Raw genomic sequence first — 56895 nt, forward strand, 5'->3', positions numbered from 1 at the left:
CGCCATGCCCTCTCCCCTTCCCTCTTATTTCTTCTCGGCGTCGAGGTCGGCAAAGGCCTCGTTGGCGGTGCGGAAGCTGTCCACCGCAGCCGGGATGCCGCCATAGATGCCGACCTGGAGCAGCACCTCGGCAATCTCGTCTTTGGAGAGGCCGTTGTTGATCGCGCCGCGAATATGCGCCTTGAGCTCATGCTGGCGATTGAGGATGCCGATCATCGCGAGATTGATCATCGAGCGGTCGCGCTTCGAGAGACCCTCGCGTCCCCAGACCTCGCCCCAGCAATATTGAGTGACCAGCTCCTGCAGCGGCTTGTTGAAATCGTTCATATTCGCCACGGCGCGATCGACATAGGCATCGCCCAGCACTTCGCGGCGGATCTTCATGCCCTTGTCAAACATCGTCTTGTCCATCGTAAATTCCTTCAAATGACTGAGTAGAGGGCGTCGATGAGGCGGCGGGCGCGCGGCCCGTTGTCACCGACCGAGTGAAGCTTGTTGCAGGCGTAGGAAAAACCGATCCGCGCATCCGGATCGCCGAATCCGATCGAACCGCCAATGCCGTGGTGGCCGAAGCTGCGCGCATTCGGGCCCATATAGACTGCGCTCGCCGTGTTCAGCAGCACGCCCAGCGCCTGATGATAGTGCCGCTCCTGCATCAGCTCGATCTGATTGTGCTGCTCGGTGATCATCCGCTCCAGCCCGTCCCGGGTCATCAGCGTGACCGAATTGATCGAAACCGGGCTCACCAGCGCGCCATAGATGCGCGCGACGCCGCGGGCGTTGCCATGGCCATTGCCGCTGGCGATCTCCACTTCGCGCCAGGCCGGCTTGTTGAGCGTGGTGTGCCAGGGCTCGTCGGGATTCTGCCGGAAGGCAAGCGGGCGCAGCGTCTCGCCAGTCCAGGCCGCGCCTTCGGCGGGCAGCTCGACATCCTTGGCCGCGAACAGGCGTGCATTCATGTTCGGCATGATCTCGGCGACGCTCGCCTGCTCATGCGCGCTCATCCCGCCGATATAATATTCGGCGCCGAGCGGCCCGGCGACTTCCTGCCTGAGGAAGGGCCCCACCGTGAGGCCGCACACCCGGCGCATCACCTCGCCCAGCAGATAGCCCTGGTTATGGACATGATAGGCGGCCTGCGTGCCTGGTTCCCATAGGGGCTCCTGGACCTCGAGCGCGCGGACATAGGCCTCCCGGTCGAACATGCCGCCCGGATACATGGGATCGTTGGTGAGCACCGGGATGGCCGCGCGATGATCGAGCAGCCAGCGCACCAGAATGTGCTCCTTGCCGTTCTGCGCGAATTCGGGCCAATAGGCCGCGACCGGCTGATCCAGATCGATCATGCCGCGATCGACCAGCATGTTGAAGCAGATGCCGGTCACGCCCTTGGCGACGCTCATCATGCAGACGGTGCTGTGCGCATCCCAGGGCGTGGTCATCGCGCCGTCGCGATAGCCACCATAGATGTCGACCACCGTGTCACCGTCGATCACGACGGAGCAGGCCGCGCCGACCTCGTCTTCCTCCCGGAAATTCTCGATGAAGGCATCGAGCACCGGCTTGAAGCGATCGGCGACCTGACCCTCGATGCCGTAGCTATTGCCGCGCGCGGTGATTGTCTCGCTGACTTGCACGCTACTCTCCTTATTGGTTTTATTCGTCACCCCAGCGGAAGCTGGGGTCTCCTGCGGGTGAGATCCCAGCTTTCGCTGGGATGACGGCTTGAGGGCACAATAAGTCTCCCCTTCCCGATCGGGCTTGGTCCCGAGCGAACGCCGATTGTCGAAGCGCGAAAGTGCTCATGCCGGCCGATCGAGCGCCAGCCCGGCATCGGCCTCCGTCACCAGCGCCATCGCCGTGAAATCCGCGTCCGCCCCCACCTCGTCCAGCACGCGCTTCAGCAGATCGCGGACATGCACGCCGATGGGCAGGTCGACGCCCAGCGCCTGCGCCTCGTCGACGCACAGGCGCATATCCTTGTGGCTCAGCGCCGCGGCGAAGCCGAAATCGAAGGTGCGCGGCAGCACCGCGCGCGGCCATTTGTCGCGCGTCGCCGAATTGATGCCGGTCGACTGGTTCAGCACCTCGATCATCTTGGCCGGGTCCAGCCCCGCCTTGATGCCCATGGTCATCCCCTCGGCCGTCACCGCGATGGCCGTGGCGCCGAGCAGATTGTTGACCAGCTTCATGGTCTGGCCGGCGCCCGGCGTCTCGCCCATGTAGAAGACCTTGCCGAAATGCTGGAGCACGGCCTCGACCTGCGGCCAGTCCTTCTCCGGCCCGCTCGCCATCAGCGAGAGCTTGCCGTCGCGCGCGCCGGCGACGCCGCCGGAGACCGGCGCGTCGAAGCTGGAGATGCCGTTCGCTGCCAGCCCTTCGGAGAGGCGCTGCGCCATCGCCGGGCCGGAGGTCGACAGATCGACGACGATCTTCACCGCGCCGCCGTCCGCCACGCCGTTTGGCCCGAGCAACACCTCATGGACGATATCCGGCATCGGCAGGCTGACCAGCACGATCTCCGCCTGATTGGCGACATCGAGCGCGCTGGTGCCCGCCTCCGCCCCCGCCGCAACCATCGCCGCCATGGCGTCGCTCGACACATCATGCACAACCACCGGCAGCCCCGCCGCACACAGCCGCGCGCACATGCCGGCGCCCATGCGGCCGAGGCCGATAAAACCAATCTTGCTCAAACCAGATCTCCAATGGGTTGCAACGGGGGCAGATCGACCCGCGATACGTCCGGTGCCGATCCGGCCGGAAAGGCGGTCAGCACGAGCGGGTCATGCCCGGGAATGATATGATCGAGGCCTGGCACCAGTTCGAGCAGGCGCCGGTGCGCATCGAGATAGGCGGGCACATCGACGACGATGGGGAACGGCGTCTCGCGCACGAGATTGGCATAGAGATGCGCCACGTCCGAGGCGAGCAGCACGGGCCCGCGCGCCGTGCTGACCTCGACGCCCTGCAAGCCCGCCGTATGGCCGGGCAGGGAGCGCAGGACGATGCCGGGCGCCAGTTCCTCGTCCCCGTCGTGGAAGACAACGCGGTCGCCGAACACATGACCCACCATCTCCTGCACAGGCGCGACGTCGAAGGGCGCGCGGATAGCCTTGTGGAGCATGGACCGGCCGGTCGCGAATGCCATCTCGTCATCCTGGACATGGAAGCGGGCATTGGGAAAGTCGGCGAGGCCGCCGGCATGATCATAATGAAGATGGGTAATGACCACATCCTCGATCGTCGCCGGATCGATGCCGATCGCCTGCAGGCCCTCAGTCACCGGGCGGATCAGCGTCCGCCCGCGCCGCGCCGCCGCCTCGGCACCGAAGCCGGTATCGACCAGCACCGGCGCCATGCCGTCACGCTCGATCGCCCAGACATAATAATCGAGCGGCATCGGCGAGGCATGATCGTCGGGGCTTGTGGCTCCGGCGATGAAGTTCTCCGCCGCAACCCGATCATGTCGAGCATATCGGATGGCATGGATGCGATGATGCGGCGCGGCCATCAGCTCACTTCTTGAAGTGGAGCCGCACCGGCACCTTGGCCGGGCCATGACCGACGGTGGTCATCCACGGTTCGACCGCGCCGGCCAGCTCGACGCTGTCCAGCTCCCGCACCAGCGCGCCGAACAGGGCATCCGCCTCCATATAGGCCAGGGTCCGGCCGACGCAGGCGTGCACGCCATAGCCGAAGCCCAGGCTATGCTTGAGATCGCGCCCGATCCTGTAAGTCAGCGGATCCTCCCAGAAGCGCGGATCGCGATTGGCCGCGGCGAACATCAGGCCGACGCGGGTGCCGGCCGGGACGACCATGTCGTCGATCGGCACGTCCACCGTCGTGATGCGCCCGGCCATGCGCGAGGGGCTGTCCCAGCGCAGGCTCTCGTCGAAGGCATTGCGCACCAGCTTGGGATTCTCCTTCACCTTGGCGAACTCTTCGGGATATTCTGCCCAGGCGCGCAGCAGGTTGGCCATGGTGATGTAGGTGGTGTCGGTGCCGGCCGAAAGGATGGTGAGAAGCAAAAGCTTTGCTTCATCGACCGTGATCTTGCCCTCGTCCGCGGCCTTGAACAGCAGCATGCCGAACCCGTCCGGCTCCAGCCCCTCGCGCTGGCTGACATCGTCCAGCCATTGCAGGACGGGACCGAAATCCTCGGCCATCGCCTCCTGAAACAGCGCATTCTCCGGCCCCATCGTCGCCCAGACCATGTTGGAGAAGCCGGTCATGGCATTCCGATCGCCATGCGGCATTCCCAGAGAATCCGGGAAGACGTCATAGACGAAGCGGCGCGTGACTTCCGTGACGCCATCGAGCAACTCGCCATCGCGTTGGCGGAGTTCCGCCACGAGCTTTTCGGCACCTTCGACAAAGATCTCCCGCATGGAATCGAGCGTGCGTGGTGACAAGGCATCACCGATCACCCGGCGAACCCGTGTATGGGCCGGCGGATCGTCTGTCAGCAGGATTTCCGGCCGCAGCGACTTGGGATCATGCCAGGGACGCGACGTGGAGGAAAAGCTCTTCCAGTCCATCAGGCCGGCCGAGACATGTTCGTGCCGGCCAATCATCACCGTTCCGTCGGCGAGGCGCACGGCGGGCGAAAATTCCCGCAGCGCGTCGTCGATCGCATTGGCGTTGCGCACGGCATCGTGCGTGAAGATATCCAGCGGATAGTCGGGAATTTCTCGCGCCATCGCTCAGTCCTCCAGTCCGACGCCGAAGAAGCGCTGACCATCGCCGTCGCTCCGGATCCAGCCGGCGGTGGGGTCTGCAAAGTGTGCCCCTATCACCAGCGCCCCGCTGTCCTTGTATTTTTCCACGAAGCTTTCCCTTGTCGCTTTGCCCGCGACCGGGTCCATGTCGAACCGAGCGGGGCGAGAAGGCAAAGCTGTCTGGATCGGGTGATGCATCAGGTCGCCAGTGATGACACCCCGCTCACCATTAGACTCAATGCAGAGATGGATGTGCCCCGGTGTATGGCCATGGCTCGGCTCCACCCAGAGCTCCTCGCTGATGCGATGATCCGTGTCGATCAGGTCGGCCAGCCCGCGCTCCATGATCGGGTCGATACAGTCGATGAAATGTCGCACGTCATGCGGGCCATGATCGTCATGGCTGCGCATCTCCTGCCAGGCGGCATATTCGGTCTTGCCGAAGAGATAGCGCGCATTGGGGAAAGTCGGCGCCCACTGGCTGCCGTCCCAATAGGTGTTCCATCCGACATGATCGAAATGAAGATGGGTGCAGAGCACCACATCGATGTCTTCACGCTTGAGGCCGAGCGTACCGAGATCCTCGATATAGCTGGTATTGAGATCGCGGAACACATCGTAGAAACGATCGCGGCCATTGCCGATGCAGGTATCCAGCATTACATTCAATTCTGGAGTCTGGACAACAAACCCCTGAAAATTCATGATTTGCTGGCCATCCGGCGTGGCATAATGGGGATGCAGCCAGTCCATCGCGATCACCTCTTCCGGCTCGGCATCGGCGATGGTCATGTTGATATGATCTGTGAACTTCCAGAGCTCTACGATGCGCGTCACAGCGACGTCGCCAATCTTCCAACTCCTCATATGTTCGACAGACATCTTGCTCTCCTAAAAGGCTTTTTTATGATTTTCTGGCAACGGACTCCGGCGGTAGCACAGCTGGCGGCAAATCGGGCTTACCCAATATCTTATCCGCCGCGCGCTCGCCGATCATAACACAGGCTGCGTTGCTGTTGCCGCCGACCATCTTGGGCATCACGGCCGCATCGGCCACGCGTAGGCCCTCGACGCCATGCACCTTGAGATCGGGATCAACCACGGCATCCTTATCGACCCCGATCCGGCAGGTGCCGCCGGGGTGATGGACGGTATAGCCGGCCGAGCGGATGAAGGCCTTGATCTCCTCGTCGCTCTGCACGTCCGGCCCGGGCGCCACCTCGACGCCGCGATATTTCTCGAAGCTCGGCGCCGCGAAAGCCCGGCGCGCGATCTTCAGCGCCCGCACCAGCGGTTCGATATCCTCCTCCACCGAGAGCAGTTGCGGATCGATCAGCGGTGCCTCGCGCACGTCGGCCGAGGCCAGGCGGAGCGTGCCGCGGCTCTTGGGATAGAGCCCGACCGGGCTGATCGCATAGCCATGGCCGATCGGCAGCGGGATCTTGGTGGTCAGCCGCTTGGCTGGCTGGAAGACGAACTGGACGTCCGGCTTGCTGAGCGACGGATCGGTCTTGAGGAAGGCGACGGACTCGAACACGTTGCCGGCAAACGGTCCGGTGCGGTTCCAAAGATACTGGAGCACATTCCAGGCACCGCGCGGCAGCGCCTTCCAGCTCACGCCATAGGAGGTGAAGTCGTCCGTCTCCATATGGACTGGGCAAGCGACATGGTCGTGATAATTGCCGCCGACGCCCGGCAGGTCATGCACGAGCTCGACGCCGACCTCCTTGAGATGCGCCGCGGGGCCGACGCCGGAGGCCAGCAGGATCTGCGGCGACTGCACCGCGCCGGCGCAGAGGATCACCTCCCGCCGCGCGCCGACTTCGCGCCCATCCGTGAGCAGCACGCCCATCGTGCGCTTGCCCTCGAACAGGATGCGCGCCACCTGCGCCTGGGTCAGCACGGTCAGGTTGCGCCGGCTTTCGGCCGGATGAAGCATCGAGCGCGCCGTCGATTCCCGGAAACCGTCGCGGATCAGCCCCTGACGGAAGCCATAGCCTTCGCTGTCCACCCCGTTGAAATCATCCCGGCGCGGAAACTGGAGCGAGGCTAGCGCGTCCATATAATCATAGTTTAATTGATTGGGATTGCGGACATATTTGACGTTGATCGGCCCGCCCTTGCCGTGAAACACGGATTCCGGCAGATCCTCGTTATTCTCCGTGCGCGTGAAATAGGGGAGCACCTCGCGATAGCTCCAGCCCGTGGCGCCCATGTCGGCCCATTCGTCGAAATCGGTCGGGTGTCCGCGGAAATAGACCATGCCGTTGATCTGGCCCGAGCCGCCGACCACCTTGCCGCGCGGCACCGGGATGCGCCGGCCCGCCATGCCCGGCTGCGGCACCGTCTCGAAGCGCCAGTTGATCGCCTTGGTGCCGATCGCGGCGGCCACGCCGGAAGGGACATGGATGAAGGGATGCGTGTCATTGCCACCCGCCTCGAGCAATGCGACGGTAACATCCTCGCGCTCGGAGAGACGCGCGGCGAGCGCTGCGCCTGCCGATCCGGCGCCGACGACCACATAGTCAAACTCCAGAACCGGCATCGCCCCTCCTTCTCCTTATCGCCACAAGTCTAGGGAGCGCCGCACACCAAAGCTTGGCCCGGAGCGAACCCCGCTTGCGCCCGCGCGAACGGTCCCGGCTCAGGCCATGCCGGTTGCGAGACGCACGACGAGGAAAACAATCCCGAAGATCGCCACCCACAGCAGGATCAGCTTGACCAGATTGGTCGTCGGCAGGCGGCGCAGCGAAAGGCTGCTGCCTACCAGCACGAGGGCCAGGAGGATCCAGATCACATTGGCGGTCGTATCGGCCAGGTTTGCGCTCCTCTCGTGCTGTCGACGCGGTTATAGCGTTACGACCAGCCCGTCATAGCCCGGCTCGACGCCTTCGGGAAGGCTGGCCGCGAGCGTGGTGTAATCCAGGCTCTGGTCCATATGGGTCAGGATGGCGCGACCCGGCTTGATCCGGGCGATCGCCTCCAGCGTCATCGCGAGATGGGGATGGGTGGGATGGGGCCTCTCGCGCAGGGCATCGATGACGAGCACATCGACGCCGGCATACAGGTCTGCCATATCGTTCGTTACCTCATGGAAATCAGTTGCATAGGCAACAGACTTCCCATCCAGATCGAACCGGAATCCGCTCGAATAGATCGACCCGTGCGGCTGATCGACGGCGCGCAGGGCGACATCGCCGATCGTCAGCCCTTCGTCCGGCAGATCCTCGCCCTTCACGGTCGGCCGATAGCCATTGCCGCCATCGAACACATAGTCGAAGCGCGCGCGCAGCTTGGCCATCGTCGCGCGGTGACCATAGCCCGGCACGGGTGTTCCGCGATAATGCATGATCTGGCGCAGGTCGTCGATGCCATGGCTGTGATCGGCATGGTCATGGGTCCACAGCACGGCATCGAGATGGACCACCCCCGCAGCCAGCAATTGCTCGCGCATGTCCGGCGAGGTGTCGACCAGGATGCGCGTGGTCAGGCTCTCGACGAGGACCGAGACGCGCGTGCGCCGGTTGCGCGGATCGGCCGGATCGCATCTGCCCCAGTCCCCGCCGATGCGCGGCACCCCCGAGGAGGTCCCGCTGCCCAGCATGACGAGTTTCAAGGTCATGACGTCAGGACGGCGTCGCCGGATCTGGCGCGCATTTGCTGAACAGAGCGAAGAAATTGCGCGTCGTCGCCGCGCTCAGATCGTCCAGCGCCTCGCCGCGCAGATCGGCGAGGAAGCGCGCCGTATCGGCGACATAGGCCGGCTCGCAAGTTCGCCCGCGATGCGGCACCGGCGCCAGGAACGGCGAATCCGTCTCGACCAGCAGGCGATCGGCCGGGATGCGCGCCGCCGTCTCCTGCAGCGCCTTGGCATTCTTGAAGGTCACGATGCCGGAAATGCTGATGTAGAAGCCCAGTTCCAGCGCGATGTCGGCAAAGTCCCCGCTCGCGGTGAAGCAATGGATGACGCCGGTGTAGGGCCCCTTCCCCATCTCCTCGCGCAGGATGGTCGCCGTATCCTCCTCCGCATCGCGGGTGTGGACGATCAGCGGCAGCCCCGTCTCGCGGCACGCGGCGATGTGCGCGCGGAAACTGGTCTGCTGCTGGCCCCGGTCGCTATGGTCGTAATAATAGTCCAACCCCGTCTCGCCGATCGCCACGACGCGCGGATGCGCCGCGGCCCCGACCAGCTTGGCCGTGTCAACATGGGCGTGGCTGTCGGCCTCGTGCGGGTGGATGCCGACGCTGGCCCAGACGTCGTGCTCGCGCTCCGCCGTCCCGATGATCGCGTCCCATTCCCGCTCGCGGGTCGAGATGTTGAGCATCGTGCCCACGCCCGCCGCCCGCGCCCGGGCCAGCACGCCCGGCTGATCCTCGACCAGCCCCTCATAATTGAGATGGGAATGGCTATCGACCAGCATCACTCGGCCTCGGTCTCGGCCGGAACCTCGAGGCGCGGGAACAGGGGCTTGGGCGCCTCGATCCGGTAGCCCTTGGTGAGCAGCCCGTCATACCAGTCGCTGGCGAGCCCGGCATAGCTGCGGGCTTCCGGCGGCACGCCCATATGATCGAGCAGCGCCGTCGCGCTGGTCGGAATGACCGGCAGGATGGCGATGGCGAGTTCCGCGATCGCCACATAGAGCGTCGCCAGCACGGCTTCCATGCGTGCGGGATCGGTCTTGCGCAGCGCCCAGGGCGCCTGCGCGTCAATATAGGCATTGCAGGCATAAGCGGCGCGCAGCCACGCCTGGATCGCCTCGTGCGGCGCCAGCGCCTCGAAGGCCCTGGGCATCTCGACCTGCGCCGCCTCGCGCACTGCGGCCAGCAGCGCCGTGTCATCCTCGGTCGGTGCCGGCGTCGGCAGCCGTCCGTCGAGATTCTTGGCGATGAAGCTCAAGGTGCGCTGGGCGAGATTGCCGAATGCATTGCCAAGCTCGGTATTCGTCCTGTGAACAATAGCTTCCGCGCTATAGCTTCCATCATTTCCGAATCCGACCTCGGCGAGCAGGAAGTAACGCAGCGGATCGACTCCGAACGCCTCCGCCAGCTCGTTCGGGTCGGCGACATTGCCCAGCGACTTCGACATCTTCTCGCCGCGGTTGAGCAGGAAGCCGTGACCGAAGATCGTCCTGGGCAGAGGCAGCTTGGCGCTCATCAGGAAGGCCGGCCAGTAAACTGCATGAAAACGCACGATATCCTTGCCGATGATATGAACGATATCGCCATCCGGCGCCCAGTAGCGGTCCATCCGCTCCTGATCATAGGGATAGCCGCAGCCGGTCAGATAATTGGTCAGCGCGTCGACCCAGACATACATGACGTGCCCCGGCGCGCCGGGCACCTTGACGCCCCAATTGAAGGTCGAGCGCGAGACGCTGAGATCGCGTAGCCCCGCCTCGACGAAGCGCAGCACCTCGTTGCGCCGGCTCTCGGGCTGGATGAAATCCGGATGCGCGGCATAATGATCGAGCAGCTTCTGCTGATAGTTGGACAGGCGGAAGAACCAGCTCTCCTCCACCGTCCACTCGACCGGCGTGCCCTGCGGCGACAGCTTCTCGCCGCCGGGACCGTCACTCAATTCGCTCTCGTCGTAGAAAGCTTCGTCGCGGACGGAGTACCAGCCCTCGTAACGGCCAGTATACATGTCGCCATTGGCCGCCATCGCTTCCCAGATCGCCTGCGAGGCGCCGTGATGGCCGGGCTCGCTGGTGCGGATGAAGCGGTCATAACTGATCCCAAGAAGATCATCCATCTGCTTGAAATAGGATGACATCTCGTCGACAAAGGCCTGCGGATCAATGTTGCGCGCCCGCGCCGTCTGAGCGACCTTGAGGCCATGCTCGTCGGTGCCGGTCTGAAAGAAGACGTCGCGTCCCATCATCCGCGCCGCCCGCGCGAACACGTCCGTTGCGATGGCTTCATAAGCGTGGCCGATATGCGGACGGCCATTGGGATAGCTGATGGCGGTCGTGATGGTGAGCGGCTTGGGCATGATATCCTGCATGGGCGGGTTGGCGACCGTCGTGCGGCTGCGAGAGCGCCTCTCTAGCCTTGCTGGTCCGGCATGCCTAGCCTTAGAGCGACACGGTGCTCCTGGTTTCGCGGGAGCGCTGATGCCTAGGAGCCAAGCCCCGCCACGGTCCCGCACAGCGTATAGACAAGCGCGCTCGGCTCGAGCTGGAGCGGCGTCACCGCGCCCGCGCCGAGCCGCTGCGCTTCCTCGAAAGCCTCGATCCCCCGCCCCAACGCCGGGCCGCTCGCCTCGCGCATCCGCCGGGCAATGAAACGCGGCACCAGATTGACGAACGCGTCGAGCCGTGGCCGTGCGCTGACGCTGGACAGCGCCGCCATCAGCCGCGCCCGCTCCGTGTCGGCGGAATGCCCACCCCGCGCGATGACCTCGAGCGATTGTTCCAGCGCGGGCATGTCAAGCTCTCGCGACGCGATGGCCTGCCCCGGCGATCCTTCCCCGATGGCGACCAGCCTGGCCCGCTCGGCCGCCGGCACATCCGGGAGCGCCTGCGCCAAGGCGGACAACATGACGTCACCGTCCAGCGCCTGAAAACGCAGGATCCGGCAGCGCGAGCGGATCGTCGGCAACAGCCGTCCCGGTCGATGCGCGACCAGCAGGAAGACGGCGCCTGTGGGCGGTTCCTCGAGATTCTTGAGCAGTGCATTGGCCGCGCCTGTCTCCAGATCGTCGGCGCTGTCGATCAGGATCACGCGCCGCGATCCCATCGACGGCGCGCTGTGGAGCAGTCGGGCGAGGCCGCGCACCTGATCGACGGTGATATTGCGCGCAAGCTGGCCCTCGGCGCTCTTGGTATCGCGCTCGAGCCGTTCAAGCCGCACGAAGTCCGGATGCGATCCCGCCTCCAGCAGCTTGACCGCCATGTCGTCGCCGTCTGGCGCCAACCTGGCTTCGGGCAACCGCCGCCCCGCTCCCGCCACAAGCAGCCGCTTTGCAAAATCGAAGGCGATGCCCGCCTTGCCCACGCCTTTGGGGCCGGCGAAAATCCAGCCATGATGCATGCGCTCGGCGGCGCTCGCCGTGATCAGCTCGGCGATCTGCGCGTCGTGGCCAAGCCAGTCGGTCATGGCAGCCAGTCGGCCAGCGAGGCCAGCAGGCGTGCACTCACCTCGTCGATCGATCCGCGCGCGTCGATCCGCCGGAAGCGGGCCGGCTCCGCATCGGCGAAGCGCTCGAACGCCGCCGCGACCGCGCAATGGAATTCCGCATCGCGCCCGCCGATCCGGTCGGCCGCGCCACCGTCCCGCGCCCCGGCCCGCTCGCTGCTCTCGTCGAGCGGCAAATGCAACAGCAGGGTCCGGTCCGGCAGCAGCCCATCCGAGCCAATGCCGTGCAGCGCCAGGATGTCGGTATCGCTCAGCTCATCGCCAACGCCCTGATAGGCGCGGCTGCTGTCGAGGAACCGGTCGCAGATCACCCATTTGCCGGCTTCCACCGCAGGCAGGATCGTCCGCGCGACATGATCGGCGCGCGCTGCCGCGAAGAGCAGCGCTTCGGCGCGGATCGTCCAGCGATCGGCGGCGCCGGAAAGCAGCAGCCCCCGGATCGCTTCGGCGCCCTCGCTCCCGCCAGGCTCGCGCGTCAGCACGGTCCGGATGCCGCGCTCGCCCAGTGCCGCGGCAAGCCGCCTTGCCTGTGTCGATTTGCCGACGCCCTCGCCACCCTCCAGCGAAATGAAGCGGCCGCGCGGCATGGTTGCGTTCAACCGAACAGCGAGAGGAAACCGGTCCACAGCCGGCCGAAGAAGCCCGCCTCGGAGACCGCCGCGCCGGCCACCAGCGGCAACGACTGGGTGGTGCCATCACCCGCATCGACGACCAGCTTCGCCACTTCCTGCCCCTGCGCGATCGGCGCCTTGATCGGCCCGTCATAGACGATGCGCCCGCGCACTTGCCCGCCGGCCGAAGCGGGGATCGTCGCGACCAGATCACGCGGCGCGACCAGATCGACGCTGCGCGACCAGCCGCCCTGCACCTGGCCGGTGCCGAGCACCGCGCCCTTCTTGGCCATCGGCCGCAGCTTCCAGGCCTTGAAGCCCCAGTCCATGAACCTGACGGATTCGTCGATCCGCCCATTGTAGGTGGAGAGGCCGGCAACGACCATAATCAGCCGCCGGCCGTTCTGGATCGCCGAACCGGTGAAGCCGAAGCCGGCTTCCTCGGTATGGCCGGTCTTGAGGCCGTCCGCGCCGGCGACCTTGCCCAGAATCGGGTTGCGGTTCGCCTGCTCGATGTCGGCACCGCCCATGGTGCGGCCCCATTTGAACGAGGTGGTCGCATAGAATTGCTTGTATAGGTCCGGTGTCTGCTCGATCGTCGCGCGCGCCAGAACGGCCAGATCGCGCGCGGTCACATAGGTCCGCCCCTCGTCCGGCCAGCCGTTGCTGGTGCCGAAATGGCTGTTGGTCAGACCGAGCCTCTTCGCCTCGGCGTTCATGAGGTCGGTGAATGCCTCTTCCGATCCCGAGATCCCTTCGGCCAGCACCACGCAGGCGTCATTGCCCGACAGCGCGACAATGCCATGCAGCAGGTTCTCGACGGTCACCGATTCGTTGTTGCCGATGAACATGGTCGAACCCTGGCCATGCCACTTCTTCCAGGTCTCGGTCCGCATCGGGAAGCTCTGGTCGAGCCTGAGCTTGCCCTCCTTGATGAGTTTGAAGGCAACATGCACCGTCATCATCTTCGCCAGAGATGCGGGCGGCATGCGCCGGCCCGAGTCGCGATCGTAGAGCACCCGTCCCGAGGACAGGTCGATCATGTAGGCGACGGGGGCGGAACTATCATAGCTGGGCGTGCTCGCGGCGGCGGCCGTCACGAGAAACGGCAACGCCAGCGCAAACGGCAAAAATGGTCGCATCGAGAAATCCGGTCATGACGAACGCTAGAACGTGACCGGCGCCGCCGCTCACTTAGCGAGCGTCATTAGCCACCACGCGCGCCTCTGCATAGCCCTTGGCATGGATCGGGCCAAGCGCGCCCCGCGCCGAGGCCTCACTGGCATAAGGCCCCGTGCGGACACGGAAGAGCGACCCGACCGGCATGACGAAACCGCCGACGCTGCGCGCCATGGCATCCGCTTTCACCCGGGAGGAGAGCGCCGCGAGCTGCACGACATAGCCGCCGCTCCGTGCTGCGGGAGCAGCCGGTGCCGCGCGCGCGGGAGCCAGCGCTGCCGGACGAGGCTGGCTCGGTGGAACCGGCGCTGCCGCCACGGCGGAGGGCGGACGCGCCGGAGCGCGCGAGTGGAGCACCGGCACGATTTTGAGCGCCGGGTCGGCCGGGGCGGCATCCGTGCTCGCGCCGAGCGTCGGCGCCGGTGCGCCAAGCGGTGCCGGTTTCGCGGGCAGCCGCTTCATCAGTGCCGCGCGCAATCCGGCCGGCGTCTCCATCCGCTCGCCGACGGGGCTGCCGGCGCGCAATTTCGTGCGCTCCTGCTCGGGCGGGTTGACCTTGCGCACGCGCACGGCCGCAGTGCCATTGGCAGCAATGCCGAGCTGGCGGGCGGCGCCCGGCGAGAGCGCGATCACGCGATCGTTCAGCATCGGCCCGCGATCATTGATGCGCACCAGGATCGTGCGCCCGGTGTCCAGCGCCGTCACCTCGACATAGCTCGGCATCGGCAGGGTGCGGTGCGCCGCGCTGATCGCGCCGGGCACATAGACCTCGCCATTCGCTGTCTGACGGCCATCCGCGGCATCGCCGAGCAGGGCCGCATAGCCAACCTCGTCGAGGCTCGGCACGTCGGCAGGCTGCCAGGCTACGCCGTCGATCGTATAGGGCGCGCCGATGACGGGCTTGTCGTCGTTGCGCATCGCCGCCGCCATCAGCGGTCCGGCGGGCCAGCTTTCGTAGGATTGGGGAGCCGCGACGGGAGCGTCAACAGGCGTGAGCGCGGCAACGGGCGCCAGTGCCGGGCCACCGGCAGGCATCGCAGCGCCCAGCTTCGGCCGGACATCGTCGTTCCGCCCGTCGATCATGCCGCATGCGGTGACCGGCAGAAGCGCCAGCACCGCGACGATGAATTTACTGCCTGACCTCATCCGCCAGAAGCCCCACTGACAACGCGTAGAAATTGGAACAATTGTAGTCCAATATCGCGCGATAGTTACCAGTCAGTAAGTATGCGGTCTTTCCCGGGCCATCGGGTTCCAGAAGCGTCGCCTGGATCTTGCCATCCGGCCAGATGCCTTTGCTGGGCGTGATGCCCATCGCCTGCCATTCGGCCATCGAGCGCCAGCGACTATGCCGACCGAACACCCGCTTGCAGCGCGGCGCGACGATGGGGCTGGCGATCCGGCTGCGATCGAACCCGTCGGGCAGGCGCACGGCGATGCCCCACGGCTCGCCCTTGCGCCAGCCGGCGCGCTGGAAATAATTGGCGATGGAAGCAAGCGCATCGGCCTGGCTCGACCAGATATTGGGCTGCCCGTCGCCATCGGCATCGCGCGCATCGCGCAGATAGACGCTCGGCAGGAACTGCGGGTAACCGAACGCACCGGCATAGCTCCCGATCAACCGCTCGCGCGGTACGCCGCGCTGCATCATCACCATGACCGAGAGCAGCTCCGGCTCGAACAGCGCACGCCGCCGCCCTTCATAGGCCAGTGTCGCCAGGGAACGGAGCAGGTCGAAATCGCCGGTGATCGTGCCGTAATTCGTCTCATGCCCGAAAATCGCGACCATGATCTCCTCGGGCACGCCGGTATCGCGCTCGATCCCGCGCAGCAGCGCGCGATTGGCCTCATAGACCGCGCGGCCGCGCGCGATCTTGGAGGCATCGATATGCTGACGGCGATATGGCTCGAAATCGGGGATCGGCGCGTCATCGGCCGTCGGCATGTTGCCGCGGTCCAGTGCCGCCACGCGCGGATTGAAGGTCAGTCCGGCGATCGCCCGCTCGAAGGTCGCATCGCTCACGCCGAGCGCCTGCGCCCTTGGCCGCAGCCCCTGCAGATAGGTCGCAAAGCCCGTCTCGGTCGCAGATCCCACCGTCGAGGTCGATGACTGGCAATATCCCGGCCCGATCGCAAGCGCACCAAGCGCGATGACACTGACGAGGCGAAGAAGAATGCGAAGGCGCACGGCGCGAATGGAAGCAGGCATGCCCTATAGTGCCATGTCGTGCCCCCGAGGCAAGGCCAGCGAGAGACGGTCCGGCGCATTTGCCCGATCGGCCCCGCGCACCTGCCCAGCCCGGCTGCGGAAATCGCGTCGCATCATCGGGAGGAGCCTTGCATCGCGAGGACGTCTTGCGGCAGGCGCCGGGTCGTCGCGGCGCCCTGGTCGATGCCATCCCCTTCCCTTCGCCGCGACTTTCATCTAGGCCCCCGCCGACAAGGACAGGTGGCCGAGTGGTTTAAGGCAGCGGTCTTGAAAACCGCCGTGGGTGGAAGCTCACCGTGGGTTCGAATCCCACCCTGTCCGCCATATCTGCGCCAACCGCAGATCTCGACCCAAAGCTGGGCGGACCCCAGCAGCCCTTTCTTGGAAGGGTCTCAGTGGCTGGCCCGGCGATGAATATAGCCAATCCGCGCGGCACCGCGTCAGACGTCTCGACGGCGGCACCCCGCGCGGCTATCGAAAACGGAGCTCGCTCCCCACAGCCCGATGAAAGGGACCATTGTGACCTCGACTGCCCTGAAGCCCGACGCCCCGACCGGCGCCACGATCATCGACGGCAAGGCCGTCGCGCTCAAGATGCGCGACGAGCAGCGCGCGCGGATCGAGGCGCTGCAGGCCAGGGGGGTGACGCCGGGCCTGGCGGTGGTGCTGGTCGGCGAGGATCCGGCGTCGAGCATCTATGTGCGGCGCAAGGTGAAGGCGTGCGAGGCGGTCGGCATCAAGTCGATCAGCCATCGCTACCCCGCCACCATCTCCAACGAGGAGCTGCTGGTGCTGATCGGCAAGCTCAATGCCGATCCCAACGTCCACGGCATTCTCGTCCAGCTTCCCCTCCCCGCCCATATCGACATGGCCAAGGTGCTGGAGACCATCGCGCCGGAGAAGGATGTCGACGGCTTCCATCTCTACAATGTCGGCGCGCTGGTCGTCGGGCGACAGATCTTCCCGCCCTGCACGCCCTATGGCGTCATGCACCTGCTCGAACATAGCGGGATTGAGATCGAGGGACGCAACGTCGTCGTGGTCGGCGCGTCCAACATCGTCGGCAAGCCGATGGCGCTGATGCTGATGGCCCGCGACGCCACCGTCGCGATCTGCCACGCCAAGACGCGCGATCTCGGCCAGTGGACGATCCTCGCGGATATTCTCGTGGTCGCGGCGGGCGTCCCCAATCTCATCGTGCCGCAGATGGTCAAGACCGGCGCGGTTGTCATCGATGTTGGCATCAACCGCCTGGCGGATGGCCGCATCGTCGGCGACGTCGATTTCGAGGGCGTGCGCAAGAAGGCCTCGCACATCTCGCCCGTCCCCGGCGGCGTCGGCCCGATGACCATCGCCATGCTGCTCGAGAACACGATCATCTCGGCGGAGCGGACCGCGGGAATCCGAGGGCCTGCGGACGAGTTCTGACGCCTATCCCACCCGCGCCTCGATCGCGGAATAAGCCGCGTCGATCTCCACGATCTTCGTGATCGTCAGGCCCGCCTCGCTCAGCAGGGCGTGATATTCCGCCTCGGTGCGCTCTTTGCCGCCGACGGTCAGCATGGTGAGGTCGCCGCGGATCACGTCCTGGTCCACCTCGCTCACCGTCTCCGGCACGATTCGCTCGATGACGAGGATGCGGCCATCGCCGATGACCTTGGCGCAATTGCGCAGGATGGTCAGCGAATTGGCGTCGTTCCAGTCGTGCAGGATGAACTTGAGCATGATGCAGTCGGCGCCCGCCGGCACGCTCTCGAAGAAACTGCCGCCCAGATAATCGACCCGGCCGCCGACGCCCTGCTCGTCCAGATAGCGCAGCGCCACCCCGGACAGGGTCGGGAGATCATAGACCTGCCCCTTGAGCTGCGGATTGGCCTCCAGCGGGCCGACCAGCAGCGCGCCATAGCCGCCGCCCGCGTCCATCAGCGTCCGGCAATCCGAAAAGTCATAGACCTGCGCCAGCGCGCGTCCGACTCGCAGGCTGCCCTCGGCCATCGCCCGGTTGAACACGTCGGCGCTCGCCACGTCCGCCTGCTGCTGCGCGAAATGGTCGATACCGGAGGGGGCGGACGCCTCGCCGGTACGGATGCTCTCCCCAATCCCGGCAAAGCTGTACCACATCCGGTCGGACCAGTGCCCGGTCATGCCATTGAGCGAATCGGCCGCGTCGCGGCGCAGATATTGGCCTAGCGAAGTCAGGGTGAAGCGATTGCCGGGCTCGTGGCGCAGCAGGCCCAGCGTCGCCAGCCCGCGCAGCAGCCGCATGACGCCGTCCGGGTTCGCGCCGGTCGCCTGCGCCAGCGCGTCCGCGCTCGTCGTCCCGTCACCGATCCTTTCGAACAGGCCGAGCTTGACACCCTCGCCGATCACCTGCGTTTTCCAGGCGCCGGTGATCATGCCGATGACCTGATCGCGTTCAGAAACTGCCGCCGCCATCTCGTCCTCTCCTCGCTTTGCTGGTCTGTTGGCAGAAAGATGATGACTCCTCAACATCGCTTGAAAAATCTGTCCCGTGCGGCGCGGGCTATGCCAGGATAACGGCCTCAGCATGGTCACCCTCATCACCAGTCCGAATTTCCGTTGCTTGTGACCATGATCATGGCGTGACCCCAGTGTGACCTTTCGCCCGAAAATCGTGCCACGGCGGCATCCGCGAATCCGCCGGTTGACTTGCCTCGACACCACGCCACAAGGAAGCCCATGCTCGACGCCACGACGCCCCCGGACGCCCCCGTGCTCTTCTTCGATTCGGGCGTCGGCGGTCTCACCATCCTCGGCCCGGCCAAGGCGCTGATGTCGCACATCCCGGTCGTCTATGCGGCCGACAGCGCCGGTTTTCCTTATGGCACCAAACCAGACAGCGAGATCGCCGCGCGCGTCCCTGCCCTGCTCGGCCGCCTCGTCGAGCGCTATCGCCCGCGCATCGCCGTCATCGCCTGCAACACCGCCGCGACCATCGCGCTCAGCCATGTCCGCGCCGCGCTCGACATCCCCGTGGTCGGCACCGTGCCCGCCATCAAGCCCGCCGCCATCGCGTCCAGGACCCGTGTCATCGGTGTGCTCGGCACCGACGCGACCGTGCGCCAACCCTATGTCGACCGCCTGACCGCCGAGCATGGCGCCGATTGCACGGTGCTGCGTCACGGCAGCGCCGCGCTCGTGGCCTATGTCGAGGCCCGCTTGCGCGGCGCCCCGGCCGATCCCTCGGTGCCCGCCGACGCGCTTGCGGGCCTGCTCGATCAGCCGGGCGGCGATCGCATGGATATGGTCGTCCTGGCCTGCACCCATTTCCCCCTGGTGCAGGACGAGCTGGAGGCAGCCGCGCCGCGCCCCATCACCTTCCTGGATGGCGCCGCCGGCATCGCCCGCCGCATCGCCTATCTCAATGGCGATGCGCCCTGGCCACAAACCGCGCCGGAGGGCATCGCCGTCTTCACGCGTGTCGATGCGGAGGTCGAGAAGCTGGCACCAGCGCTCGCGCGCTTCGGCTTGACTCAGATCAGGGCATTGTAGGGACAGACTGCTTATTCTGATTGGGAATTTGAGAGCTATTATCAGTGGCGCTCGGCGGAATTGACCGCTAGATGCGCGGGAACGAGACGGGGTTGCTGCCGACAATGAACTACCAGCATATCTTCACTCAGGCGATCGAACGCCTGCACGGAGAAGGGCGCTATCGCGTCTTCATCGACATCCTGCGCAACAAGGGGGCCTTCCCCAACGCGCGCTGCTTCGCGCATCATAATGGTCCCAAGCCGATCACGGTCTGGTGCTCGAACGACTATCTCGCCATGGGCCAGCACCCGAGCGTGATCGCCGCCATGGAAGAGGCGCTGCACGATGTCGGCGCGGGCTCGGGCGGCACGCGCAACATCGGCGGCAACACGCATTATCATGTCGATCTGGAAGCCGAGCTGGCCGATTTGCACGGCAAGGAAGGCGCTCTGCTCTTCACCTCGGGCTATGTCTCCAACGAGGCGACGCTCGGCACGCTCGGCAAGATCCTGCCCGGCTGCATCATCTTCTCGGACGAGCTCAACCACGCCTCGATGATCGCGGGCATCCGCAACTCGGGCTGCGAGAAGCGTGTCTTCCGCCACAATGATCTGGCGCATCTGCGCGAGCTGCTCGCCGCGGCCGATCCCGATGCGCCCAAGCTCATCGCGTTCGAGAGCGTCTATTCGATGGACGGCGACATCGCACCGATCGCGGCGATCTGCGACATCGCCGACGAATATAACGCGCTGACCTATTGCGACGAGGTTCATGCCGTCGGCATGTACGGCCCGCGTGGCGGTGGCATCACCGAGCGCGACGAGGTCGCCCATCGCGTGACGATCCTTGAGGGCACACTCGGCAAGGCGTTCGGTGTCATGGGCGGCTATATCGCGGCCGATCAGGTGATCATCGATGTGATCCGCAGCTATGCGCCCGGTTTCATCTTCACGACCTCGCTGTCGCCGGTGCTGGTCGCCGGCGTGCTGGCGGCGGTGCGTCATCTCAAGGGCAGCCAGATCGAGCGCGATCAGCAGCAGGCGGCTGCGGCATTCCTCAAGGCTGAGATGGCCGCGAACGGCCTCCCCGTCATGCCCTCGGTCACGCACATCGTGCCGCTGATGGTCGGCGATCCGGTCAAGGCCAAGCGGATCAGCGACATTCTGCTCGCCGAATATGGCATCTACGTGCAGCCGATCAATTTCCCGACCGTCCCGCGCGGCACCGAGCGCCTGCGCTTCACCCCCGGCCCGTCGCACTCGGAGGAGATGATGCGCGAGCTGGTCGTGGCCCTGGTCGAGATCTGGGACCGGCTGGAGCTGGAGTTCCGCGAGGCGGCCTGACGCCTTTCGTTCTGTTAGTTCTGTCACCGTCATCCCAGCGAATGCTGGGATCTCGTCCGTCAGCGGCCCGCCAGCCCGCCTGAGACCCCAGCATTCGCCGGGGTGACGGTTACGGGGCCACCAATCCCGCCAGCACCTCGCTCGTCACCGGCGGCGAGCGCAGGAAGCCCTGATAGCAAGTCGCCCCGGCCCGTGCGAGCAGCGCCAGCTGCTGCTCGGTCTCGACGCCCTCGGCGATCACGCCAAGGTCGAGCGAGCGCGCCATGTCGATGATCGCACGCACGATGATCCGGTCGCGCCCGGTCCCGGTGATATCGCGCGCGATGCTGCTGTCGATCTTGAGATAGTCGAGCGGCAGCGCCTTGAGATAAGCGAGGCTCGAATAGCCGGTTCCGAAATCATCGACGGCAACTGCCAGCCCCGCCTCGCGTAATTGGGTCAGCAGCAGCGAGGCGCTGTCGAGATCCTCGACCAGCCCGCTTTCGGTCAGCTCCACGGTCAGCCGCTCGCGCGCGAAGCCCGACTCGTCGACCAGGCGCAGGAAACTCGCCAGAAAGTCCGGCTCGGCAATGTCCGCCGCCGTCACGTTCACCGCGAGCCGCAGGTGCCGCAGCGCCTCGGGCCAGGCGGCCGCCTCTGCGAGCGCTCGCGCATGGATATGGTCCGAGAGCGGCAGCATGAAATCCGAGCGCTCGGCGATCGAGAACAGGGCGCCCGCGCCAATCTCGCCATAGTGGGGATGCTGCCAGCGGGCGAGCGCCTCCACCCCGATGATGCCGTCGCTCGCCATGTCATATTGCGGCTGGAACAGGATCTGGATCTGTCCACTGTCGAGGGCGTGACGCAGATCGTCGTGGAGCCGGTCATCGTCGACGATGCGGCTACTGTCGTCGGCGACGCGCACACGGATTCCGCCCTGCGCCCCGCCCCGCCGGGCATCGGCCAGCGTGTTGCTTGCCCGACGCAGAATCCGTTCCGCCGTGTCCCCCTCCTGCCCCAGCGCGATGCCGCAGCGGCTGGAGAGGCGGATGAGGAAGTCGCCCGCGTTGAAGGGTCGGCTGATCTCCGCGATCGCCTGCCGCGCCAGCAGCGCGGCGCGCTCGAGCGGCGGCTCGACCGTACCGGGCTCGCCGGTCAGGCCGATCAGGAACTCCGTGCCGGTCAGCCGCGCTATCAACGCCTCGCGCGCGCCCATCGCATCGAGCAGGCGCGTCATGCGCATGGCGACCCGGTTCAGCATCGCATCGCCCACGAGCCGTCCATAGGCGCTATTGACCCGATCGAACTCGCCAAGGCCCACGAGCAGTACCACCGGGCGACGACCATCGGCCTGAACATGCTCGATCCAGCGGACCGCACCCTGCCGGCTGGCGAGACCGGTCATCGAGTCACGGTCGCGCGAGTCCGGTCGCCGATGGGTGTTGAGCTCCTCGATCTCGCCGCTGAAGCCGTTGGAGTCCGGGTAGAGATGTTGCACGAGCCGCCGTCCCGACTGTCCCGGCACGGCATGCGCGAACGCGGCCGGCATCAGATCATCGACGGCATGGCGGATCGCCGCGATCGCGCCGCTGCGATCCGACCGATCGAGCGCGCGCACGAGGTCGCTGATCGTCCAGCGGCTGTGATCCACGTCGGGCGAGATCATCACCAGCATCTCGGCCAGTGCCGGGCTGACGGACAGCGTCCGCTCCGCGCCGTTCCAGCGCCAGAAGAGCGCATCGCTGCGCTGGACGGCGTGACGATTGCGCGCTGCGGCGAGGCTGCCGATCAACCGCTCGGCCAGCTTGTCGGCCGCGCGCAGGGCGGTCGCGAGCCGTCCCTGCGAAATAACGCCATCGAGCAGATGCGTGACGCCGGCCGCGACGAGATCGGTCACGTGCGGCGCACCGGCATCATCGACCAACGCCAGCAACGCCCCGCCCGATGCCTCCACGGCATCGGCAAGTCCCGCCACCACCGTCATTGCCTGGTGATCGTCCAGCCCGCGCAGATCGACGAGGGCCGTGCGCGCAAGGCTGCCCAGATAGCGGCTCTCGGCGCGGTCCCGGCGGCGTGCAGCCACCGGCTTCCAGCCCGCCCGGCTCGCCATGACCGACAATTCGTCGCGCTGGTCCAGAGACAGGATGAAAAGAGGCAGCACATCCGGCTGGTCCGTAAAAACGGGCGCCGAGCCATCCCGGCCCTCGGTCTGCGTGGCGGAAACCTTTGTCAAAACCGGTTGCGACCTGTTCCAATTTGGGCGGCATGGTTGCGCCTTCTCCCCTCATCGCCTAGCTAAGAGGCATGGCGAACGCAATCGACACGCTGCCGGACCCCGACAAAGGCCTGCGCGACTCCTTCGGGCGGCGCATCGACTATCTGCGCATTTCCGTGACGGACCGCTGCGACCTGCGCTGCCGCTATTGCATGGACGAGGTCATGCAGTTCCTGCCCAAGCGGGAAATCCTGACCCTCGAAGAGATTGCGGTCATCGCCGATCGCTTCATCGCGCGCGGCATCCGCCGCATCCGCCTCTCAGGCGGCGAGCCGCTGGTGCGGCGCGATTTCGCGGATCTGGCCCGTGCGCTCGGCCGGCATGTGAAGTCCGGCGCGCTCGACGAGCTGACCCTTACCACCAACGGCACCCAGCTCGCCCGGCATGCCGAGATGCTGGTCGATGCCGGCGTGCGCCGCATCAATGTCAGTCTCGATGCGCTCGACCCCGCCATCTTCGCGCACATCACGCGCGGCGGCGATCTCGCCAAGGTGCTCGAGGGCCTGTCGGCCGCGCGCGATGCCGGCCTCAAGGTCAAGCTCAACACGGTGGCCCTGCGCGGCGTCAACGAAGACCAGATCCTGCCGCTGCTCGATTATTGCGAATCGTTGGGGTTCGACCTCACGCTCATCGAGACCATGCCGCTCGGCGACATCGCCGATGCCCGCTCCGACCAGTATCTGCCGCTGATCGAGGCGATCGCGCCGATCCGAGAGACGCATGACCTCATTCCGCTCGACGAGCGCACCGGCGGTCCCGCCCGCTATTTCGCTCTGTCGGGCAGCAACGTCCGACTCGGCCTGATCACGCCGCTCTCGAACAATTTCTGCGCGGACTGCAATCGCATGCGCCTCACCTGCCAGGGCCGCATCTACATGTGCCTGGGCCATGAGGATCATGTCGATCTCAAGGCGGCCTTCCGCGAGCAGGGCGTCGCCGGCATCGATGCGCTGCTCGATCGGGCGCTCGCGGCCAAGCCGATCGCGCACGACTTCAGCGTGGCAAAGGGCGCCGCACCCTCGACGCGCCGCCACATGAGCGTCACGGGCGGATAAGGACAATATGGAGCGCAAGCTCGCTCTCGTCGCCTCTCCGACCGAAGCGGCGCAGGAAGCCGCGCGGCGGCTGCATGCCGTCTCGCAATTCGTGCCGTTCAACCAGGCTGACACGATCATCGCGCTCGGCGGCGACGGTTTCATGCTCCAGACTCTGCACGGCATGCTGGAGAATCACCGCACGCTGCCGATCTTCGGCATGAACCTTGGCACGGTCGGCTTCCTGATGAACGAGTGGCGGCTCGACGGTCTGGACCAGCGCCTCGACAGGGCCAAGGTGTACAAGGTCAACCCGCTGCGCATGCATGCCACGACGGTGAGCGGCGAACAGGTCACGCTGCCGGCGATCAACGAGGTTTCGCTGCTGCGCGAGACGCGCCAGACGGCATGGCTGGAGGTGTCGGTCGACAATCGCGTGGTGATCCCGGAGCTCGTCTGCGACGGCGCGCTGGTGGCGACGCCGGCGGGATCGACCGCCTATAATCTCTCCGCGCAGGGGCCGATCCTGCCGCTCGGCTGCGGCCTCGTCGCGCTGACGCCGATCAGTCCGTTCCGCCCGCGACGCTGGCGCGGCGCCATCCTGCCGGAGCGCACCAAGGTCAAGATGCGGGTGGTCGACCCCGTGAAGCGCCCAGTTTCCGCCGTCGCCGACCAGCGCGAAGTGCGCGACGTGGCCTCGGTCGAGATCGCCATAGACCAGGCCATGCCGCTCACCTTGCTGTTCGATCCGGAGCACACGCTGGACGACCGCATCGCCGCCGAACAATTTATCGCCTAAGCGACTTGCCATCTTAAGAAAGCCGCTGCTATAGGCGCCCCCTCGTCGGGCGAAAGTCCGACTGCTCCCCGATAGCTCAGCGGTAGAGCATTCGACTGTTAATCGAATGGCCGTAGGTTCGAATCCTACTCGGGGAGCCACTTTTCCTGGTGGCGCAGCGCCCTCTCCCGCCTCTGCCCGCCCGTCTGAACCGATTCCCAAAATAAAGCAGCCGATTTGCGAACCGCGCGTCCGGGTGGAGTGCGGAATCGCGGGCGCGGCGCCGTCAACATTCCAGTCCCGCGCTGGCCATTTCGGCGGCAGGGAGCCGGAGCGTTTCGTGCAGCCCGCCCATTTCGTCTTGATCTACGGTGAGGCTGCTCTGGTCTCGGGAAGCCTCACTTATGGCTCCAAGCTGTTGTGGGATCGCAGGCGCGGGCAGCTCGGCAGCGCGATCATCCCGCAGCTCCGCAGGATCGCCCATATCTCTTTGACCATGACCCGAAATCCGGACGTCATCATACGCTCGCTACGGATCGACGGGAAGCTCTCCGGGATCGCTCATGAAGCAGCCGAAGGCCCCTTTTTCATGCGCCCCTTTCGCCCGCTCTCCTGCGCGGGCTGGAGCGGAACCGAGAAGCTCGATCGCATCCTTGACCATTTTAACACCGTCAGGGCACTTGGCGGGGTCCTGATGCCCGAACGGGACGCTATTCGGACACTGGCCAAGCTGCAGACACTGGGCGAAGACTATCGCCTGACCATCGACGAACCTGGCTGGATGTCGTTCGATGGCCTCACGACCCTGAGCCTCTGGAAGGGAATCGATCGCCTTTTCTCGATCAGCTTCGTGCTGTCCTCGGCGGAAGGACGCCTGCACTGCTATATCGGCGGGCTTCAGGGGCGCGGCGATACAGCGGTCAGGGATCTCTACCGGGACATGACCAAAGAGGCCCATGGCCTGCGCCCGCGCGACCTGATGATCGAATTGCATCGCATGATGTGCCGTGCTCTTGGCGTTTCGGACATTCAGGCGGTCGCCGATGAAGCGCGCTTCCATCGCGACGGTTATTATCGCCACAGCGGCTACGGCGTCACCAGCTTCAACTATGACGAGGCCTGGGCCGACCGGGGCGGCGTCCGGCTCGATCGGAACTGGTATCGGATGCCGGTGGATCCCGTCCGGCGCGATGCCGAGACAATCCCCGCTAGGAAACGGAGCCTCTATCGGCAGCGTTATGCCCTACTCGACGCTCTGGAACTGGAGATACATGAGGCCGTCAGCCGCATGATCGACGGCCGGGGTGCGCGCACCGCGCGAACTGCCTGATCGGCGCTCCGTGAAGCCCGGCTTCAGGGCGCTATGACTTTTGCCCCCTGCTATTCCAAATGAAAAATAGACATTTCCCCTGCACGCGGCTCTCAGCCGCCTGTCGCCCGAAGGGATGATGATGGTCGATCAGTCTTGACGCCGCCTACCAAACTTCGGGCTCCAGATTCTGCTCGGTCTCGCCGCTGGTGTCCTGCTCGGCCTCTGGGCGCGCGCTGCCGCTCGAAGGCGTCGCCTGCTGCTCGCGATCGACCCCATCCTCGACATGGGTCGCACCGCCGTCAACGTCGCCGGCCAGGCGCTGTCGCCAAGCGCGCCTGCTCGACGAGGAGCAATATCGCTCTCATGAGCCAAGCGCCGAGCTGCCCGCCTGAATTGCCGTCAGCCGCGTTGACAGGACGCACCCGCTCACCGCATGACCGGCGCGTCCATGAAGCTCGCCTATCTCCTCAACACCTATCCGCTGATCAGCACGACCTTCATCCGGCGTGAGATCCAGGCGATCGAGGCGCTGGGCCAGCCGGTCGAGCGCTTCGCCGTGCGCGACTGGGATGGCGAACTGGTCGATCCGGACGACATCGCCGAGCATGGCAAGACGCGCTACATCCTGACCGGCGGCAAAAGCGCGCTGCTGCGCGACGTGTTGCTCACCCTGCTCGCCCATCCGCTGCGCACCCTCATGCTGCTGCCGCTCTGGTGGCGGGTGTGGCGCAATGCCGAGCGCAAGTTCGTCGAACATGTCGCCTATCTGCTGGAAGCCATGGCCTTTGCCCGCCGCGCCGGAGCGCTGGACGTCGATCATGTCCATGTCCACTTCTCGACCAACGCGGCGACAGTCGCCCTGTTCGCTCGCCGCTTGGGCGGCCCCAGCTACAGCATCACGGTCCACGGCCCGGACGAGATCGTCCCCGGCGAACCGGCCCGCCTTTCCATCCGCGAGAAGGCGCGCGACGCCGCCTTCCTCGTCGCCATCACCCGCTATTGCCGCGACCGTATCGCGCAGGAGGCGCCGGACAGCGCCGACAAGATCCGCATCGTTCCGTGCGGCATCGATCTCGCCCAATTCCCCTTCTCGCCCGATCCGCCCGCGAGCAGCCGCGTCATCTGCATCGGCCGCCTCTGCGCCAACAAGGGGCAAATCCACATCCCGCCCGCCATCGCCCAGGTGATCGAGGAATTCCCCGATCTGGTCGTCGAGCTGATCGGTGGTGGCGAGGACGAGGCGGCGATCCGCGCCGCGATCGCCCGCCACAAGGTCGAGGATCATGTCATCGTGCATGGCTGGGGCACCGGGGCCTATGTCCGCGAGCAGCTGCTCGCCGGCCGGGCAATGCTCCTGCCCAGCTATGCCGAGGGTCTGCCGATCGGCATCATGGAAGCCTTCGCCATCGGCCGCCCGGTGCTGAGCACGACGATCGCGGGCATTCCCGAGCTGCTGGACGGCGACTGCGGCTGGATCTTCGCGCCGGGCGACGAGAGTGCCATAGCGGACGCCCTGCGCGGCATCATGCGCGCGACGCCGGAGCAGCGGGCCGCCATGGGCGCGGAGGGACGCCGCCGGGTCGAGGAGCGGCATGATCTGCACAAGTCCGCGCAGACATTGTTGCTCGCATTTCAGAACCGCCCTGCCACCTGACCGTTATCCCAGCGACCCGTAGGGCGACCGAAGGTCAACGCTGGGATCTCGTCCGGGAGGTCACCCATATCCGCAGCAGATCCCGGCTTTCGCCAGGATGACGAGAGTATACACAAAAAAAGCCCCCGACTTTCGCCGGAGGCTCTTTTATTGTGTCAGACGGCGAACGTCTTAGGCCGCGTCGCTGCTCGCCTTGCGCTTGGTCTCAGCAAAGACGCGGACGGGATCCTTGCGGCCCTCGACCACATCCTTGTCGACCACCACCTCGGTCACGCCTTCCATGGTCGGCAGGTCGAACATCGTGTCGAGCAGGATCGCCTCGATGATCGAGCGCAGGCCGCGTGCGCCAGTCTTGCGCTCGATGGCACGCTGGGCGATCGCGGTGAGCGCGTCCTCGGTGAAGGTGAGGTCGACATCCTCCAGCTCGAACAGTTTGCCATATTGCTTGACCAGCGCGTTCTTCGGCTCGGTCAGGATCTGCACGAGCGCTGCGATGTCGAGATCCTCAAGCGTCGCGATGACCGGCAAGCGGCCCACAAACTCGGGGATGAGCCCGAATTTGAGGAGGTCCTCCGGCTCGCTCTGCTTGAGCAACTCGCCCGTGCGGCGCTCCTCCGGCGCGGCGACATGCGCGCCGAAGCCGATCGACTTGCCCTCGAGGCGGTCACCGATGATCTTCTCCAGACCCGCGAACGCGCCGCCACAGATGAACAGGATGTTGGTCGTGTCGACCTGCAGGAATTCCTGCTGCGGATGCTTGCGGCCGCCCTGCGGCGGCACGGAGGCGGTGGTGCCTTCCATCAGCTTCAGCAGCGCCTGCTGCACGCCCTCGCCCGAGACGTCGCGCGTGATCGAGGGATTCTCGGCCTTGCGGCTGATCTTGTCGATCTCGTCGATATAGACGATGCCGCGCTGCGCCTTCTCGACATTATAGTCGCTGGCCTGCAGCAGCTTCAGGATGATATTTTCGACATCTTCGCCGACATAGCCCGCTTCGGTCAGCGTCGTCGCATCCGCCATGGTGAAAGGCACGTCGAAGGTCTTGGCGAGCGTCTGGGCAAGCAGCGTCTTGCCGCAGCCGGTCGGACCCACCAGCAGGATGTTGGACTTGGCCAGTTCAACATCGCCGGCCTTGCCGCCATGCTCGAGCCGCTTGTAATGATTGTGGACCGCCACCGAAAGCACGCGCTTGGCGCGCTTCTGGCCGATCACATAATCGTTGAGCACATCGCAGATCGCCTGCGGAGTCGGCGTGGCGCCGTCCTTGCGACCGACGAGACCGCCCTTGGTCTCCTCGCGGATGATGTCGTTGCAGAGTTCGACGCACTCATCGCAGATGAACACGGTCGGTCCGGCGATAAGCTTGCGCACCTCGTGCTGCGATTTGCCGCAGAACGAGCAGTAAAGAGTGCTCTTGGAGTCGCTGCCCTGGAGCTTCGTCATTCAGTCACCTCGTTAGACCTGCTCGGATAACATCGCATATGTTAACCCCGGGTGAGTCCGGGAACAGCCGAGCGGTCCTGTCTGACACAATATGTCGATCCTGAGACGAATCCACAACCCGTTCCGCGTGATATGCGCGCCGTGCCGAATTTCCGCCGTCTGATAGGTTAACCGACGCCGTCTTTCGAAGGCGCCGGCATGTGTTCGTCGCGCGTCTTTGATTAGCTTCCGGGTGTTTCCGACACTTCGGGCCGCTTGCCATAGACTTCATCGACCAGACCGAAAGCTTTCGCTTCGTCTGCTTCGAGGAACGTATCGCGATCCATCGCTGCCTCGATCTCGGCCAGTGACTTGCCGGTATAGTCGACATACAGATCATTGAGGCGCTTGCGGATCCGCAGGATTTCCTTGGCCTGGATCTCGATGTCGGACGCCATGCCCTGCGCGCCGCCGGAGGGCTGATGGATCATGATCCGCGAATTGGTCATCGCGTAGCGCATGCCCTTCTCGCCCGACGCGAGCAGGAAGCTGCCCATCGAGGCCGCCTGGCCGATGCAGACCGTGCCGACCTTGGGGCGGATATATTTCATCGTGTCGTGGATCGCCATGCCGCTGGTCACCACGCCACCGGGCGAGTTGATGTACATCCAGATGTCCTTCTTCGGATTTTCCGATTCCAGGAACAGCAGCTGGGCGACGATCACCGAGGCCATATGATCCTCGACCTGGCCGGTCACGAAGATGATGCGCTCGCGAAGCAGGCGCGAATAGATGTCGAAACTGCGCTCGCCCCGGTTGGACTGTTCGATGACGATGGGGACGAGAGCATTGAGCGGATCGAACGGAGGATTGATCATGGTCTGCTTTCTTTTGTTGGCCGGTGTGCGAGCACTACATCGGAGGTTTGGCGATTGACTTCAAGGTGCCCCGGGCGCTGGCGGCAGGGGCCGATGAATACGGCCACGCGCAAACGTCTGGCCCGGTCGTTCGATCAGGCGATAGCTCACATAGGAAAGGCAGATCACCAACGCCAGGAACGAGATCGTCATGGCGTCGCCGAACAGCGCGCCCCCACCCACGGTATTGTGCCCGCCACTGCTGCTCACCAGATCCAGGCCAAGCCGCGAGCCGACTTTGCCCAGCACATTGACGAAGCGATAATAGATGAAACCGTGAATCATGTAGATCGAGTATGACAATGTGCCGAGCAGGACGAACGGGCCGGTCCTGAGCAAGCGGCTCACAATGCCGCGCTCGCGTGCGAACACCAGTACCGCCACGAAGAACATGAACGGTGCCGCGAGGGAAAGCGGGCCCGATCCGGCCGCCGATACGAACATGATCGTCGCGACGAGCACGGCGAGTTCAACGAGCTGATCCGCGGCCGCACTCAGTCGCACCGACTCGATCCAGGCCGCGCACCGCCAGCCGATCATGCCGAGCGCGAAGCCGAACAGGCAGCGCGCCAGCGCGCCGTCGTGGAACACCATGATGTAGCGGTCGGTCAGGTTGGCCAGATAGACGGGCGCGGCGACGATCATGACGAGCGCGATCGGCACCAGCCAGCGATGGGCATAGCGCAGCACCAGCGCGAAGATGAGGTAGGTCCAGATTTCGGCGGCAATCGACCAGCTCGGCCCGTTCCACGGCGTCGCGTCCGGCGGAAAGAAGATCTGCAGGAGAAACAGCGACTGCACGAAGGCTGCTAGCGAGAAAGGCCCTTCAAAAGGCCGTCGGCCGGCCATGCCCGGCATGAAAACGGCGAAAACGATCTCGAACGCCAGGAAGGCGAGCAGCATGACGAGATGCAGCGGATAGACGCGTCCGAGCCGCAGCCACATGAACTCGCGGATGCGGAATCCGTCGATGAGCCTTTGCCCATAGCTGGAGCCGATCACGAAGCCGGACAGGACGAAGAAGAAATCCACGAACAGGAAAGCGTGCTTCACCACCGGCAGGGCCGAGATATGGCCCTGCGTCTCGAAATGCAGCAGCACGACCATGCAGGCGCACACGCCGCGCAGGCTATCGAGCGCGACGTAGCGGTGCTTTGGCTTGGCGGCTTCGAGGGTCAGACGAGGCTCCCGGACGGGACAGAGGCGAACGCGAACCTAGCGCCCAAAACGACGGGTAGGAAGGCATATGCGGTCTGGTGGCACCACATGCCTTAAAATTTCGTGGCGTGCCATTCGGGCCGGCGATCCGGCCAGTCAATCCTGGCGCGGTGCCGGAAGGGCGAGATAGGCGAGCCGCTTCACTTCCTGCCGTCCGCGCGTCACCGTGTCGAGGATGAGGCCCGTCATCACGTTGAGCGCCGCGAGGATCGTGAGGCCGACGATCGCGATGAAGGTCGGGAAGCGGGGCACGAGGCCGGTTTCCAGATAGGTCAGGATCACCGGTATGCCGAGGATGAACCCGATGAGCACGAACAGGGCGGCGATGAATCCGAAGAACCAGAGCGGCCGCTCGACGCGATAGAGCTGGATCATCATGCGCAGGATCCGCCAGCCGTCGCGGAAGGTGCTGAGCTTGGAGACGGACCCCTCGGGCCGCGCGGCATAAGCCGTCATCAGTTCGCCCACCGGCATGCGCAGCTCCAGCGCATGCACCGACATCTCCGTCTCGATCTCGAAACCGGCGGAGAGGACCGGGAAGCTCTTGACGAACCGCCGGGAGAAAACGCGGTAGCCCGACAATATGTCGGTGAAGCTGCGCCCGAACAGCTGCCGGAGCAATCCGGTGAGCAGCGTGTTGCCGAGCCGGTGCCCGCGCCGATAGGCCGCCTCCACCTCGGATTTGCGCGCGCCCACGACCATGTCGAGATTGTCCTCGATCATCATCGCGATCAGCGCCGGCGCCGCCGCCGCCTCATAGGTCGCGTCGCCATCGGCCATCACATAGATGTCGGCATCGACATCGGCGAACATCCGGCGCACGACATGGCCCTTACCCTGCTGGCGCACGCGCCGCACGATCGCGCCGGCCGCCCGGGCAACCTCCTCGCTGCCGTCCGAGCTGTTATTGTCGAAGACGTAGATCGCCGCACCCGGCAGCGCCCGCGCGAAGCCGGCAATGGTCTCGCCAATCGCCGCCGCCTCATTGTAGCAGGGCAGCAAGACGGCGACCCGCACCGTCTCCGGCGCGGCGGGCCGGCCGGAGAGATGCGCATCAGTCGCCATGGCGTGCGACTTCAGCCTTCGGCCTTGGCCGTCTTCTTCTTGGGAGCGGCCTTCTTGGCCGGCTCGGCGTCGGCAGCAGCCTCGGCCTTGGGCGCGGCGGCGGCCTTCTTGGGCGCGGCCTTCTTGGCGGCTGGCTTGGCTTCCTCTGCTGCCGGCTCGGCTACCTCTTCCTTGGCGGCCGGCTTCTTGGCCGCAGCCTTCTTCGCCGGCTTGTGGTCATGACCGTGATGGTCGTGGCCGCAATCAGGTCCGTGAACATGGAGGTCGCCCTCCTCACTCTCGATGGCCGCTTCCAGGTCGGCGCGCGCGACGGTGCGCTCGCTGATCTCGGCATTGGCGAAGAGGAAGTCGACGACCTTGTCCTCATAGAGCGGGGCACGCAGCTGCGCGGCGGCCATCGGCTCGTTGCGGACATAGTCGATGAAGCGCTCGCGGTCCTGCGGGCTGTACTGCTGCGCGGCCTGCGCGATCAGGCGGTTCATCTCGGCCTGGGTGATCTCCACGCCATTGGCCTGGCCGATCTCGGAGAGCAGCAGACCGAGGCGCACGCGCCGCTCGGCGATCGAGCGATACTCGTCCCTGTCCTTCTCCATCTCGGCAAGCGCCTCGGCGGGGTCTTCCTCGTGACTGGCTTCATGCTCGAGCTGCGCCCAGATCTGGCTGAACTCGGCCTCGACCATGCTCGGCGGCACGTCGAAGTCGTGGCCGGCGGCAAGCTGGTCGAGCAGGCGGCGCTTCATGTAGGTGCGCGTCAGGCCGTTATGCTCCTGCTCGATCTGCCCCTTGAGCAGCTCCTTGAGCTTGTCGAGGCTCTCCAGGCCGAGCTGCTTGGCGAAGTCGTCGTCGACAGCGCGATCGGCCGGCAGCTTGACGGCGGTGATGACGAGATCGAAGGTCGCGTCCTTGCCGGCCAGGTTCGCGGCCTGATAATCAGCCGGGAAGGTGACGTTGATCTGCTTCTCGTCGCCGACCTTGACGCCGACGAGCTGGTCCTCGAAGCCGGGGATCAGATTGCCCGAGCCGATGGCGACCGCCATGCCGGAACCGGTGCCGCCCTCGAACGCCTTGCCGTCGACCTTGCCGACGAAATCCATCGTGACCTGATCGCCCTGCCCTGCGCCGTGACCTTCGGGGGCATCCTCATAGCGCGTGCTCTGCGCCGCGAGACGGCTCACCGCCTCATCGACCTGCTCGTCGCTCACGTCGACGATGAGGCGCTCCAGGGTGATGCCCTCGGTCTTGGGCGTCGGCACGACCGGCAGCACTTCGAGCGCGACCTTGATCTCGGCATCCTTGCCCGGCTCATAGCCCTCGTCGAGCTCGATCGACGGCTGCATGGCGGGACGCAGCTTCTTCTCGTTCATCAGCGCGTCGACGCCATCACGGACCGCCTTCTCGAGCGCCTCGCGCTGCAGCGAGGGGCCATGCATCTTGCGGACCAGATTGGCCGGCACCTTGCCGGGACGGAAGCCCGGCATGCGGACCTGCGGCGCGATCGTCTTGATCTCCTCGTCGACGCGCGCATCGATGTCCTTGGCGGCCAGGGTCAGCGTGTAGGCCCGCTTCAGGCCCTCGTTCAATGTCTCGACAATCTGCATATCTCTAACTCAACGCTTTCCGCAGCTAAGAATCTCTTGGAACGACAGGGGCGAGAGCCGCGCAAACTGGTGCGGGCGAAGGGACTCGAACCCCCACATCTTGCGATACCAGAACCTAAATCTGGCGCGTCTACCAGTTTCGCCACGCCCGCATCGGTCGCCGGTCGGCGGGCCATAGTGCAAGAGCGCCCAAAGGGCAAGGCTGGCTGACGCGGCGAAATGACACGGAACGATCGGCCCGGCGGCCCGTTCTGGGGCAAAGGAACATGCCCATGGCCAGCCAACCCGAAATACCGCCGCCAGACACCATCCAACCCCAGTCGCCGCCGGAGACGCCGCCGATGGAGCCGACACCCGAGCGCCCGTTCGAGGAGCCTCCGGAAATCGTCCCCGAAACGCCCAATGTCGACGAGCCGGACACGGGTGCTCCCGAAATCCCGCCGCCACCCGATTGAAGCGTCGCTATTTGGTGACTCCTTGATCACCCTGAGGTCCGGCAACCCGGTTGCTCAGGGTTGCCGACACGCCCTCAGCCGAGCGCCTTCTTCAGCAGCTCGTTGACCACGCCCGGATTGGCCTTGCCCTGCATCGCCTTCATCGTCTGGCCGACGAAGAAGCCGAAGAGGGCTTCCTTGCCGCCCTTATACTGCGCCACCTTGTCTTCATTGTCGGCGAGGATCTTGGCGATCGCCGCGTCGATGGCGCCGGTGTCGGACGTCTGCTTGAGGCCATGTCGCTCGACATAATCGGCGGGCATCTCCGGGGTCGCAGCAATTGCCTCAAATACCTGTTTGTAGAGTGGTCCCGAGAGTATTCCCTGTTCCACCAATCGGATCAACTGAGCGCCCTGCGCGGTCGATATAAGACCGACAGGTTCGCCTGTAACTGCATCCATGCCCTGGGAAACACCGAACTTATTGAGATATCCGAATATATCATTGAGCAGCAGATTAGCGCAGCGTTTGGCGATTTCCGACGCTTCTTTTCCGGTTTCCAAGCTTGTGCGCTCGACGAGACGGTCGAAATAGATCGCCCAATCAACTTCGGCCGTAAGTTCTCCCGCCTGGTAGGCTGTCAGACCCAATATTTCGACGTAGCGCCGACGCTTGGCGTCGGGCAACTCGGGCAACGAATGACGGCAATCCTCGATAAACGAATCGGTCAGCTCAAGCGGCAGCAGGTCCGGGTCGGGGAAATAGCGATAGTCGTGCGCATCCTCCTTGGAGCGCATCGAGCGCGTTGTGCCGGTGTCCGGATTGAACAGACGCGTCTCCTGGACGATGCGCCCGCCGCTCTCCAGCACGTCGACCTGCCGGCGCGCCTCATATTCGATCGTCGCCATCACGAAGCGCACCGAGTTGACGTTCTTGGTCTCGGTCCGCGTGCCGAATTCCTCACCGGGCTTGCGCACCGAGACGTTGACGTCGGCGCGCATCGATCCTTCTTCCATGTTGCCGTCGCACGAGCCGACATAGCGCAGGATCGCGCGCAGCTTGCGCACATAGGCGCCGGCTTCGGCGGGCGAGCGCATGTCCGGCCGGCTGACGATCTCCATCAGCGCGACGCCCGAGCGGTTGAGGTCGACATAGGAGCGCGTCGGATGCTGGTCGTGCATCAGCTTGCCGGCGTCCTGCTCGACATGGATGCGCTCGATGCCGATCACCTTGTCCTCGGGGATGCCCGCCTTCTCGTCCGCGTCGATGGTCAGCGCGCCCTCACCCACCAGCGGATGGTAGAGCTGGCTGATCTGGTAGCCCTGCGGCAGGTCCGCATAGAAATAATTCTTGCGGTCGAACCGGCTCCATTTGTTGATCTGGGCATTGATCGCGAGCCCGGTGCGCACCGCCTGGCGGATGCACTCCTTGTTGGGCACCGGCAGCATGCCCGGCATCGCCGCGTCGACCAGGCTCACCTGGCTGTTCGGCTCGGCGCCGAACGCCGTCGCCGCGCCCGAGAAGAGCTTGGCCTGGCTGACCACCTGCGCATGAACCTCGAGGCCGATCACGACCTCCCAGTCCCCGGTTGCGCCTGCGATGCGATAGGTCGATTCCGTCATTGTCACTCTGCCTGACTATCTGATTTGATCTGCGCGAGCGGCGCCATCGCCACCGCGCCTTCCGGCATATCGTGGATGACCAGCGCGTGTGCGCCGATCCTCGCATGATTCCCGATCGTCACGAGCCCTAATATCGCCGCTCCCGCGCCGATGTCGACATGTCCGCCGATCACCGGCACTTTTCCGGCCCGCATGCCGATCGTCACCTGCTGCATGAACAGGCAATTGGGACCGATGACCGCCTCGGGGTGGACGACGATGCCGTTGGGGTGCGGCATCAGCAGCCCGCCGCCGATCCGGCAGGTAACGGGAATGTCCGCGCCCGTCACCACCGACCAGAACCGATGCCGCAGCGTCGCAAATACGCGCCCCAGCGCCGCGACCGGCCCTCGCCCGGCCCGGTGGCGCTGATAGGCGCGGATCGATGCCAGCAGCGCCCGCGACGGTGCCCACTCGAAGGCCCCCTTCGCCTCGCGATTCCAGTCCGGAACCTCTGCCGATATGGCGCGATCGCTGTCCGGTGACGCGGCTGTCACCTTACCACCACTTCTCCGCCCGCGCGGTGAAGCCTGCCCGCTCTTCGATCGCGAGGCCGGCATTCAGCACCGCCTGCTCGTCGAACGCCGGGCCGATGATCTGCAGGCCGAGCGGCAGCCCGTCCTTGCTGAGGCCGCCGGGCACCGACATGGCCGGCAGGCCCGCCAGCGAGGCGGGCACGGCGAACACGTCGTTGAGATACATCGCCAGCGGATCGGCCGTCTTGTCGCCCAGCGCGAAGGCGGCGCTCGGCGCGGTCGGCGCGAGGATCACGTCGCATTGCTCGAAAGCCTGGGCGAAGTCGCGCGCGATCAGGGTGCGGACCTTCTGCGCCTGCGTGTAATAGGCGTCGTAGAAGCCGGCCGAGAGCACATAGGTGCCGATGATGATGCGGCGCTTCACCTCGGCGCCGAAGCCGGCGGCGCGGGTGGCGGCATACATGTCCTGCAGGTTCGCGCCCTCGGGCAGCTCGCGCAGGCCATAGCGCACGCCGTCATAGCGCGCGAGGTTGGACGAGGCTTCCGCCGGCGCGATGATGTAATAGGCCGGCAGCGCATATTTGCTGTGCGGCAGCGAGACCTCGACGATCTCGGCGCCGGCATCCTTGAGCCAGGCGATGCCCGCATCCCAGACGCGCGCGACGTCGGCATCCAGCCCCTCGACCCGATATTCCTTCGGAATGCCGACCTTCTTGCCCTTCATGTCGGCGGAAAGCCCCGCTTCCCACTGCGGCACGGCCATGTCGAGCGAGGTCGAATCCTTGGGATCGAAGCCCGCCATATTCTCGAGCATGATCGCGCAGTCACGCACGTCGCGCGCCATCGGCCCGGCCTGATCGAGCGAGCTGGCGAAGGCGATGATGCCCCAGCGCGAGCAGCGGCCATAGGTCGGCTTGATGCCCGAGATGCCGGTAAAGGCGGCGGGCTGGCGGATCGAGCCGCCGGTGTCGGTGCCGGTCGCCGCCGGGCAGAGCCGGGCCGCGATCGCCGAGGAGCTGCCGCCCGAGGAGCCGCCGGGTGCGAGCGGCGCATTGCCCCCAAGTCCATTGGCGTCCGCGCGCCGCCAGGGCGAGATGACATTGCCGAAATAGCTGGTCTCGTTGGACGAGCCCATCGCGAACTGGTCGAGATTGAGCTTGCCGAGCATGCCCGCGCCCGCGTCCCACAGCTTGGCCGAGACGGTGGACTCGTAAGTCGGCGTGAAGCCTTCCAGCATGTGGCTGGCGGCCGTGGTCTGGACGCCCTGCGTGCAGAACAGGTCCTTCATGCCGATCGGCACGCCGGAGAGCGGCTTGAGCGTGCCAGCCGCGCGGTCCTTGTCGGCCTGGCCGGCGGCGGCCAGTGCATGCTCGGGCGTCTCGACGATGAAGGCGTTGAGCGCCTTGGCGGCGGCGACATTGGCGTTGAACGCCTCGGCCACTTCGCGTGCGGAAAAGTCGCCGGCGCGGAAGCCGTCGCGGATCTGCGCCACGGTGAGATCGGTCAGATCGCTCATCACTCGATCACCTTGGGCACGGCGAAGAAGCCATGCTCGGCCTGCGGCGCGTTGGCGAGCACCTTGTCGCGCACATTGCCGTCGGTCACCACATCCTCGCGCAGGCGCAGATGATTGGGGATGACGGCGGTCATCGGCTCGACGCCGGTCACGTCGACCTCGCCGAGCTGCTCCACCCAGTCGAGAATGCCATTGAGTTCGGGCACCAGCGCCTCGGCCTCGGCCTCGCTCACGGCGAGGCGCGCCAGGCTGGCCACTTTCTTCACGGTTGTCAGATCTACGCTCATGCAAGCGCCGCTAGCACCGCCTCAGGCAGGCATCAAGGCGCAGCCTCATTCTGTGGCGGGATCACGTTCCCGACCGGCTTGCCGTCGATGAACAATTGCCGCTGCTGCACCGGCCGCATCTCGACCCGGCCCGCCCTGATCGCGGCGACCTGCGCATCCAGCGCCTTCTCGTCGCGCACATAGACATTGTCGTCGGACCAGCCGCCTTTCCCGTCGCGCAGGATGATGCTGATCTCCGATCGGCAGCGGTCGCATTTCGGCGCCGGCCCCGCCACGACCACCATATAATCCTGCCCCGGCACATAGCGCACGATGCAGGGCACGCCGGTATAGTTGTTGCAGGCGTCGAAGCGGATCAGCCGCGTGCGCATCGCGTCGTCGAGCGGGAACGGCCCGGGCAGCATCGTCAGGCGCTTCTCCAGCGCGGCGCCCTTCTCCGCCGCGCCGGCATTGGGCGGCTCGTCCCATTTGGTCTTCAGCATCTGCGCCGCGATGGCATAGCGCCTGATCTGCGCATCCGACGAGGAGGCCAGTTGCCGGATCGCCGCCTTGCCGGGCGGTCCGAACTCGAACCACAATCCCTTATAGTCGAAATTCTCGACCGACACCTGCCCGCCGGAAAGCCGCGCGAGCTGATGCGCCGTCGCGATCCGATCGAAGCTCAGGAGCGGCGTGGAGAGCAGCAGCGTGATCGCCGCGATCAGGAAGACGAGATGGAGATTGGCCCGCCGCAGCCGCGCGAACCATCCACGCGCGCCGAGGATCGCCACGGCATAGGCGATGGCGACGATGCTCGCGACGATGACGAAGGTCAGCGCCCACAGCCGATCGGGGCTGAGGCCATATTGCTGGATGCGCAGGCCCGAGGAAAAGGCGGCGATGCCGATCATCGGCACCAGGAACAGGCCCAGCGCCGCCGCACTGCCGCTCAGGATGACCGAGCGCGATTCGTCCGCCGCCCTGTCGCCGACCACGGCATTGGCGAGGAACAACGCCAGCGCCGCGCCGACCAGCATGATCGGCGTCGTTCCGCCCGTGTCCCACAGCGGCGCGAGCCCGGTGAAGGGCAAGGCGGCGAGGAAGACGAGGATGGCGAGCGCGACCACCGGCGCCAGCACGCGCAGCACCAGCATCGCCACCCGCTGCAGCGCCGTGATGATCCCGCGCCGGTCGCGCAGCAGCCCGAGCGCGGCGCCGAACGGGGCGCCCGTCATCAGCGCCTGGAACCATTCCTTGCGCAGCAGCACGCGCAGGAAATCCAGCTTCACCAGCCAGAACATCTCGGCCATGAGATAGGCGATGCCGATGCACAGCAGCATGAAGGCGCCGCTCAGGGCGAGCAGGAGCGCGTTGGTCCAGAGATGGCCATGAACTTCCTCGTAGAGGATCGCCTCGCGCCGCCAGGCGATCAGGCCCGAGGGTGCCCAGCGCGCGGGCCAGCCGCTCCAGCCGTCCTGAGCCGCCTGGAACAGGGTCAGAAGGCAGCCCGCGGTGATGGCGCCGCAGAAGACATGCCAGCCCTCGCTCCCGCCGTCCTGCCAGGGGATATTGTTCCAGATGAAGGTGCCGCCCGCCACCAGTCCGCACAGAAGCGCGACCGCGATCGCCGCGAGCAGCCGTCCGCGCTGCCAGGCCAGGCCGAAGGCCAGCCCGCCGACGCCGAGGAAGACCGACAGCGCCATGACCAGCCGGGGTCCCCATGCCCAGCCATGATCGGGCAGATCGTGCAGCTGCTGGATGGAGAGGAAGACCAGCGCTCCCAGGATCGCCAGCACCCAGGTGCGCAGCGGCCAAACCGTTTCGGACATCTCCGGACTGCTCGCCATGGCGGCCCTCTCCCTGCGACGGCCAGACGCCGCCGATCCCCGCCAGGATCTACCATGATCGCCGGCCCGCACAAGCGCACCGATTGCGCGCGCGCCGCCGAGCGGGCATGAGCGGCCCTTCCGCAACAGGAGTCGCGCCCACTTGGCCCGGAAGTTCCTCTATGTCATCGCGTTCTTCGCCTGCCTCGCGATTGCCGGAATGATCGCTTTCTCCTTCTTCGGGCAGAAGCTGATGCGCAGCGCGCTGGTGCCACGCGTCGCCTTCTCCCAGCCGGCCCCGCTGCCCGCCGGCCTCTACACGCGCCCGGAAGGCTGGATCAGCCGCCCCGACGGGCGTCGCGCCGATCCGGCGGTCTGGCAGCCCACGGCCCTGAAGCTGCCCGCCGAGCGGGGCAATGCCGCGATCTTCTTCATCCACCCGACCAGCGCCTTCGACACGCTGCGCTGGAACGTGCCCGTCACCGATCCGGTTTCCGGCCGTCAGGCCGAGCGCTTCGTGCGCGTCCAGGCCAGCGCCTTCGCGGCGGCGGGCACTGTCTGGGTGCCGCGCTATCGCCAGGCCGTGTTCGGCGCCTTCCTCACCGACAGCGCCGATGCCGGGCGCGCGCTGGATCGCGCCTATGCGGACGTCAAGGCCGCCTTCGCCGCCTTCCTCACCGCCAATCCGCAGGGACCGATCATCCTCGTCGCGCACAGCCAGGGCAGCAAGCACCTGCTGCGCCTGCTCCGGGAGGAGAGTGGCAACGCCGCGCTGCGCCAGCGGCTCGTCGCGGTCTATGCGGTCGGCTGGCCGATCTCGATCGCACACGATCTGCCGGCCCTCGGCCTGCCCGCCTGCACCGGGCCGGAGCAGACCGGCTGCATGATCGGCTGGCAGAGCTTCGCCGCGCCTGCCGACACCTCCAGCATCGACGAAGCCTATGCTCGCGAGCGCGGCTTCGACGGTCAGCCGCGCAACGGCTCGGCCATGCTCTGCACCAATCCCCTGACCGGCGGCGGCGCGGCGGATGCGCCGGCGGGCGCCAATCTGGGCATGCTGATCGGCGATGGCGAGGCCGCCACGACCCAGCTCGTCGCGCCGGGCGGCATCGGCGCGCGCTGCGACGGGCGCGGCTATCTGATGCTCGATCGCGCCCCGCAGCTCGGCACCTATGTGCTGCCGGGCAACAATTATCACGTCTATGATTATCCCCTTTTCTGGGCGAATATCCGTGGCGATGCATTGCGGCGGCTGGGGGCATGGCAGAAGACGCGCTGATCACGACCCAGACGGCGGCCTTCGCCGCGGCCCTGCCGCAGGGTGGCCGGCTGCTCGGTCTCGATCTCGGCACGCAGACCATCGGCCTGGCGCTGTGCGACGCGGGCTGGAGCATCGCCAGCCCCGCCCACACCCACAAGCGCGGCAAGTTCGGCGCGGACAAGGCGGCCCTTTCCGAGTTGATCACGAAGCAATCGGTCAGGGGCCTCGTCATCGGCCTGCCGCTCAACATGGACGGCACCGAGAGCCCGCGCAGCCAGGCCGCCCGCGCTTATGCGCGCAACATCGCCGTGCTCGGCCTGCCGGTCCTGCTCTGGGACGAGCGCTGGTCGACCGTCGCCGCCGAGCGCGCCATGATCGCGCAGGACATGAGCCGCGCCAGGCGCGCCGAACGGATCGACGCCCATGCCGCCGCGCTCATCCTGCAAGGCGCGATCGACGGCCTTGCCTATCGCTGACGGAAACCAGCCATCCCGTTCGATTCCTGACCTTGGCGACCTGGCCGCCCTTCCTGCTCGCCTTGCTTGCGATCAACCTGGCGGCGTTCGTCGGCTTCGGCATCGACAAGGGCCGCGCGCGAACCGGCGGTTGGCGGATCAGCGAGGCCACTCTCCTGTTGCTCGCCGTCGTCGGCGGCACGATCGGCGCCTATCTCGGCCGCTGGCATTTTCGCCACAAGACGCGCAAGACCGCCTTCTCGCTGGCCCTCCATCTGATCGCGGTCGCGCAGTTTGCGCTGCTGATCATCTTCGCCCCTTGAGTATCGCGCCGCCCTCATCTATCGCGGCGCTTTAATGACATCGCCAGCACCCTCCCCCGCCACCGGCCTTGTCGGCCGCGCGAATTTTCCGCACCGGCATCTGTTGGGGATCGCCAGTCTGGCGCCTCACGAGATCCGCTTCCTGCTCGACGAGGCCGAGCAATGGGCGATCCTCAATCGCACCGCGACCCGCAAGCATGACGATCGGCTCGCCGGGCTGACCCAGATGAACGCCTTCTTCGAGGCGAGCACGCGCACGCTGCTCTCCTTCGAGGTGGCGGGCAAGCGTCTCGGCGCGGATGTGGTCAACATGCATGCCTCGCAATCCAGCGTGAAGAAGGGCGAGACACTGATCGACACGGCCGTGACGCTCAACTCGATGCGTGCCGACGTCATGGTGATTCGCCACATGAGCTCGGGTGCGGTGCAGCTTATCGCCGACAAGGTCGATTGCCCCGTTCTCAATGCCGGCGACGGGCGCCACGAGCATCCCACGCAGGCGCTGCTCGATGCCCTCACCATCCGGCGGCGCAAGGGCGGTCACGAGGGTTTGATCGTGACGATCTGCGGCGACATTCTGCACAGCCGCGTCGCCCGCTCGAATATGCTCTGCCTGACCGCCCTCGGCGCGCAGGTCCGGGTCTGCGCGCCGCCGACATTGATGCCGGCAGCGGTCGAGCGCTATCGCGTGACGCCGTTCAGCGATTTCAATGCGGCGCTGGACGGTGCCGACGTCGTCATGATGCTCCGGCTCCAGAACGAGCGGATGGACGGCGGTTTCATCCCTTCGGCGCGCGAGTTCAGCCTGCTCTATGGTCTGACGCCGGAGCGGCTGAAGCGCGCCAAGCCGGATGCGATCGTCATGCATCCCGGCCCGATGAACCGGGGCGTCGAGATATTGAGCGGGGTGGCCGACGATCCCGATCGATCGGCGATCACCGAGCAGGTCGAGATGGGCGTCGCGGTGCGCATGGCCTGCCTTGACGTGCTCACGCGCGGCGACCGGGGAGTGGCCGGATGGGCATGATCGCGATCGTCAACGGGCGCCTGTGCGATCCCGCCGCCACCAACCTGAGCGAAGGCACGCTGCTCGTCCACGGCGATCGGATCGAGGCGGTCGGCTCCGTCGATTTCCCCGAGGATGCGCAGATCATCGATGCCAACGGCATGATCGTCGCGCCCGGCATCATCGATCTGGGCGTGTTCAAGACCGACAAGCCGGCCTTCCATTTCTCCGGCATCACCCGCGCGGCACTGATGCCCGACCAGTCGCCGGTCCTCGACGATCCGGGGCTGGTCCAGCATGCTGCCCGCGCCGGCAAGCCCGATTTCTGGGTGCATCCGCTCGGTGCCGCGACGCGCGGGCTGGAGGGCAAGGATCTTGCCGAGATGGCGCTGATGCGGACGGCCGGCGCCCGCGCCATCGCGACGGGCCGGACGTGGATCGCCGATTCGGGCGTCATGCTGCGTGTCCTGCGCTATGCCAGCGCGCTCGGCCTCACGCTGGTGATCCATGCCGAGGATGCCGGTCTGACCGCCAACGCCGTCGCCACCGATGGCGAGACCGCCTCGCGCCTCGGCCTGCCGAGCGCGCCGGCCTGCGCCGAGGCGATCGCCATCGCACGCGACATCGCGCTCGCGCGGGAAGCCGGCGCGACGATCCATTTCCGGATGGTGACGACCGCGGCGGGCTTTGATCTCATCCGCGCCGCCAAGGCGGAAGGGCTGCCGGTTACCTGCGGCGTCTCGCCCTCCTATCTCTTCCTCAACGACAATGCGGTGACGGATTTCCGCACGTTCGCGCATCTGTCCCCGCCCCTGCGCGACGAGCGGGATCGGCTCGCGGCCATCGCGGCGGTGGCGGACGGGACGGTCGATGTGCTCTGCTCGGGCCATGATCCGCGCGGACCGGAAGACAAGCGCCTGCCCTTCGCCGATTCCACGCCGGGCATCGCCGGCGCCGAGACGCTGCTGCCGCTGGCGCTCAATCTGGTGCGCGAGGGGAAGATCAGCGAGACGCGCCTGATGGCCCTGCTCGCCGCCAATCCCGCGGCAGTCCTGGGTCTTGATGCCGGCCGTCTCGCCCCCGGCGCGCCGGCGGACCTCATCCTCATCGATCCCGACGTCCCGTGGATCGTCGACGCCAACAAGATGGCGGCGGCGGCGGGCAACACGCCGTTCGACAAGCTGCCGGTCCAGGGCCGCGCCCGGATGATCATGAAAGGCGGCGTGATCCGCTGAAGACGTCCCGAACGGGATTTGGTGGCGGTGAAGGCCCTTACCGCGCGGCGATCTGACGCCCGGCGCCGACGATGCGCGCCGCGACCTTGGGAGCGGCCACGGGCTTGCGGGCAGCCATCTGCGGCGCGCCCTTCTGCGCCTGCGCGCGGGCCATGCGGGTCGTGTTCGTGTCATCGAGACGGACGAAACAGGCCTGACCTTCGGCGCGCAGCGATCGGCACGCCGCGTCAGCCGACGTACGATCGCCGAAGCCGCGAATGGCGAGACGGTGGAAGGCGCGGCCGTTGAGCGAGAATTCGCTGTGAATCTCACGGAAACCGCCCACCGGCGATTTGCCGCGGCTGATCTGCTGCCACTTCGCCTTGGCGATTTCCGCCGTGTCGAACGCGCCGAGCTGGACGACCCAGTCGCTCGCCTTCGCGTCGGGCGCCGGCGCGATGACGGTCGTGATTCGGCTCATATCCGCGCGTGCGACCATGGCCCGTGCGTCATTGTTCCGTGTGCGCTGGAAGGCTGCCCGGGCCGCAAGCCGCATCGGATCGCTCGACGCCTTGACGAGCGGCGCGTTGTCACCGTTGTTAGCATCGAAGCTCATGGCCACCGCCATGGTCGACGGGGATGCCTCGACCGGAGCAGCTGCTGCGACGGCCTGCGGCGCGGGTGCAGCCGGTGCTACCTCGTGACGGGCCTGCGCCACCAGATCGACGGGCGCCGCCGCAGCCATCTGCATGGGCGCGCCATTGCCGCCGAGCGCGAGGCGCGTCGGCAGGCCGGCATCGTCGGCGCGCGGCGAAACGCCGATCATCGCGACGACACGGCCCTGTTCGTTGCCGGCCTGAGCCGCCTGCGACCATTGGCCGATGCGGGCTTCCGCCTCGCGTGCGGACATGTCCTGCCCGGCGATCAGGCGGGCTTGCCCCCAGGCACCGGCCAGCGCCATCGCATAAGCCAGGTTCTGGCGCGTCTGCGCCGTCGAATCAGGCTGCTTCACCGCTTCCATGAGCGCGCGAACGCCCTCGCGCGGATCGCCCGCCATCGCCATGGCCAGGCCATAATCGGCGGCCGGCAGGTCGGAGATATGGTCGGCAAGCAGCGCACGGGCGCCTGCCGCATCGCCCAGGCCGGTTTCGGCCAGCGAGAGGCTGATGATCGTGCGCACATCCCTGTTGCCCAGCGTCATCGCATCCTTGAAGGCGGTGCGGGCGCTGTCATAGCGGCCGTTCGCGAGATAGGCCCGGCCGAGCAGCGCGCGATAGCCCGCCTCGTTCGGCTGGGCGGCGACCAGTTCCTCGGCCTGCATCAGTGCGCGGGCATAGTCCTTCTCGGCCAGCGCCTTCTCGACGCGCGGTGCGAGCGAGGGCGCCTGGTTGGCGGCGATGGCGGGCCGGTTCTCCATGCGGGCACCGCTGCACCCGACCATCGAGGAACCGAGGATGGCGGCCGAGGCCATCATCGTGGAAAGCGTCTGCCTGCGCATGATCATGATCCCCATTTCAGATCGGGCGTAACGTGACTTGCCTCGGCCTGGTCCGCGAGACGGTTGAGCTCATCATTGCGCGCGATCAGCGCGTCGAGGGCTTCGGTCAGCAGCTGCTGCGCCGAGCGATTCGAGACGGCGCTCAGCAGACGCAGGCGCAGGTGCCGCTCCGTGTCGATCCGCAGGGTGAAAGCGGCCTTGCGGGCCGTGCCGGTCAGCGTCGCCGGGTGCGACTTGCTCCTGGGCTTGTCGGCCATCTTGGCGTTGATCCGATCGGCCAGCGCGGCGAGCTGCTGATTGATCGGCGAAACCGGAGCGGGCGCCACAGCTTCCTCGATCTCGTCCTCGCCCATATCGTTCCAGCCCAGATCATCGTTGATCGGGGTGACCGACGAGACCGCGCCGAGAGGCGCGCGGCGCATCGCGGGACGCGCGCCACCACGACGGGCGAGCAGGCTCGCAGTCAGGGACGCCGCGCCACGCGGTTCGGCAGTCGGATTTTCAGACCCGCTCATCAGCTCACAACCCTTCTGCCAAAACCACTTTGTTGCCGCACAGCCGCGACCGGAACGCCGGGCGAAAAGACCGTGCGGCGGAAGTTCCGCTCGAGCCGGTCGGCGATGTAGGCCCAGATCGCCTCGATCTCCTTGGCCGATTTGCCGTTGGGATCGAAGTCCATGACCGTGCGCCCGTCGATCATCGAGGAGGCGAAATCGGTACGGTGATGGATGGTGACGGGCGCCACAGTGCCATGCTGCGAGAGCGCGATCGCCGCTTCGGACGTGATCCGCGCCTTGGGCGTGGCGGCATTGACCACGAAGAGCAAGGGCTTGCCGGCACGCTCGCACAGGTCGACGGTGGCGCCGACGGCGCGCAGATCGTGCGGGCTGGGCCGCGTCGGCACGACGATCAGCTCTGCAACGCCGATGACGCTCTGGATCGCCATGGTGATGGCCGGCGGCGTGTCGATGACGGCAAGCTTGAACCCCTGCTGGCGCAAGGTCTCGAGGTCGATGGCGAGGCGCGCCACGGTGGTCTGCGCGAAAGCGGGATAATCCTCGGTGCGCTCGTTCCACCAGTCGGACAGAGAGCCTTGCGGATCGATGTCGATCAATACGACCGGTCCCGCGCCGGCGCGCTGCGCCTGAACCGCGAGATGCCCGGAAAGGGTCGTCTTGCCGGACCCGCCCTTCTGCGACGCTAGTGCCAATATTCGCACTTCATTCCCCTGGTCGATCATCTACCAGGGCCCAAAATCACACGGCGCGCCCTAAGATTTGGTTAAGTGACCGGTGGTCGGCCATCCCCAGGGGGAACTATGCTAAGAGAGGATTAACCATGGGGCCGCTATGAGCAGCGGGATTTCGGCGTTGGTCCGGGGAGCGTGGACATGAGCAAGAGTTTCGCCGCGGCGCTGGCCGCCTGTGTTCTGACCGTTTGCGCTTTGGTCGCGACGTCCGCCGCCCATGCGGACGTCAAGGCGGGTGTCGATGCCTGGAACCAGGGCGATTATGCCCGCGCCGTCAACGAATGGCGGCCGCTGGCCATCGGCGGCAATGCCGACGCGCAGTTCAATCTCGGTCAGGCTTACAAGCTCGGGCGCGGTGTGCCCGTCGATCTGCCGGTCGCGCTCGAATGGTTCCGCAAGGCAGCTGAACAGGGGCATGAGAAAGGCGCCGACAATTATGGTCTGCTGCTCTACCAGCAGGGCCGGCTCGAGGATTCCATTCCCTATATCAAGGTGTCCGCCGAGCGTGGTGAACCCCGCGCGCAATATGTCTATGCGACCGCGTTGTTCAACGGCGACATCACGCAGAAGGATTGGGTGCGCGCCTATGCGCTGATGACGCGCGCCGCCCAGGCTGGCGTCACTCAGGCGACGACCAGTCTTGGCCAGATGGATCAATATATTCCGGCGGCGCAGCGTCAGGAGGGCCTTGCGATGGCCACCGCGATGGCACGCAGTCACACGCCCGCGAGCGCGCCAGCTCCTCAGTTGGCGCAAGCTGCCCCGGCGGCCGCCCCGGCACCCGTCGTGCCACCTCGCGTCCATCCGGAGGTGCCTCCCGCGCCAGCCGTTTCGCGTGCTCCGGCGCCGGCAGCACCCGCGGTAGCCGCCGCCGGCCCCGAGCCGCGTCCACCGGTGATCAAGCGCAATCCGCGTCCGCAACCTGCAGCCGCGCCTGTTCCCGCGCCCGCCGCCTCCGGCCGCTACCGCGTCCAGCTCGGCGCCTTCCGCGAGCAGGGCCGCGCCCCGGCGCTTTGGAAGAATCTCAGTGGACGCGTCAGCGGCCTCTCCGCCTTCCAGCCCTCCTATGTGCTGACGAACGGCCTCACGCGCCTCCTGGTCGGCCCGCTTGCCAGCGTATCGGAGGCCCAGCGCCTCTGCGGCCGTATCACACCGACCGGCACGCCCTGCGTTGTGCAGGGGAACTGACCACGATTCAGTCGTCCGCTTGCTCCGCACGAACGGATTGGGCGCTCGGCGGTCGGGGCGGTGAACTCGTAAACTTAGCGGTTTGGCTATCCGCCTTCGGAAAGAAGCGGAGTGGACTGAATGGCTGAAATGTGGTCGCGCCGACATCATCGCAGGTTTCAATTATCCGCGTTGTTGAACTTCCTCACCTCGATGGTGCTTTCATCGAAATCATCGAGCAGCCGTGCGTTGACGCCCATCTTGCCAAAGTCTTCCCCGAGAGACTCCCAGTGGGTGCCGCAACCGCAGACCGGGCAATGGTGGATGCCGATCATTCGATCGCCCCAGATATAGGCCGTCGTTTCGCCTGAAATCTGCACTTGTTCCGGCGGGAAATAGGCTACTCGCCATGCGAGCCGGCGACAGAGCGAGCAATTGCAGTCCGCAACCCAGGTTGGCGGATCCGGCACCTCTATCCGCACGTTGCCGCAGTGACAGCTTCCTCGGACAACAGCCATGCCGACTTGTATTCGCCGGGTGAAATATCCGCAAGGTCGTCGCCCCACTATCCGCTATAATGACACGGCGATTTAAGCTTCCGCCCAGTCCTTCCGCGCAATGCCGAGCGCATGCAGCAAGGTGCTGAGATCCCCTCGTTCGATCGCCACATCGGCGGCAGCGCGGGTCTTGGGCTTGGCATGATAGGCGATGCCCAGTCCGGCCGCCTGAATCATCGGGATGTCATTGGCGCCATCGCCGATCGCGATCGCCTGAGCCGGCGCGATGCCCAGCGCCGCGATCGCGCCGAGCAGTTCCGCCCGCTTGCGGGCCGCATCCACGATCGGCTCCGCGACCGTGCCCGCGAGCTTGCCGCCCGCAATGTGCAGCACATTGGCGATCTGGATCTGGAAGCCGATCTCCTGCCCGACCGGCACGGCAAAAGGCATGAAGCCACCCGAGACAAGAATGGTGTGTGCGCCACGCGCGTTCAGCGTCTGCACCAGCGCCTTGGCGCCGCCCATCAGCCTCACGCGCTCGGTGCGGCATTGCTCGATGACGTCCTCGGCCAGCCCCGCGAGCAGCGCCACGCGCCCGCTCAGCGCCTCGGCAAAGTCCAGCTCGCCGCGCATCGCCCGCTCGGTCACCTCCGCGATCTGCGCCTTGAGCCCGGCATAATCGGCCAGCTCGTCGATGCACTCGACGGTGATCATCGTCGAGTCCATGTCGGCCACGAACAGCCGGCAATCCCGGTTCGCGCGCGCGATCACGAAAATGTCGGCCTGCAGGTCCAGCGCCTCCAGCGCCGCCCGCGCCGCGCCGCGATTGCCCGAGAAGGGCAGGTCCACGGCCTCCCCCGCCTCGATCCAGGCCGACGCACCCACATCGAGCCCGGCAACCGCTAGCGCATCACGCGCCGCGCTCACGTCCCCCTGCCCAAGTCCGTCATGGGCGACTAAGGTCGCGATCATGTCTCTACCGACTGCCATGTCCGATCCTGAAAAGCGCGACCCCGAGCGGCCGACCGTCGCGCTTATTGCCGGGCCGACCGCCGGCGGCAAGAGCGCAGTCGCCCTACGCCTGGCGGAACGCCACGGCGGCGTCATCATCAATGCGGACGCGAGCCAGGTCTATGCCGATCTTGCCGTCATCACCGCCCGGCCGCCGCGGGAAGAGCTCGCCCGGGCACCGCATCGGCTTTTCGGCCATGTTGACGGTGCGGAGGATTATAGCGCCGCCCGCTGGGCCGCCGAAGCGCGCATCGAAATCGACGCCGCGCACAAACAGGGCAAGCCCGCCATTCTCGTCGGCGGCACGGGCCTCTATCTCGATACGCTGCTCCAAGGCATCGCACCGGTTCCGGAGATAGATCCCGCCATTCGTGAGGCCGTCCGCGCACTTCCGGTGGCGCAGACTCATGCCCTGCTCGCCACGGAAGATCCCGAAGCCGCGGCGCGCCTGCGCCCGAGCGACACGTCCCGCGTGGCCCGGGCGCTCGAAGTTATCCGCTCAACCGGTACGCCCATTGCGCAATGGCAGGCGCGCCGTGAAGGGGGCATTGCCGGCCTCATGCCGATCCGTGCCGCGGTGATCATGCTTCCGCGCGATGTGCTGGCCGAGCGCGCTGCGCAACGCCTTACCCAGATGCTCGCAGGCGGGGCACTGGAAGAGGTTGGCGCCCTGCTTGCGCGCGATCTCCCGGTCGATCGTCCCGTTCTGCGTGCGATCGGTGTGCCCGAGCTGCGCGATGTGATTGCCGGCCGCCTTACCCTCCAAGAGGCGCAGGCTGCCATTCTTGCCGCCACCCGCGCCTATCAGAAGCGGCAGATCACCTGGGGGCGCAATCGCCAGCGCCACTGGATCAAGACCGAACCGGATGCGCTCGCGGGTCTGGCCGATTTGCCGGCGATCCCATGACGTTGGGAAGTCGCCCTGGATCGGCTGATTCGCCTCCGTTGCGCAGGTCAATGCCGCGAAAAATTAAATTTTGTTAATAAAGTCGTAAAAACATCATTTTTGGACGGCATAGGAACGGGGCTTCGGATGGGAGTCCGGGGCATGAGCTAACTCTCGTTCAGACCTAAACTGGGGATCATCATGAAAAATCTTCGCACTCTGGCGCTTTGCGCCGGCTGTGTCGTGCTGTCTGGCCTTTCGGCGACCAGCGCGCAGGCTACCATCGATTTCACGCCGCTTCCGTCCAGCGCTACGGTCGGCTCGCTTTCGGCGGACCAGCCGTTCCTGCTGCCCAGCGGCTGGACCCAGCAGACGCTGTTCACCAACCAGGAGAACGGCCTGTGGCGCGCCGGTGCCAATCGCAACGGCAACTCCAACTTCGACATGATCGTGCAGAACGAGACGGGCCCCAACGCCGGTCGTTACCTCTTCACGGTCAACGAATCGACCGGTGGCGGTCTCGTCCGCTACGACCGCGTCACCGATACGCCGGTGCAACTGCTCGAAGGCAGCCTGAATGGCACGAGCTACCGGTCGCTCGACCCGGTGCGCTGGACGCCCTGGGGCACGATCGTGATCGGTGAGGAAGTCAGCAACGGTCGCCTCATCGAAATCACGAATCCGCTCGCAGCACCCGGTTCCATCGTCGCGATCGATCGTCCGAACATTGGCCGCACCTCGTGGGAAGGCCTTGCCTGGGACGCGCAGGGGAACGCCTATTACCAGGACGAAGACAATAATGGCGGCATCTACAAGTTCGTCCCCAGCAACTCGGCTGCCGATTATGATCCCAACGATCCCAGCACCAGCCCGCTCGCCGGCAAAGGTCAGATCTTCGCGCTCCGCATCAATTCGGGCAACACCGAACAGCGCGAAGGGGTCGCCGAATGGGTGGCGCTGAACAATCCCGACGGTACGCCGATCCCGGGCATCACTGACCCGACCGTCAATGCGCGGCAGGCCGCCGACCAGGTCAGCGCCACCAACTATCGCCGCCCGGAAGACATGCATCTGGTCATTCGCGATGGTAAGGAATATCTCGTTGTCGCGGCGACCACGGCCGACAACGGCACCAGCCCGGGCCGGCATCACGTCTATTCGATCGACCTCTCCAATCCCAATGCGCCGCAGGTGCGTTCGTTCGTCGATGACTATGTCACGATCGATCAGGCGACTGGTCTGCCCGTGGATGCGTCGTCGAACATATTCGCCAATCCTGACAACATCGCGTTCGACCAGTTCGGTGACATGTGGATCGTCGAGGACAACGAACCGGGTGACATCTGGAAGACCACTTGGAGCGGCAATCCGGGCGTCGCGGCAACCATTGCTCGCTTCGCCAGCCTGGCGTCGCCTGGAGCGGAACCGACGGGCCTCTACTTCGACATCAACAATCCCTACATTGCGTACGTCAACGTTCAGCACCCCAGTGACGGTGTGGATCGCATGATCCAGTTCACCTTCACGCCGCAGGTGCCGGAACCGGCCACGTGGGCGATGATGATCGGCGGCCTTGCAATGGTCGGCGGTACCTTGCGCCGCCGGCGCCGGGTGAACATCAGCTTCGCCTGACCTGCCTGCTGCCTGCAGCACACAAAACGGCGCCGTCGGCCGCAAGGCCGGCGGCGTTTTCATGCCTCCAAGTCATGCGTCGGATGCGACGATTGCGCCAAGCCGGGCGCGAGCGGCAGCATCACCCCTGACCGAACCAAGCATGAAATGACGAATTTTTGCCTAATAATTGTAATATTAGTACGACATTTCATATTGACATGTCATTTAATAACACATAGTGGCGCCGGCCTTGCCAGCGCCGCGGCTTTGGACCATGGCGCGCACGACAATTCAGGGAGCGTAAAGTGGCCGAGAAAAGCGGCGCCGACATATTGGTCCAGTGCCTGATCGACCTCGGCGTCGATACCGTCTTCGGCTATCCGGGCGGCGCGGTGCTGCCGATCTACGACATGATCTACGAGCACCCGACGATCAACCACATCCTCGTGCGCCACGAGCAGGCGGCCGCGCACGCTGCCGAGGGCTATGCCCGCTCGACCGGCAAGCCGGGCGTCGTGCTCGTCACCTCCGGCCCCGGCGCAACGAATGCGATCACCGGCATCACTGATGCGCTGATGGATTCGATCCCGATCGTGGTCATCACCGGCCAGGTCGCGACGCATCTGATCGGCACGGACGCTTTCCAGGAGGCCGATACGGTCGGCCTGACGCGGCACTGCACCAAGCATAACTATCTGGTGAAGGATCCGGCCGAGCTTGCCCGCGTGGTTCACGAGGCGTTCCACATCGCCACCTCGGGTCGCCCCGGCCCGGTGGTCATCGACATTCCCAAGGATGTGCAGGTCGCGACCGCGCCTTATGAGAAGCCCGTGCTGAACGCGCACCCGAGCTATCGCCCTCAGGTCGAGCCGGACGCCGACGCCATCGAAGCGACCGTTGACCTCATTCTCAAGGCCGAGCGGCCGATCTTCTACACCGGCGGCGGCATCATCAACAGCGGTCCCGCTGCCAGCGAAGCCCTGCGCACGCTCGCCGACATGACGGGCGCTCCGGTCACGTCCACCTTGATGGGCCTCGGCGCCTTCCCCGCCTCCTCGCCGCAATGGCTGGGCATGCTGGGCATGCACGGCACTTATGAGGCGAACTGGGCGATGAACCGCGCCGACCTGATCCTGTGCCTCGGCGCCCGGTTCGACGATCGCGTGACCGGTCGACTCGATGCCTTCGCGCCGCACAGCAAGAAGGTGCATGTCGACATCGATCGCAGCTCGATCAACAAGATCATTCCGGTCGACGTCCCCGTCGTCGCCGACGTCGGCCGCGCCATCGAGGCGATCATCGCCCGGCTGAAGACGCACGGCTTCAAACGCACTGGCTATGCCGACTGGTGGGCCCAGATCGAGCATTGGCGCGCGAAGAAGAGCCTCGATTATGCCGAACCCGGCACCGAGATCATGCCGCAGCGCGCCATTGCGGAGCTGTTCAAGGCGACCCGCGGACGCGACACGATCATCACGACGGAAGTCGGCCAGCACCAGATGTGGGCGGCCCAGCATTTCCACTTCGATGGCCCCAACAAGTGGCTGACCTCGGGCGGCCTCGGCACGATGGGCTATGGCTTCCCCGCCGCGATCGGCGCGCAGCTCGGCAATCCCGACGCCCTTGTCATCGACATTGCCGGCGACGCCTCGATCCAGATGAACATCCAGGAGCTGGGAACGGTCATTCAATATGACCTGCCGGTGAAGATCTTCATCCTCAACAATGAATATATGGGCATGGTCCGCCAGTGGCAGGAACTGACCTATGAGAGCCGCTACTCGCACAGCTATTCGGACAGCCTGCCAGACTTCGTGAAGCTCGCCGAGGCCTATGGCTGCAAGGGAATCCGAATCGAGGGAATTCAGGAGCTTGCCCCCGGCATTCAGGAGATGATCGCACATAAGGGGCCTGTCGTCGTGGATTGCCGCGTCACCAAGCTCTCCAACTGCTTCCCGATGATCCCCTCGGGCGCGGCGCATACCGACATGCTGCTTGATCCGAGCCAGGTATCCGGCACGATGGACGATGAGGCAAAGGCATTGGTGTAATGACATGAGCAAACCCGTTCGCTTCCGCGTCCATGTCAGCGAGCCGTTCGATTTCGAGCGGTGGAACGAGAGTGCCGATCTGTTCGGCACGAGCGCTGACTGCCAAAACGAAGAAGCGGACGAATGGATGATCGAGCTGGAGGGCTGGTTTCGCTTCAACGAAGCCGATTATGATGTGGTGCTGGTCGCACCCCGTTATGTCGGCGAGCATCTTTCCCGCGTCTTCGACAGCATCCTGGGCTTCCCGGTCCGCATCGCGCATCGCACGCCCGATGGCTGGCACTTCGCCATGGCCGGCATGCTGTCGCAAGCGCCCTCGCCGCCCGAGGAAAACGAACAAGACGATGACCAAGATTTCGACGAACTTTAAGACGAGCAGGACCTGATTTGATGCATATCCGCCTGGAAGACAGCGAGCGCCACGTGCTCTCGGTCACGGTCGACAACGAGGCCGGCATCCTCGCGCGCATCGCGGGCATGTTTTCGGCGCGCGGCTACAATATCGAGAGTCTGACCGTCGCGGACGTCAGCCCCGATCACAGGATCAGCCGCATCACCATCGTGACCAATGGCCCGCCGCGCGTGATCGACCAGATCATTGCCCAGCTCGACCGGCTCGTCCCGGTGCACCAGGTGACGGACCTCACCGACACCGGCCCGTTCGTCGAGCGCGAACTGGCGCTGGTCAAGGTCTCCGGCAAGGGTGACAGCCGTATCGAGGCGCTTCGCCTCGCCGATGTTTTTCGCGCCAAGGTGGTCGATACGACGCTGGAAAGCTTCGTGTTCGAGATCACCGGGCCAACCAGCAAGATCGATACATTCGTCAGCCTGATGCGCGAGCTGGGACTGGTCGAAATCGGTCGCACCGGCGTGGTCGGCATGCTGCGCGGTGTCGCCGCCTGAAATTTGTTCACCGTCACCCCAGCGAACGCTGGGGTCTCATCCCGCACAAGATCCCAGCTAGCGCTGGGATGACGCTTAAAAGAAGGGTTTAGGGAAATGCGTGTTTACTACGATCGCGATGCCGATATCGGCCTCATCAAGGGCAAGAAGGTCGCCATCCTCGGCTATGGCAGCCAGGGCCATGCCCATGCGCAGAACCTGCGCGACAGCGGCGTTGCCGAGGTCGCGATCGCGCTGCGTCCCGGTTCGGCCTCGGCCAAGAAGGCCGAAGGCGCCGGCTTCAAGGTGATGGCCAATGCCGATGCGGCGAAATGGGCCGACGTGCTCATGATCCTTGCGCCCGACGAGCATCAGGCGGCGATCTGGGAGAATGACATCAAGGGCAATCTGCGCCCCGGCGCCGCGCTCGCCTTCGCGCATGGCCTCAACATTCATTTCGGCTTGATCGAGGCGCCGGCGGATATCGACATCATCATGATCGCGCCCAAGGGCCCGGGCCACACGGTGCGCAGCGAATATCAGCGCGGCGGCGGCGTCCCCTGTCTCATCGCCGTCCATCAGGACGCGACCGGCAATGCCCATGACATTGCCCTCTCCTACGCCTCGGGCGTCGGCGGCGGCCGCTCGGGCATCATCGAGACCAACTTCAAGGAAGAGTGCGAGACCGATCTGTTCGGCGAGCAGGCCGTGCTGTGCGGTGGCCTCACCCATCTGATCCAGGCTGGCTTCGAGACGCTGACCGAGGCGGGCTATGCCCCGGAAATGGCTTATTTCGAGTGCCTGCACGAAGTGAAGCTGATCGTCGACCTCATGTATGAAGGCGGCATCGCCAACATGCGCTACTCGATCTCCAATACCGCCGAATATGGCGACATCACCACTGGCCCGCGCATCATCACCAGCGAGACCAAGGCGGAGATGAAGCGCGTCCTCGCCGACATCCAGGCGGGCCGCTTCGTCAAGAACTTCGTCCTCGACAACCGCGCCGGCCAGCCCGAGCTGAAGGCCGCCCGCAAGGCCGCCGCAGCCCATCCGATCGAGCAGACCGGCGCCCAGCTGCGCGCCATGATGCCCTGGATCGGCGCCAACAAGCTGGTGGATCAGGACAAGAACTGACCTGAAACTCCTCCCCGGCATGGGGAGGCGGCAGTCCGAAGGACTGACGGAGGGGGCTCAGCGCAGCGCAGCGTGGCCCCCTCCACCGGCTTCGCCGGTCCCCCTCCCCGTGCCGGGGAGGAATTTACCTGCCCCGCACCATCACCGCCAATTCCTCCCAAACCCGCCTGTCCCAATAGCGCCGCCCCGATCCGGACGGCGACGGCAGCACGAACAGCCGCGTCCCGCCAATCCGCTCGCTCTGTTCGCCCAGCGCAATCCGCCCGGTCGGCCGGCCCAGCAATGCGCTCGCCCCCGCCTTGCTGGTAAAAGCGAGAAGATCCGGACGATGCAGCAGGATCTTCTCGCGCAAGGCCGGAATGTCGAAGGCATCGCCGGGCAGTTCCGCATCATTGCCGAAATGGCCCTTGGCGAGATCGGTGAGGCCAATGCGGTGATCGAGCAGCCGGGCATAGTCGCCCGGCGCAAACCGGTCCGGAGTCAGGCCCACCTCATGCAGGGTTCGCCAGAAGAGATTG

The 56895-nt window shown here is 65.8% G+C and carries 54 protein-coding genes, 3 tRNA genes and 2 pseudogenes (2 of these 59 running past the window's edge); 23 read left to right on the top strand and 36 right to left on the bottom strand.

Features of this window, described 5'->3' with window-relative positions; genetic code table 11:
- The 17 genes from KK488_RS01710 to KK488_RS01790 all read right to left on the bottom strand — a co-directional run.
- Window positions 1-6 carry the 5' end (the start) of a nuclear transport factor 2 family protein gene (locus KK488_RS01710; RefSeq protein ID WP_214621392.1) on the bottom strand. It extends 480 nt beyond the left edge of the window, so the window shows 6 of its 486 coding nt (coding positions 1-6); it begins with the start codon at window positions 4-6; its stop codon lies beyond the left edge, outside the window.
- Window positions 7-24: 18 nt separating this feature from the next.
- Window positions 25-411 carry a 4-carboxymuconolactone decarboxylase gene (gene pcaC, locus KK488_RS01715; RefSeq protein WP_214621393.1) on the bottom strand — a complete coding sequence of 129 codons (387 nt, stop codon included), beginning with the start codon at window positions 409-411 and terminating at the stop codon, window positions 25-27.
- An 11-nt stretch (window positions 412-422) separates the two neighbouring features.
- The gene (locus KK488_RS01720) at window positions 423-1637 is read right to left on the bottom strand and encodes a serine hydrolase domain-containing protein (RefSeq protein ID WP_214621394.1); all 1215 of its coding nucleotides are present in this window, start codon (window positions 1635-1637) and stop codon (window positions 423-425) included.
- Between the two features lie 165 nt (window positions 1638-1802).
- Window positions 1803-2696, bottom strand: coding sequence for an NAD(P)-dependent oxidoreductase (locus tag KK488_RS01725; RefSeq protein WP_214621395.1), 894 nt, complete (start codon window positions 2694-2696; stop codon window positions 1803-1805).
- On the bottom strand, window positions 2693-3514 hold the full coding sequence (locus KK488_RS01730) for an N-acyl homoserine lactonase family protein (protein WP_250889974.1): 822 nt from the start codon (window positions 3512-3514) through the stop codon (window positions 2693-2695). The genes KK488_RS01725 and KK488_RS01730 overlap by 4 nt, the downstream gene beginning before the upstream one ends.
- 4 nt (window positions 3515-3518) lie before the next feature.
- Complete coding sequence (locus KK488_RS01735) at window positions 3519-4703, bottom strand: cytochrome P450 (protein ID WP_214621396.1); 1185 nt, start codon at window positions 4701-4703, stop codon at window positions 3519-3521.
- Window positions 4704-4706: 3 nt separating this feature from the next.
- Window positions 4707-5603 carry an MBL fold metallo-hydrolase gene (locus tag KK488_RS01740; protein ID WP_214621397.1) on the bottom strand — a complete coding sequence of 299 codons (897 nt, stop codon included), beginning with the start codon at window positions 5601-5603 and terminating at the stop codon, window positions 4707-4709.
- Window positions 5604-5625: 22 nt separating this feature from the next.
- On the bottom strand, window positions 5626-7266 hold the full coding sequence (locus tag KK488_RS01745) for a GMC family oxidoreductase (RefSeq protein ID WP_214621398.1): 1641 nt from the start codon (window positions 7264-7266) through the stop codon (window positions 5626-5628).
- A gap of 99 nt (window positions 7267-7365) precedes the next feature.
- A complete protein-coding gene (locus tag KK488_RS01750) occupies window positions 7366-7518 on the bottom strand; it encodes a hypothetical protein (RefSeq protein ID WP_214621399.1) in 153 nt (50 codons plus the stop codon).
- A gap of 51 nt (window positions 7519-7569) precedes the next feature.
- Window positions 7570-8343 carry an MBL fold metallo-hydrolase gene (locus KK488_RS01755; RefSeq protein WP_214621400.1) on the bottom strand — a complete coding sequence of 258 codons (774 nt, stop codon included), beginning with the start codon at window positions 8341-8343 and terminating at the stop codon, window positions 7570-7572.
- A 4-nt stretch (window positions 8344-8347) separates the two neighbouring features.
- Complete coding sequence (locus KK488_RS01760) at window positions 8348-9142, bottom strand: TatD family hydrolase (RefSeq protein WP_214621401.1); 795 nt, start codon at window positions 9140-9142, stop codon at window positions 8348-8350.
- Window positions 9142-10713 (bottom strand): methionine--tRNA ligase, encoded by a 1572-nt coding sequence (gene metG / locus KK488_RS01765; RefSeq protein ID WP_214621616.1) that lies wholly within the window; start codon window positions 10711-10713, stop codon window positions 9142-9144. Before metG ends, KK488_RS01760 begins: the two co-directional genes overlap by 1 nt.
- Window positions 10714-10838: 125 nt before the next feature.
- Complete coding sequence (locus KK488_RS01770; protein ID WP_214621402.1) at window positions 10839-11819, bottom strand: AAA family ATPase; 981 nt, start codon at window positions 11817-11819, stop codon at window positions 10839-10841.
- Window positions 11816-12445, bottom strand: coding sequence for a dTMP kinase (gene tmk, locus KK488_RS01775; RefSeq protein ID WP_214621617.1), 630 nt, complete (start codon window positions 12443-12445; stop codon window positions 11816-11818). The genes KK488_RS01770 and tmk overlap by 4 nt, the downstream gene beginning before the upstream one ends.
- Window positions 12446-12453: 8 nt before the next feature.
- Entirely contained in the window at window positions 12454-13611 is a 1158-nt protein-coding gene (locus tag KK488_RS01780) for a D-alanyl-D-alanine carboxypeptidase family protein (RefSeq protein WP_214621403.1), read from the bottom strand.
- A gap of 52 nt (window positions 13612-13663) precedes the next feature.
- Window positions 13664-14794 (bottom strand): septal ring lytic transglycosylase RlpA family protein, encoded by a 1131-nt coding sequence (locus KK488_RS01785; protein WP_250889975.1) that lies wholly within the window; start codon window positions 14792-14794, stop codon window positions 13664-13666.
- Entirely contained in the window at window positions 14778-15836 is a 1059-nt protein-coding gene (locus KK488_RS01790; protein WP_432653827.1) for a lytic murein transglycosylase, read from the bottom strand. The genes KK488_RS01785 and KK488_RS01790 overlap by 17 nt, the downstream gene beginning before the upstream one ends.
- 255 nt (window positions 15837-16091) lie before the next feature.
- On the opposite strand from KK488_RS01790, the gene KK488_RS01795 reads away from it, so the two are divergent.
- Window positions 16092-16181: transfer RNA gene (locus tag KK488_RS01795), tRNA-Ser, on the top strand.
- Window positions 16182-16361: 180 nt separating this feature from the next.
- The gene (folD, locus tag KK488_RS01800; protein WP_214621405.1) at window positions 16362-17285 is read left to right on the top strand and encodes a bifunctional methylenetetrahydrofolate dehydrogenase/methenyltetrahydrofolate cyclohydrolase FolD; all 924 of its coding nucleotides are present in this window, start codon (window positions 16362-16364) and stop codon (window positions 17283-17285) included.
- Between the two features lie 3 nt (window positions 17286-17288).
- Here the strand turns inward: folD and KK488_RS01805 are convergent, their stop codons facing one another.
- Complete coding sequence (locus KK488_RS01805) at window positions 17289-18293, bottom strand: methyltransferase (RefSeq protein WP_214621406.1); 1005 nt, start codon at window positions 18291-18293, stop codon at window positions 17289-17291.
- Window positions 18294-18557: 264 nt separating this feature from the next.
- Here KK488_RS01805 and murI point away from each other — a divergent pair, with 264 nt between their 5' ends.
- Together murI and hemA are read left to right on the top strand one after the other, a co-directional pair.
- On the top strand, window positions 18558-19370 hold the full coding sequence (murI, locus tag KK488_RS01810; RefSeq protein WP_214621407.1) for a glutamate racemase: 813 nt from the start codon (window positions 18558-18560) through the stop codon (window positions 19368-19370).
- Window positions 19371-19474: 104 nt separating this feature from the next.
- Entirely contained in the window at window positions 19475-20695 is a 1221-nt protein-coding gene (gene hemA / locus KK488_RS01815) for a 5-aminolevulinate synthase (RefSeq protein ID WP_214621408.1), read from the top strand.
- 109 nt (window positions 20696-20804) lie between these two features.
- Here hemA and KK488_RS01820 read toward each other — a convergent pair whose 3' ends face one another.
- Window positions 20805-22907, bottom strand: coding sequence for a putative bifunctional diguanylate cyclase/phosphodiesterase (locus tag KK488_RS01820; RefSeq protein ID WP_250889976.1), 2103 nt, complete (start codon window positions 22905-22907; stop codon window positions 20805-20807).
- A 71-nt stretch (window positions 22908-22978) separates the two neighbouring features.
- Here KK488_RS01820 and moaA point away from each other — a divergent pair, with 71 nt between their 5' ends.
- From moaA to KK488_RS01845, 5 genes are all read left to right on the top strand, one after another.
- Window positions 22979-24004, top strand: a complete 1026-nt coding sequence (moaA, locus tag KK488_RS01825) for a GTP 3',8-cyclase MoaA (protein ID WP_214621409.1) — start codon at window positions 22979-22981, stop codon at window positions 24002-24004.
- Between the two features lie 7 nt (window positions 24005-24011).
- Window positions 24012-24782, top strand: a complete 771-nt coding sequence (locus KK488_RS01830; protein ID WP_214621410.1) for an NAD kinase — start codon at window positions 24012-24014, stop codon at window positions 24780-24782.
- A 65-nt stretch (window positions 24783-24847) separates the two neighbouring features.
- A tRNA-Asn gene (locus KK488_RS01835) sits at window positions 24848-24922 on the top strand.
- Window positions 24923-25101: 179 nt separating this feature from the next.
- Window positions 25102-26091 carry a DUF535 family protein gene (locus tag KK488_RS01840; RefSeq protein WP_214621411.1) on the top strand — a complete coding sequence of 330 codons (990 nt, stop codon included), beginning with the start codon at window positions 25102-25104 and terminating at the stop codon, window positions 26089-26091.
- A 415-nt stretch (window positions 26092-26506) separates the two neighbouring features.
- Entirely contained in the window at window positions 26507-27727 is a 1221-nt protein-coding gene (locus tag KK488_RS01845; protein ID WP_250889977.1) for a glycosyltransferase family 4 protein, read from the top strand.
- 171 nt (window positions 27728-27898) lie between these two features.
- Here KK488_RS01845 and clpX read toward each other — a convergent pair whose 3' ends face one another.
- The 6 genes from clpX to KK488_RS01875 all read right to left on the bottom strand — a co-directional run bounded on the left by clpX (window position 27899) and on the right by KK488_RS01875 (window position 34099).
- The gene (clpX, locus tag KK488_RS01850) at window positions 27899-29170 is read right to left on the bottom strand and encodes an ATP-dependent Clp protease ATP-binding subunit ClpX (protein WP_214621412.1); all 1272 of its coding nucleotides are present in this window, start codon (window positions 29168-29170) and stop codon (window positions 27899-27901) included.
- 221 nt (window positions 29171-29391) lie between these two features.
- Window positions 29392-30027, bottom strand: a complete 636-nt coding sequence (clpP, locus tag KK488_RS01855) for an ATP-dependent Clp endopeptidase proteolytic subunit ClpP (RefSeq protein WP_214621413.1) — start codon at window positions 30025-30027, stop codon at window positions 29392-29394.
- Window positions 30028-30087: 60 nt separating this feature from the next.
- A complete protein-coding gene (locus KK488_RS01860) occupies window positions 30088-31245 on the bottom strand; it encodes an acyltransferase family protein (protein WP_284732119.1) in 1158 nt (385 codons plus the stop codon).
- A gap of 135 nt (window positions 31246-31380) precedes the next feature.
- A complete protein-coding gene (locus KK488_RS01865) occupies window positions 31381-32349 on the bottom strand; it encodes a glycosyltransferase family 2 protein (protein ID WP_214621415.1) in 969 nt (322 codons plus the stop codon).
- Window positions 32350-32360: 11 nt separating this feature from the next.
- Window positions 32361-33947, bottom strand: coding sequence for a trigger factor (gene tig / locus KK488_RS01870; protein ID WP_214621416.1), 1587 nt, complete (start codon window positions 33945-33947; stop codon window positions 32361-32363).
- Between the two features lie 67 nt (window positions 33948-34014).
- Window positions 34015-34099: transfer RNA gene (locus KK488_RS01875), tRNA-Leu, on the bottom strand.
- Window positions 34100-34219: 120 nt separating this feature from the next.
- Between KK488_RS01875 and KK488_RS01880 the strand changes: the two genes are divergently transcribed.
- The gene (locus tag KK488_RS01880; protein WP_214621417.1) at window positions 34220-34402 is read left to right on the top strand and encodes a hypothetical protein; all 183 of its coding nucleotides are present in this window, start codon (window positions 34220-34222) and stop codon (window positions 34400-34402) included.
- Window positions 34403-34476: 74 nt separating this feature from the next.
- Here the strand turns inward: KK488_RS01880 and gatB are convergent, their stop codons facing one another.
- Genes gatB through KK488_RS01905 form a run of 5 tightly spaced genes read right to left on the bottom strand, consistent with a single transcriptional unit; the run spans window position 34477 to window position 40147 of the window.
- Window positions 34477-36003, bottom strand: a complete 1527-nt coding sequence (gene gatB / locus KK488_RS01885; protein WP_214621418.1) for an Asp-tRNA(Asn)/Glu-tRNA(Gln) amidotransferase subunit GatB — start codon at window positions 36001-36003, stop codon at window positions 34477-34479.
- Between the two features lie 2 nt (window positions 36004-36005).
- On the bottom strand, window positions 36006-36539 hold the full coding sequence (locus KK488_RS01890) for a serine acetyltransferase (protein ID WP_214621419.1): 534 nt from the start codon (window positions 36537-36539) through the stop codon (window positions 36006-36008).
- A gap of 1 nt (window position 36540) precedes the next feature.
- A complete protein-coding gene (gene gatA, locus KK488_RS01895) occupies window positions 36541-38034 on the bottom strand; it encodes an Asp-tRNA(Asn)/Glu-tRNA(Gln) amidotransferase subunit GatA (RefSeq protein WP_214621420.1) in 1494 nt (497 codons plus the stop codon).
- Window positions 38034-38321, bottom strand: coding sequence for an Asp-tRNA(Asn)/Glu-tRNA(Gln) amidotransferase subunit GatC (gatC, locus tag KK488_RS01900; protein WP_214621421.1), 288 nt, complete (start codon window positions 38319-38321; stop codon window positions 38034-38036). Before gatC ends, gatA begins: the two co-directional genes overlap by 1 nt.
- Window positions 38322-38353: 32 nt before the next feature.
- Window positions 38354-40147: a DUF4153 domain-containing protein gene (locus KK488_RS01905; RefSeq protein ID WP_214621422.1), complete on the bottom strand. Its 1794-nt coding sequence runs from the start codon at window positions 40145-40147 to the stop codon at window positions 38354-38356.
- A 142-nt stretch (window positions 40148-40289) separates the two neighbouring features.
- On the opposite strand from KK488_RS01905, the gene KK488_RS01910 reads away from it, so the two are divergent.
- Genes KK488_RS01910 through KK488_RS01930 form a run of 5 tightly spaced genes read left to right on the top strand, consistent with a single transcriptional unit; the run spans window position 40290 to window position 44406 of the window.
- Window positions 40290-41405: a DUF3089 domain-containing protein gene (locus KK488_RS01910; protein WP_214621423.1), complete on the top strand. Its 1116-nt coding sequence runs from the start codon at window positions 40290-40292 to the stop codon at window positions 41403-41405.
- Window positions 41387-41863: a Holliday junction resolvase RuvX gene (gene ruvX, locus KK488_RS01915; RefSeq protein ID WP_214621424.1), complete on the top strand. Its 477-nt coding sequence runs from the start codon at window positions 41387-41389 to the stop codon at window positions 41861-41863. Before KK488_RS01910 ends, ruvX begins: the two co-directional genes overlap by 19 nt.
- Window positions 41864-41895: 32 nt before the next feature.
- On the top strand, window positions 41896-42165 hold the full coding sequence (locus KK488_RS01920) for a DUF1294 domain-containing protein (RefSeq protein ID WP_214621425.1): 270 nt from the start codon (window positions 41896-41898) through the stop codon (window positions 42163-42165).
- Between the two features lie 34 nt (window positions 42166-42199).
- A complete protein-coding gene (locus tag KK488_RS01925; RefSeq protein WP_214621426.1) occupies window positions 42200-43192 on the top strand; it encodes an aspartate carbamoyltransferase catalytic subunit in 993 nt (330 codons plus the stop codon).
- Window positions 43183-44406 (top strand): dihydroorotase, encoded by a 1224-nt coding sequence (locus KK488_RS01930; RefSeq protein WP_214621427.1) that lies wholly within the window; start codon window positions 43183-43185, stop codon window positions 44404-44406. Before KK488_RS01925 ends, KK488_RS01930 begins: the two co-directional genes overlap by 10 nt.
- 37 nt (window positions 44407-44443) lie before the next feature.
- On the opposite strand, the gene KK488_RS01935 is transcribed toward KK488_RS01930, so the two are convergent.
- The 3 genes from KK488_RS01935 to KK488_RS01945 are packed head-to-tail and all read right to left on the bottom strand — an operon-like array spanning window position 44444 to window position 47102.
- The gene (locus KK488_RS01935) at window positions 44444-45883 is read right to left on the bottom strand and encodes an SPOR domain-containing protein (protein WP_214621428.1); all 1440 of its coding nucleotides are present in this window, start codon (window positions 45881-45883) and stop codon (window positions 44444-44446) included.
- Window positions 45884-45885: 2 nt separating this feature from the next.
- Complete coding sequence (locus tag KK488_RS01940) at window positions 45886-46398, bottom strand: hypothetical protein (RefSeq protein ID WP_214621429.1); 513 nt, start codon at window positions 46396-46398, stop codon at window positions 45886-45888.
- Window positions 46398-47102 carry an AAA family ATPase gene (locus tag KK488_RS01945; RefSeq protein WP_214621621.1) on the bottom strand — a complete coding sequence of 235 codons (705 nt, stop codon included), beginning with the start codon at window positions 47100-47102 and terminating at the stop codon, window positions 46398-46400. The genes KK488_RS01940 and KK488_RS01945 overlap by 1 nt, the downstream gene beginning before the upstream one ends.
- Before the next feature lie 171 nt (window positions 47103-47273).
- On the opposite strand from KK488_RS01945, the gene KK488_RS01950 reads away from it, so the two are divergent.
- Window positions 47274-48320, top strand: coding sequence for an SPOR domain-containing protein (locus tag KK488_RS01950; RefSeq protein WP_214621430.1), 1047 nt, complete (start codon window positions 47274-47276; stop codon window positions 48318-48320).
- A gap of 158 nt (window positions 48321-48478) precedes the next feature.
- On the opposite strand, the gene KK488_RS01955 is transcribed toward KK488_RS01950, so the two are convergent.
- Together KK488_RS01955 and serB are read right to left on the bottom strand one after the other, a co-directional pair.
- A complete protein-coding gene (locus KK488_RS01955; RefSeq protein WP_214621431.1) occupies window positions 48479-48817 on the bottom strand; it encodes a GFA family protein in 339 nt (112 codons plus the stop codon).
- Window positions 48818-48889: 72 nt separating this feature from the next.
- Window positions 48890-49786, bottom strand: coding sequence for a phosphoserine phosphatase SerB (gene serB / locus KK488_RS01960; protein ID WP_214621432.1), 897 nt, complete (start codon window positions 49784-49786; stop codon window positions 48890-48892).
- Here serB and miaA point away from each other — a divergent pair.
- From miaA to ilvC, 7 genes and pseudogenes are all read left to right on the top strand, one after another.
- Window positions 49785-50714, top strand: a complete 930-nt coding sequence (gene miaA / locus KK488_RS01965; protein WP_214621433.1) for a tRNA (adenosine(37)-N6)-dimethylallyltransferase MiaA — start codon at window positions 49785-49787, stop codon at window positions 50712-50714. The genes serB and miaA overlap by 2 nt on opposite strands.
- Before the next feature lie 423 nt (window positions 50715-51137).
- Window positions 51138-52169 (top strand): annotated as a pseudogene (locus KK488_RS21210) (alkaline phosphatase PhoX); the annotation flags it as partial.
- A gap of 57 nt (window positions 52170-52226) precedes the next feature.
- Window positions 52227-52325 (top strand): annotated as a pseudogene (locus tag KK488_RS21760) (PEPxxWA-CTERM sorting domain-containing protein); the annotation flags it as partial.
- Window positions 52326-52612: 287 nt separating this feature from the next.
- Complete coding sequence (locus KK488_RS01975; protein WP_214621434.1) at window positions 52613-54358, top strand: acetolactate synthase 3 large subunit; 1746 nt, start codon at window positions 52613-52615, stop codon at window positions 54356-54358.
- A 4-nt stretch (window positions 54359-54362) separates the two neighbouring features.
- Window positions 54363-54728, top strand: a complete 366-nt coding sequence (locus KK488_RS01980) for an LSm family protein (protein ID WP_214621435.1) — start codon at window positions 54363-54365, stop codon at window positions 54726-54728.
- Between the two features lie 20 nt (window positions 54729-54748).
- The gene (gene ilvN, locus KK488_RS01985; protein ID WP_214621436.1) at window positions 54749-55261 is read left to right on the top strand and encodes an acetolactate synthase small subunit; all 513 of its coding nucleotides are present in this window, start codon (window positions 54749-54751) and stop codon (window positions 55259-55261) included.
- Window positions 55262-55357: 96 nt separating this feature from the next.
- On the top strand, window positions 55358-56377 hold the full coding sequence (gene ilvC / locus KK488_RS01990) for a ketol-acid reductoisomerase (protein WP_214621437.1): 1020 nt from the start codon (window positions 55358-55360) through the stop codon (window positions 56375-56377).
- A 124-nt stretch (window positions 56378-56501) separates the two neighbouring features.
- Here the strand turns inward: ilvC and KK488_RS01995 are convergent, their stop codons facing one another.
- Window positions 56502-56895, bottom strand: partial view of a mismatch-specific DNA-glycosylase gene (locus tag KK488_RS01995; protein ID WP_214621438.1) — the 3' portion only. It continues 98 nt past the right edge of the window; the window shows 394 of its 492 coding nt (coding positions 99-492); the start codon falls outside the window, past its right edge; the stop codon is at window positions 56502-56504.

The sequence above is a fragment of the Sphingobium nicotianae genome (genome assembly GCF_018603885.1).
Taxonomy (GTDB): domain Bacteria; phylum Pseudomonadota; class Alphaproteobacteria; order Sphingomonadales; family Sphingomonadaceae; genus Sphingobium; species Sphingobium nicotianae.

What these genes read in the sequence shown, in the direction of transcription:
- miaA (WP_214621433.1), top strand. Translation starts at nt 49,785, where the DNA reads ATGTCCGATCCTGAAAAGCGCGACCCCGAGCGGCCGACCGTCGCGCTT.
- KK488_RS01805 (WP_214621406.1), bottom strand. Translation starts at nt 18,293, where the DNA reads ATGGCGGCGGCAGTTTCTGAACGCGATCAGGTCATCGGCATGATCACC.
- KK488_RS01760 (WP_214621401.1), bottom strand. Translation starts at nt 9,142, where the DNA reads ATGCTGGTCGATAGCCATTCCCATCTCAATTATGAGGGGCTGGTCGAG.
- KK488_RS01905 (WP_214621422.1), bottom strand. Translation starts at nt 40,147, where the DNA reads ATGGCGAGCAGTCCGGAGATGTCCGAAACGGTTTGGCCGCTGCGCACC.
- KK488_RS01950 (WP_214621430.1), top strand. Translation starts at nt 47,274, where the DNA reads ATGAGCAAGAGTTTCGCCGCGGCGCTGGCCGCCTGTGTTCTGACCGTT.
- KK488_RS01740 (WP_214621397.1), bottom strand. Translation starts at nt 5,603, where the DNA reads ATGTCTGTCGAACATATGAGGAGTTGGAAGATTGGCGACGTCGCTGTG.
- moaA (WP_214621409.1), top strand. Translation starts at nt 22,979, where the DNA reads ATGGCGAACGCAATCGACACGCTGCCGGACCCCGACAAAGGCCTGCGC.
- ilvC (WP_214621437.1), top strand. Translation starts at nt 55,358, where the DNA reads ATGCGTGTTTACTACGATCGCGATGCCGATATCGGCCTCATCAAGGGC.
- KK488_RS01770 (WP_214621402.1), bottom strand. Translation starts at nt 11,819, where the DNA reads ATGACCGACTGGCTTGGCCACGACGCGCAGATCGCCGAGCTGATCACG.
- tig (WP_214621416.1), bottom strand. Translation starts at nt 33,947, where the DNA reads ATGCAGATTGTCGAGACATTGAACGAGGGCCTGAAGCGGGCCTACACG.
- murI (WP_214621407.1), top strand. Translation starts at nt 18,558, where the DNA reads ATGCTCGACGCCACGACGCCCCCGGACGCCCCCGTGCTCTTCTTCGAT.
- KK488_RS01930 (WP_214621427.1), top strand. Translation starts at nt 43,183, where the DNA reads ATGGGCATGATCGCGATCGTCAACGGGCGCCTGTGCGATCCCGCCGCC.
- metG (WP_214621616.1), bottom strand. Translation starts at nt 10,713, where the DNA reads ATGCCCAAGCCGCTCACCATCACGACCGCCATCAGCTATCCCAATGGC.
- KK488_RS01755 (WP_214621400.1), bottom strand. Translation starts at nt 8,343, where the DNA reads ATGACCTTGAAACTCGTCATGCTGGGCAGCGGGACCTCCTCGGGGGTG.
- KK488_RS01955 (WP_214621431.1), bottom strand. Translation starts at nt 48,817, where the DNA reads ATGGCTGTTGTCCGAGGAAGCTGTCACTGCGGCAACGTGCGGATAGAG.
- folD (WP_214621405.1), top strand. Translation starts at nt 16,362, where the DNA reads ATGAAAGGGACCATTGTGACCTCGACTGCCCTGAAGCCCGACGCCCCG.
- KK488_RS01935 (WP_214621428.1), bottom strand. Translation starts at nt 45,883, where the DNA reads ATGCGCAGGCAGACGCTTTCCACGATGATGGCCTCGGCCGCCATCCTC.
- KK488_RS01880 (WP_214621417.1), top strand. Translation starts at nt 34,220, where the DNA reads ATGGCCAGCCAACCCGAAATACCGCCGCCAGACACCATCCAACCCCAG.
- gatB (WP_214621418.1), bottom strand. Translation starts at nt 36,003, where the DNA reads ATGACGGAATCGACCTATCGCATCGCAGGCGCAACCGGGGACTGGGAG.
- KK488_RS01980 (WP_214621435.1), top strand. Translation starts at nt 54,363, where the DNA reads ATGAGCAAACCCGTTCGCTTCCGCGTCCATGTCAGCGAGCCGTTCGAT.
- KK488_RS01865 (WP_214621415.1), bottom strand. Translation starts at nt 32,349, where the DNA reads ATGGCGACTGATGCGCATCTCTCCGGCCGGCCCGCCGCGCCGGAGACG.
- tmk (WP_214621617.1), bottom strand. Translation starts at nt 12,445, where the DNA reads ATGCCGCGCGGCCGCTTCATTTCGCTGGAGGGTGGCGAGGGCGTCGGC.
- serB (WP_214621432.1), bottom strand. Translation starts at nt 49,786, where the DNA reads ATGGCAGTCGGTAGAGACATGATCGCGACCTTAGTCGCCCATGACGGA.
- KK488_RS01730 (WP_250889974.1), bottom strand. Translation starts at nt 3,514, where the DNA reads ATGGCCGCGCCGCATCATCGCATCCATGCCATCCGATATGCTCGACAT.
- clpX (WP_214621412.1), bottom strand. Translation starts at nt 29,170, where the DNA reads ATGACGAAGCTCCAGGGCAGCGACTCCAAGAGCACTCTTTACTGCTCG.
- clpP (WP_214621413.1), bottom strand. Translation starts at nt 30,027, where the DNA reads ATGATCAATCCTCCGTTCGATCCGCTCAATGCTCTCGTCCCCATCGTC.
- hemA (WP_214621408.1), top strand. Translation starts at nt 19,475, where the DNA reads ATGAACTACCAGCATATCTTCACTCAGGCGATCGAACGCCTGCACGGA.
- ilvN (WP_214621436.1), top strand. Translation starts at nt 54,749, where the DNA reads ATGCATATCCGCCTGGAAGACAGCGAGCGCCACGTGCTCTCGGTCACG.
- ruvX (WP_214621424.1), top strand. Translation starts at nt 41,387, where the DNA reads ATGGCAGAAGACGCGCTGATCACGACCCAGACGGCGGCCTTCGCCGCG.
- KK488_RS01780 (WP_214621403.1), bottom strand. Translation starts at nt 13,611, where the DNA reads ATGCGACCATTTTTGCCGTTTGCGCTGGCGTTGCCGTTTCTCGTGACG.
- pcaC (WP_214621393.1), bottom strand. Translation starts at nt 411, where the DNA reads ATGGACAAGACGATGTTTGACAAGGGCATGAAGATCCGCCGCGAAGTG.
- KK488_RS01735 (WP_214621396.1), bottom strand. Translation starts at nt 4,703, where the DNA reads ATGGCGCGAGAAATTCCCGACTATCCGCTGGATATCTTCACGCACGAT.
- KK488_RS01940 (WP_214621429.1), bottom strand. Translation starts at nt 46,398, where the DNA reads ATGAGCGGGTCTGAAAATCCGACTGCCGAACCGCGTGGCGCGGCGTCC.
- KK488_RS01830 (WP_214621410.1), top strand. Translation starts at nt 24,012, where the DNA reads ATGGAGCGCAAGCTCGCTCTCGTCGCCTCTCCGACCGAAGCGGCGCAG.
- KK488_RS01785 (WP_250889975.1), bottom strand. Translation starts at nt 14,794, where the DNA reads ATGAGGTCAGGCAGTAAATTCATCGTCGCGGTGCTGGCGCTTCTGCCG.
- gatA (WP_214621420.1), bottom strand. Translation starts at nt 38,034, where the DNA reads ATGAGCGATCTGACCGATCTCACCGTGGCGCAGATCCGCGACGGCTTC.
- KK488_RS01745 (WP_214621398.1), bottom strand. Translation starts at nt 7,266, where the DNA reads ATGCCGGTTCTGGAGTTTGACTATGTGGTCGTCGGCGCCGGATCGGCA.
- KK488_RS01925 (WP_214621426.1), top strand. Translation starts at nt 42,200, where the DNA reads ATGACATCGCCAGCACCCTCCCCCGCCACCGGCCTTGTCGGCCGCGCG.
- gatC (WP_214621421.1), bottom strand. Translation starts at nt 38,321, where the DNA reads ATGAGCGTAGATCTGACAACCGTGAAGAAAGTGGCCAGCCTGGCGCGC.
- KK488_RS01845 (WP_250889977.1), top strand. Translation starts at nt 26,507, where the DNA reads ATGACCGGCGCGTCCATGAAGCTCGCCTATCTCCTCAACACCTATCCG.